This is a genomic window from Amorphus coralli DSM 19760 (assembly GCF_000374525.1).
Classification (GTDB): Bacteria; Pseudomonadota; Alphaproteobacteria; order Rhizobiales; family Amorphaceae; genus Amorphus; species Amorphus coralli.
The window spans coordinates 57,672-112,386 of record NZ_KB894577.1; the positions used below are offsets into that span (position 1 = coordinate 57,672).

A 54,715-nucleotide genomic window follows, 5' to 3' on the forward strand; every position below is an offset into this window, starting at 1 on the left:
GCCGAAGTCCGCAAGTCGGGCAAGCTGCCGTGGCTGCGCCCGGACGTGAAGAGCCAGGTGTCCGTCGCCTACGACGACAACAAGCCGACCCACGTCGACACCATCGTGCTCTCCACTCAGCACGATGAGGACGTGTCCTACGAGGACCTCAAGGCTGCGGTCATCGAGGAAGTCGTGATGCCCGAGGTGAAGGCCTTCGGCGTCAACAAGGACATCAAGTTCCACATCAACCCGACCGGGCGTTTCGTCATCGGCGGTCCTGTCGGCGACTGCGGCCTGACCGGCCGCAAGATCATCGTGGACACCTACGGCGGCATGGGCCGTCACGGCGGCGGTGCCTTCTCCGGCAAGGATCCGACGAAGGTCGATCGCTCCGCCGCCTACGCCGCCCGCTATGTCGCCAAGAACATCGTGGCGGCCGGCCTCGCCGACACCTGCGAGGTCCAGATCGCCTACGCCATCGGCGTGGCGCGTCCGGTGTCGATCAACATCAACACCTTCGGCACCGGCAAGATCGGCGAGGACCGCATCGCCAATCTCGTGCGCGAGCATTTCGACCTGCGCCCGAAGGGCATCGTCCAGATGCTCGATCTTCTGCGCCCGATCTACCGTCCGACCGCGGCCAACGGCCACTTCGGCCGGACCGAGGACAGCTTCTCCTGGGAGAAGACCGACAAGGCCGAGGCGCTCGCCGCCGACGCCGGCGTGAAGATCGCCTCCTGACACCACTGAGGCCGGGCGCGCACGCATGCCCGGCGCTCGTCATCGGCTGCGGCAACGGCTTTGCCGCAGTCGCGTGCGGGATCACCTCCTTGGTCCCGCAACGCGTATGACCGCGACTGCCGGTGTGCCGGCCTCTCCGGAGGCGGCCGCCGGTCAGCACAAGTAGGTCGCCGGCCGTCGTTCGGGAGGTGGGGATCCGCGTTGGCCCCTGGATGCGACAAGCGAGGTCGGCAAACCGAAGGATCACCGATATGCAGCAGAAAGCCGAAATCAACCGCGAACTCGTCCTCCAGGAACAGGAATACGAGGGCGATCCGACCGAGGTGCGCGAGACCGACCAGTACCGCGCCGAGTACGTCCAGTCCTTCGTGGAGAAGTGGGACGAGCTGATCGACTGGGACGCGCGCGCGGATAGCGAGGGGCGCTTCTTCGTGGACGTGCTGCGCTCGCGCGGCGCCCACAGCGTGCTCGACGTCGCCGCCGGCACCGGCTTCCATTCCGTCCGCCTGATCGAGGCGGGCTTCGACGTGACCACCAGTGACGGCAGCGCGGCGATGCTCGCCCGCGCCTTCGAGAATGGCAAGGACCGCAAGCTCATCCTCAAGACGGTCCAGTCCGACTGGCGCTGGCTGTCCAAGGACATCAACGGCAAGTTCGACGCCATCATCTGCCTCGGCAACTCGTTCAACCACCTGTTCGACGAGAACGACCGTCGCCGCGCGCTGGCCGAGTTTTACGCCTGCCTGAAGCATGACGGCGTGCTGATCATCGATCAGCGCAACTACGACGCCATCCTCGACAAGGGCTTCAGCACCAAGCACAAATACTACTATTGCGGCGAGAAGGTCGTTGCCGAGCCGGAATATCTGGACGACGGTCTCGCCCGTTTCCGCTACTCGTTCCCGGACGGGTCGGAATACAATCTGAACATGTTCCCGCTGCGCAAGAACTACATGCGCAAGCTGCTCCAGGAAGCCGGATTCCAGACGATCCGGACCTATGGCGACTTCCAGGAGACCTACCAGGAATACGATCCCGACTTCTTCGTCCACGTCTGCGAGAAGAGCTTCGTGGAGGACGAAAGCCTCGAGGATCCGACCCTCGCCGACGCCGCGAAGGCCGCCGCCACCACCGCCGAGGCCTACTATGACGACAAGGCCGCGGACGAGTTCTACTTCAACATCTGGGGCGGCGAGGACATCCACGTCGGACTCTACGAGACGACGAAGGACATCAAGGAAGCCAGCCACCTGACGGTCAAGCAGATGTGCGAGACCGCCGGCCGGATTGATGCCGACACCCGCGTTCTCGACATCGGCGCCGGCTACGGCGGTTCGGCCCGGGTGCTCGCCCGCACCTATGGCTGCCCGGTCGTGGCGTTGAACATCTCGGAGATCCAGAACGCGCGGAACCGCCAGATGAACCGCGAGCAGAAGCTCGATCATCTGGTCAGCGTTCATCACGGCTCGTTCGAGGACATCCAGGAGCCGGCGGAGAGCTTCGACCTTGTCTGGGCTCAGGACGCCATCCTGCACTCCGGCAACAAGGCGAAGGTGTTCGAGGAGGTCTTCCGCGTCCTGAAGCCGGGTGGCCGCTTCATCTTCACCGACCCGATGCAGGCCGATGTCGTCGAGAACCCCGAGCTTCTCAAGCCGGTGCTCGACCGCATTCACCTCGACAACATGGGCTCCTTCGCTCTCTACCGCCGTCTGGCGCGCGAGGCGGGCTTCACCGAGGGCCAGCATCTCGACCTCACCGGCAACCTGCGCACCCATTACGCGCGCGTCGCCGAGGAGGTGAAGGCCGACTACGACAGCCTCGTGGGGCTTTCTTCCGAGGCCTACCTCCAGCGCATGCTGACCGGCCTGGACAACTGGGTGACGGCGGCCGACGCCGGTAACCTGGCCTGGGGGATCCTCCTGTTCCAGAAGCCGGAAAGCATCTGAGCTCCGGCCTCCGGCGGACACCCCGCCCCTGCGAACCCGAGAAGGCGCGCGCCGAGCGCGCCTTTTCTTTTGTCCGACGCCCGGACACAATCGCTTGAGCGATACGCCCCGCACTCCCGCTCAAGGGCCCGCTGGGGCATGATTGCAACCAGACGCGGCGTCGCGTGCGCCGACCAAACCGGGAGAAGCCGCATGCGGCGCACCGTTCGAACCGCCCTTGCCGTCGGGATCCTGGCCACGAGCGCCCTTCCCGTCCGCGCGGCAGACGTTGTCATCGGGGTTGGCGACTGGCCGTCCGCCCAGGCAACCGCCCACCTGATCAAGGCCATCGTGGAAACCCGGCTCGGCGGAACCGCCGAACTGCGCTCCGGCGCCACGGGCGAGCTCTGGGAGGCGGCCGGTGCCGGCGAGATCGACATCCTGCCGGAGGTCTGGCTGCCCAACGACCGCACCCAGGTCGCCACCCATGTCGACGGCTCCCACGCAGTCACGCTCTTGTCGCGCGGCGTGCCGGCCCGCCAGGGCCTGTGCACCACGAAGCAGGCGGCCGAGGCCTTCGACATCCGCTCCGTCGACGACCTCCGCGCGAAGCAGACCGCCGACCTGCTCGACACCGATTCCGACGGGACCGGCGAGATCTGGATCGGCGCGGAGGGATGGAACTCCACCCGCATCGAGAAGATCCGGGCGAAGAGCTACGGCTACGACAAAACCATGACCCTGATCGAGGCGGACGAGCCGGTGGCGATGGCCGGCATCGACGTGGCCGCCTCGCTGGGCGAGCCCATCGTCTTCTACTGCTACGAGCCGCACCACATGTTCGCCCTCCACGACCTCGTCATGCTGGAGGAGCCGGCCCACGATCCGACCACTTGGACGATCCGCTCGCCGGACGAGGACCCGGACTGGCTGGAAGCCTCCACCGCGTCCACCGCCTGGGCGATCTCCTTCATCCACATGGCGCACCGCACCGGGCTGGAAAAGGATGCGCCGAAGATCGCCGCGCTGCTCGCCAACATGGACTTGCAGCCCGATGCGATCGAGGACATGACCTATGCCCTCATCGTCGAGCGGACGCCGCCGGAAGACTTTGCCCGCGCCTGGATTTCGGCCAATGCCGACCGGGTCGACGGCTGGATTGAGGACTAGGTGCCACTCGAAAGCGTCCGGTCGACACGGCGAGCCTTCCGGAACCGGGCACGGCCCACGCGCATTGACCTGACAGGCCGGCCGATCATCTTGCCGTGCCGGAGATGAAGTGAGGAACTGGGATCATGATGACCCGCTTGATAGCCGCTCTGGGAATTCTGGCGCTGGCCCTCGGCCTCGCCGGCACCGCCAGCGCCCAGTCGTCGTCGCGGATCTATGACCCGTCGAGCAAGACGTGGATCAGCTTCGATCCGGAAAAGGTGGAACGCGACGCCACCGCGCGCGGCCGGGTCACGCCAGAGCGCTTCCGCCGCACCCTGGTTCCCTTCCGCACCTCCGAGCCGCCCGGCACCATCATCATCGACACCGACCGCAAGTATCTCTTCTACGTCCTGCCCGACTTCCAGGCGATCCGTTACGGCGTCGGCGTCGGCCGCGAGGGCTTCGGCTGGTCGGGCGAGGTGGAAGTCGGCCGCAAGGCGGAATGGCCCACCTGGACGCCGCCTGCCGAGATGATCGAACGCGATCCGGACTCCGCCAAATATGCCGGCGGCATGCCCGGCGGACCGGACAACCCGCTCGGCGCGCGCGCGCTCTATCTCTACAAGGACGGTCGCGATTCCCTCTACCGGGTCCACGGCACCAACGAGCCCTGGTCCATCGGTCACAGCGTCTCCTCCGGCTGCATCCGCATGAACAACGAGGACGTCATCGACCTCTATTCCCGGACCGAGCCCGGTACCAAGGTGATCGTGCTCAAGCAGGGTGCCGCCCTCTACGATCCGACGAGCTGATCGCCGCGAACGGCCAGCGCGGCCGTCCTCACCGGAATGTGTATACAATTGTAGGCCTGCGGGGGCGGAAAGACGGTTTGCGTCACCTGTACGCTTCAGCGACGTGCTAGTTTTCGGTCAGCGAAACACACTGGCTGAGGACATTTGCAACCGATGACGGCTTTCGGCATCAGGCGACTTCTCACGGGCGCGATTCTCGGGCTCGGCGTCGCCCTCGTCGCCGCGGCTCCCACGCATGCGGAGGAGCGAATCTACGATCCCTCGAGCGGCAGCTGGATCACCTATGATCCCGCCCGCCTCGGTCAGGGAACCACCTCCCGCAATACGGTGCCCAAGAAGTTCCGGAAGACCATCGTCGACTACCCCACCGACGAGGCACCCGGCACCATCATCGTCGATACGCAGGAAAAGTTCCTGTTCCTGGTCGAACCGGGCGGCAAGGCGATTCGCTACGGCGTTGGCGTGGGCAAGGAAGGGTTTGCCTGGGCCGGCCAGACCAAGATCGGCCGCAAGGCCGAGTGGCCGTCCTGGACGCCGACGAAGAACATGATCAAGCGCGACCCGGAGCTGAAGAAGTACGCCGGCGGCATGCCCGGCGGCATCAACAATCCGCTCGGCGCCCGCGCCCTCTACCTCTACACCGGCGGCCGGGATTCGCTCTATCGCATCCACGGCACCAACGCGCCCTGGTCCATCGGCCAGAACGTCTCCTCCGGCTGCATCCGGATGAACAACGCCGATGTCGAGGACCTCTACACCCGCGCCAAGGTCGGCGCGAAGGTGGTGGTCCGCCACAATCCGGGTCAGGTCTCCAGCCTCTGAGCCGTCTCGGCTTCGCGGTGACTGGAAAGGTCAAGCGGCCGGTGCCATGCGCGCCGGCCGTTTTGCGTGATGGGGCCGTCCCCGAAATCCGGAATGTCGTGACAGCGTCGCGCCGGGAGCGCCTTATTGCGGCACCGGGCATCGGGCCCGGCCAGAACAGGAAGACCGCTGTCCATGCGTGCCCCCCTCCTCGCCGTGCTTGCTTCCGCCGCCCTGCTGTCCGCCCCGCTGCCGAGCCTCGCGCTCGACCCCGGACCGGGCGTGGGTCGCCCCGGTCCGGGCGTGCGGCCGGGGCTTGGCGCCCCCGGCGTCGGTGCTCCGGGCACCCCGGTCACGCGCTCCATCGCCCGGCTTCCCGGCGGCTGCGTGAACGTTCGCTACCGCGGTGGGCCGGCCTATCGCTGCGGCGGCGTCTACTACCGGCCCGTCGTTCAGAACAACACCACCGTTTACGTCGTCGTGGACTGACCAGCCTCCGGCACGCACATCCGGCCGGAGCACCTATTCCGGCCGGATGCCGCGCTGCCAGACGACCACCCTCGAGGTCATCACCTGAACCACCTCGCCGCGCTGGTTCAGCGTTTCGGTGCGCAGGGTCACCAGCCCGCGCTCGGGCCGCGAGCGGGAGGGTTTGATCTCCACGATCTCGGTGACCGCGGTCAGGACGTCGCCAGGACGCGTCGCACGCGGCCACGTCACCTCGCTGCCCGCCCCGATGATGCCGTTCGCCAGCGGCGCCCCGCCCTCCACCAGAAGCCGCATGGTGACGGCCGCCGTGTGCCAGCCGCTCGCCGCCAGCCCCCGGAAGAAGCTCGCGTCCGCCGCCGTCTCGTCGAGATGGAAGGGCTGTGGATCGTAAGCGGCCGCAAACGCCTTGATCTCCTCCGCCTCCATGGTGTGGCTCGGGCTGGTGAAGCGCTGCCCGACGGCAAGGTCCTCGAGATGAAGCGGGGCGGCAGTCTCGGTCATGATCGCGTCCGGGTTCGGTGAGACCGGGGATTCGGCTTCCCGATCATGAGCCCTCCTGGCCGCCGACGCGACCCGCGTCCTTGGCGCGTTCCCCCGCCATGCGCTATTGGGGGCGAAACGGCAAAGGACCACTCCGGCATGGCGGACGGGCGCGTCTACGACTTCCTGGTGATCGGCGGCGGCATCGTCGGCCTCTCCTGCGCCATGCAGCTCGCCGAGCGCCATCCCGGCGCCGCCATCGCGGTGGTGGAGAAGGAAGCCGCCCTCGCCAGCCACCAGACGGGCCACAACAGCGGCGTCATCCACGCCGGCGTCTACTACGAGCCGGGCAGCCTCAAGGCCCGCTTCTGCGCGGCGGGTGTCGACGCCACCATCGCCTTCTGCCGGCGCCACAAGCTCCCCTTCGAACAATGCGGCAAGCTGCTGGTCGCCACCAACGCGCTGGAACTCGAGCGCATGGACGGCCTGGAGGCCCGCTGCCGCCAGAACGGCCTGTCGCCGATCCGGCTGTCCGCCGGCGAACTCACTGACCGCGAGCCGGCCATCACCGGCCTCGGCGCCCTGCTGGTGGAGCGCACCGGCATCGCCGACTACCGCGCCATCGCGCTCGCCATGGCCGACGAGATCCGCGCGCGTGGCGGCGAGATCCACCTGGAGACCGGCGTTCTGGCCATTCACGAGGCCGACGACGCCGTCACCGTCGAGACGTCCCAGGGACCCTTGCGGACCCGGATGCTCGTCGTCTGCGCCGGGCTGCAGGCCGACCGGCTGGCGCGCATGGCCGGCATCAAGACCGACTTCCGGATCGTCCCCTTCCGCGGCGAGTTCTACAAGCTCGCGCCGGCGCGCGGCCGCATCATCGATCACCTGATCTACCCGATCCCGGATCCGGCCCTGCCCTTCGTCGGCGTCCACCTCACCCGGATGATCGACGGCTCCATCAAGATCGGCCCTAACGCCGTTCTTGCCCGCGCCCGCGAGGGCTACGGCAAGGCCGATATCAGCCTGCGCGATCTCGGCGACACGCTGCGCTATCCCGGCTTCTGGAAGCTCGCCGGCCGCCACTGGAAGAGCGGCATCACGGAGATGCGCAATTCGCTTTCAAGGGCCGCCTACCTGGAGCTCGCCCGCAAGTACTGTCCGTCGCTCACCCTGGACGACCTCCTGCCCTACGAGGCCGGCATCCGTGCCCAGGTGGTGATGGAGGATGGCAGCATGCAGAACGACTTCATGCTGCGCGAGACGAAGCGGATGCTGCACGTGTGCTGCGCCCCCTCGCCGGCCGCCACATCCGCGATCCCGATCGGCGCCCACGTCGCCGACCGCGTCGGTGCCCGCGACCTGAACCCGGCCTGAGACCACCCCGGCCCGGAACCGCCAGGCCTCGGATCGCGCAGCCCCGGGTCGCGTCGCCATGCATCGCACCGCCCTGTGATCCCCTCACCGTCGACGGTTTCCGGCCGGGTTCAGTCGCTCCCCGGGTCGCGCCTCTCCCTCGCACGCCTCTCTTGAAGCGCCGCTTTAAGAGCCGAACCCAATCCTGATTTTCTTGGTTAACAAATTGCTTCAAACATTTATGTAAGTTGATGAATTTTCGAAATTCTCAGATTGTCTGCGAAGCTGATTTTCGGCGTCATAAGCAGATCTTATGAGCGAGAAGTGGCGAATGGTGCCCAGCGTCGCCATCCCGACCCAGGGGCTCGACCGGCCCCGGTGGTTAACGCTTCGCCGCCATGTGCGCTGTCCATCTGCCGCGGAAATGCTTTAGATCGCCATAACGGCCGGACGTCCCGGAACCGTCCCCGTGGGGGCACCGACCGACGGCCTGCCAGATGAGAGAGGACCACCCCATGACCCCGTTTCCGCCCGCCGCCTGCCTGCTCGCCGTTGGCCTGGGCCTCGCCGCCTGCACCCCCAACGATGGCGGCCCGGCGCAGCCGGCCGTCGGCCTGGCCAACCCCGCCTCGGTCTACTGCATCGAACAGGGCGGCACGCTGGAGGCCTACACCACCGCCGCCGGCACCTCGAACGAGTGCGCCCTGCCCGGCGGCATCCGCATCGACGAGTGGGAGCTTTACCGCCGCGACCATCCGCAGTGAGCGACGGCCATCCCTTCAACACGGCACGGCAGACGCGCGTCGCGTGGCGCCACCTGAAGCGGCGTCGCGTTAGGCTTCGACATCAAGGGCTTGAGCCCCGGACCTGTGGTCCGCTCTCATGCTGTGGCGGCGCGGTCCCGGCCCCGCCCGGACCGTGCTCGCCGAAACCGGCCTCTGCATGAACTGGCAGGTCCGGCGGTCAGACCTGGTCGGGCACGCCGCGCGGCACCCGTCCCGCCGGCCGGCCGGCGGTGAGCCCCTCGACGGTCTCCACGATCGCCTTCGCGTCGATGCCATAGTGGGCGTAGAGGTCGCCGATCGTTCCGGTCTGGCCGAAGTGCTCCACGCCGAGCGGGATCGTCCGGTGCCCGGCCACGCCGCCGAGCCAGGAGAGCGTCGCCGGGTGGCCGTCGATCACCGTGACGATCCGGCAGTGGGCGGGCAGTCCGCCCATCAGCCGTTCCACGTGCGCCTCGGCCCCCGACAACTCCCGCGCCCGCGCCCGTTGCGCCGCCGTCCAGCCGGCATTCAGCCGATCGGCCGAGGTCACCGCCAGCACGCCGATGTCGCGCCGGCTGTCGGCGAGATGGCCGGCCGCGCGGATCGCCTCCGGCGCCACCGCGCCCTGGTAGGCGATGACCACCTCGGCATTCGGCCCCGGTTTGCGCAGCCAGTAGGCGCCGTCGATGGCCCCCTGGCGGAAGGCATCGTCGGCGCGCTTGCCGGGCTGTTCGATCGGGTTGGTCGTCAGCCGCAGATAGACCGAGCCGCCCGTCTCGTCGCGCAGCCAGGTGCGCTCGTCAGGGTCGCCCTCTCCGTCGCGCTGCAGATAGTCGAAGGCCCATTCCAGGATCACCGCCAGCTCGTCGGCGAAGGCCGGCTCGAAGGCCGCCAGCCCGTCCTGGGACATGCCCACCAGCGGCGTGCCGATGGACTGGTGCGCGCCCCCCTCCGGCGCCAGCGTCACCCCCGAAGGCGTGCCGACGATCAGGAAGCGGGCGTCCTGATAGCAGGCGTAGGTCAGGGCATCGAGGCCGCGGTTCACGAACGGGTCGTAGACGGTGCCCACCGGGATCAGCCGCTTGCCGAACAGGCTGTGCGACAGCCCCGCCGCGCCCAGAAGCAGGAACAGATTCATCTCCGCGATGCCGAGCTCGATGTGCTGGCCCTCCGGCGCGAACTCCCACTTCGCCGTCGACGGGATGCGGTGACTGATGAAGGCGTCGGACTGTTCCGCCCGGGCAAACAGCTTGCGCCGGTTCACCCAGGGGCCGAGGCTCGTGGTGCCGGTCACGTCCGGCGACGTGGTGACGATGCGCGCGGCGAGGTCGCTGTCGCCCTTGGCGAGCGCATCGAGGATCTTGCCGAACGCCGCCTGGGTGGAGATCTCGCGATCGTCCGGTGCTGGCACCGCGGGCACCGGAATATGCGCGTCGGAATAGCGCCGCGGCCCGCTTTGGAAGAACGGCACGTCGGCCAGAAACGCCTTCAGCGCGTCGACGTCCTTTACCGCGGCGAACGGTTCCCATTCCTGGCCTTCCGGCACCCCCATGTGCTTCTGCCACTCGGCCATCTGGGCCTTGGTCATCAGGCCGCCGTGGTTGTCCTTGTGGCCGGCAATCGGCGTGCCCCAGCCCTTGATGGTGTAGGCGAGGAAGCAGGTCGGCCGGTCGTGGTCAATGGATGCGAAGGTCTCCGCCATGGTCGCCACGCAGTTGCCGCCGAGATTTTCCATCAGCGCGGCGAGCTCCGCGTCGCTGCGCCGGTCGATCAGCGCCGAGACGTCCCCCTGGTCGCCGAGATCATCCATCAGCCGCTTGCGCCAGACCGCGCCGCCCATGTAGGTCAGCGCCGCGTATTCCTGGTTGGAGCAACCGTCGATCCAGGCACGCAGGTGCTCGCCGCCGGGCTCCTCGAAGGCGGCCCGCTGCAAGGCCCCGTACTTCACCCGCACCACGTCCCAGCCGAAGGCGTCGAAGATCTTCTCGACCCGGCCGAACAGGCCCTCGCGGACGATCCCGTCGAGGGACTGGCGATTGTAGTCGATGATCCACCAGGTGTTGCGCAGGTCGTTCTTCCAGCCCTCCTGCAGGCACTCGTAGACATTGCCCTCGTCGAGCTCGGCATCGCCCACCAGCGCCACCATCCGGCCCATCGGCGCGTCGCTGCCCCAGGCCTTGGCGTGGACGTAGTCCTGAATGAGCGAGGCGAACGAGGTGATGGCGACGCCCAGCCCGACCGAGCCGGTGGAGAAGTCCACGTCGTCGACGTCCTTGGTGCGGCTCGGGTAGCTCTGCACGCCGCCGAAGCCGCGGAAGGCCTCCATCTTCTCCCGGCTCTGCCGGCCCATCAGATACTGGATGGCGTGGAACACCGGCGAGGCGTGCGGTTTCACCGCCACCCGGTCCTCCGGCTTCAGCGCCTGGAAGTAGAGCGCCGTCAGGATCGACACCATCGAGGCCGAACTTGCCTGGTGCCCGCCCACCTTGATGCCGTCCGCCTTGGGGCGGATGTGGTTGGCGTTGTGGATCATCCAGTGCGAGAGCCACAGGAGCCGCTGCTCGATGGTCTTCAGATGGGCGTTGGACAACTGCATCGCTCCCGCGTGCTTCTGGAGAAGGCGGGGCCGCGCGGCCCCCTCGTGTCGGACGATCCGTCAGCCGTCCTTGTAGTAGTAGCTGTAGCCGTTCAGCGCCGGCGCGCCACCCAGATGCGCGTAGAGCACCCGCGAGCCTTCGGGGAAGAAGCCCTTCCTCGTGAGGTCGATCATGCCCTGCATCGATTTCCCCTCATAGACCGGGTCGGTCATCATCGCCTCGGTGCGGGCGGCGAGCCGGATCGCGTCGTTGGTCTCCTCGGAGGGAACGCCGTAGGCCGGATAGGCGTAATCCGGGTTGATGACGATCTCGTCCTCGCGCACCGCCCGCCCGAGGCCGACCAGCTCCGCGGTGTTGTCGACGATGGAGCGGACCTGGGCACGGGTCTGGTCGAGGGTGCCGGAGGCATCGATGCCGATGACCCGGTCGGCCCGGTCCTGCGCCGCGAAGCCGACGATCATGCCGCCCTGGGTCGAGCCCGTGACCACGCACACGACGATGTAATCGAAGCGGAAGCCCAGCTCGGCCTCCTGCTCCGCCACCTCCTCGGCGAAGCCGATATAGCCGAGCGCCCCGTACTTGTGCACCGAGGCGCCCGCCGGGATCGGATAGGGGTTGCCGCCGGCGGCCCGCACCGACTCGATGGCGTCCTCCCAGCTCTTGCGGATGCCGATGTCGAAGCCGTCGTCGACGAGGCGCGAATCGGCGCCCATCAGCCGGGTCATCAGGATGTTGCCCACCCGGTCGTAGACCGCGTCGTAATGGGGCACCCACTTCTCCTGGATCACCACGCACTTCATGCCGATCTTGGCCGCCGTCGCCGCCACCATGCGCGTGTGGTTGGACTGCACCCCACCGATGGAGACCAGCGTGTCTGCCCCCGAGGCGATGGCATCCGGCACGATGTACTCCAGCTTGCGCAGCTTGTTGCCGCCCATGGCGAGGCCGGAATTGCAGTCGTCGCGCTTGGCGTAGATCTCCACCTTGCCGCCCAGCGCCGCGCTCAGCCGCGGCAGAGGTTCGATAGGGGTGGGTCCGAAGGTGAGCGGGTAGCGGTCGAATTTCTCAAGCAGCGACATGGGGCACCTCTCCTGGTTGGGTCGACCACCAGACTAGCGCCGACGGCCCGGAAGGTGCTTTCATATTCCGCCGAGCATTTCTCCAAACTTTTACATGCAATTCGTCCATAGCCATGATTACTTGCGATGAAGTCGCCTGAAACGAAAGAATCGTTCATGACCGATCTCGACCGCATCGACCGCGCCATCCTGCGCCATCTTCAGGCCGACGGTCGCCTCACCAATGCCGAGATCGCCAAGGCGGTGAATGTCAGCGCCGCCACCTGCCACCGCCGCACCCAGCGCCTCTTCGACGAGGGCCACGTCGTCGGGGTTCATGCGCGCGTCAATCCGGCCTCCGTCGGGCTGGGCACGCTGGTCATGGTCGGCGTCGTGCTCGATCGCTCCACCCCGGAGAGCTTCGCCGAGCTGGAGGCCGCCGTCTCCGGCATGACGGAGCTTCTGGAATGCCAGCTTGTCGCCGGCGAGTTCGATTATCTGCTGAAGATCCGGGTACGCGACATAGGCGACTTCAACGCTCTGCACGGCCGCATGCTGATCGCGCTGCCCGGCGTGCGCCAGATCCGCACCTTCTTCGTCCTGAAGGAGGTCAAGGAGAACGCGCCGCTTCCCTTCTGAGGCGACAGGGGTGGCCAGGCGGGGGCCGGGTTTGATAGGGCTCGGCGCGCGCCAAGCCCGCCGGCCGATCAGGCCCCGTGGCCGACGCGCCGCTCGATCGCGCCGTTGCGCGGCGAGGCGCGCCCACGGGGTCCGGCCCGACCCGCAAGACAACCGGAACCCGCACGCCATGACCGACCTCAGCGTCCGGCCCAACGCGCCGTTCGATCTCGCCCCCCTCGCCCGCCTGCTGGCAACCGAGGAGGATGTCGCCCTGGTCAATCCCAACGCCAAGTTCCCCTTCGATCCGGCCGAGTGGCAGGAGAAGTGGCTGAACGAGCCCGACGACGCGTCCTTCTACGTGCTCGACGCAAGCGGCCGCGAGATCGGCTTCTTCGCGCTGCGCGTCGGCATCGGGCCGGAGGTTCGCCACCTCGTCTATGTCTTCATCGAGGAGGAGGCGCGCGGCGGGGCGGGCAAGCAGCTGGCCGAGATGGCCGAGGACGCCGCACGCGATCTCGGCGCGATGTCCGTCACGCTCAAGGCGGAAACCGACAACGAGGCCGCCATGCGGCTTTACGAGGGCGCCGGCTACGAAGAGCTCGGCCGCCGCCGCGGCATGGCCACCATGCGGAAGGATGTCGCCTGAGCATTTCCAGGCGAAGTGGGCACCGGTTCGCCGTCCGGAAATGCGACTGAGAAACCCGCATTTCCAGCAAAAGTGGATACCGGTTTTGCGTCCGGAAGCGCGGCCGTGAACCCGCATTTCCAGGCGAAGTGGGCACCGGTTCGCCGTCGGGCCCATGCCGCCTGTAGGCGCGCCTGCCTACCGTCCGCCGTCCGGGGCCGGATCGGCGGTGAGGATCGTCCGGTCGCGCGGCACGGCGGGATCCCCGGCGGTGCCGTGGTGGATCCGGTTGCGCCCGCCGCGCTTTGCCGCGTAGAGCGCCTCGTCCGCCCGCGACAGGAGCCCCACGTCATCGAGGCCGGGGTGGTCCGACAGCCGGATCAGCCCGGCGGAGAAGGTGTGGGCGATGAAGGCCTCGCGGAAGACCGTCGGCACGTCGGCGAAGCGCTGGCGCGCCGCCTCGATGGTCGTGTGCGCCGCCGGGCGGGTGTCGGCCGAAAACAGCACCAGGAACTCCTCGCCGCCGAAGCGCGCCGCCAGGTCGTTCGGGCCGCAGACCCGGTCCAGCTCCTCCGACAGGCGCACCAGCACCGCGTCGCCGGCGGCATGGGTGTAGGTGTCGTTGACCGCCTTGAAGCTGTCGATGTCCACCGCCGCCAGCCACAGCCGGCCGGGCCAGCCACCGCTTTCCTTCAGCTCGTCCACCCGCCGCCCGAAGCCGCGCCGGTTGAGGAGCCCGGTCAGCGCGTCGCGGGTGGCATCGCGTTCCGCCTCTTCCCGCAGCGCCTCCTGGCCGCGCAGCCACTGGGCCAGAGACAGGCTCAGGAGCAGGCTTTCCGCCACCGTCATCACGAAGGTCAGGCGGATGAAGTCCATCTGCGTCCAGCTGATCTGAGGCTCGTTCAGGCCGCTGCCGAGGATGCCGAGCACCGTCGACGCGGAGATGCTGAGCCATCCGAGGAACATCCACATGGCGTAGCCGATGCCGTCGCGCCGCCAGGCGCGCCAGCTCAGCCAGCAGATGTAGACCGGCACCGCGCACAGGAGCACGAAGGTTGCCGGCGCCTCGATCGCCGGCATCCGCACGAACACCGCGAAGGCGAGCCACGCCGCCGAGACCCCGCTGATGACGCGCAGGATGGTGCCGTCCACCGAGTGCCGGTCGACCAGTTGCAGGTGCCGGCGCGCGAACTCCGCCGCCGCGCCGATGAGCAGGAACATCGCCCAGTGAAAGCCGAGCACCTGCAGCCACGGCACACCGGGATAGAGAAGCTGATAGGCGATGCCGAAGAAGTTCGCGCAGAGATAGGCGAGCCCGACCATGTAGACGGCGTAGGCGATCATCCGCCCCTGCCGCATGATGACGCCGTAGAGCAGCCAGAACAGCGCCGTCATCAGCAGGCAGGCCGCCAGGAAGGTGAACAGCGCCACGTAGGCCACCCGCTGGTGCTCGAAGCCCGGCATCGTCCACAGCTTCAGCCCGACATGCATCGGGATCGGAAAGGCGTTGCGAAAGCGCACCAGCACGTCGCGCGTCTCGCCCGGCGGCACGCTGATTTCCACCGCCGGCGCGGCATAGGCCAGCGGCCGCTCGGCGAACGGCACTGCGCCGTCGAAGCGGGTGACGACCGGGCCGCCGGCGCGGCCGTAGACCATCACGTCGAACGCGGACAGAAAGGCGATGTCGTGCGTCACCACCACCGAGCGGGTCGCGTCGGTGTCGTTGGCGAGCCGGAACGCCATCCAGATCGCGGCGCCGGTGATGCCCTGGTTGCGGCTCGCCCGGTTGGCCGCGGACCAGTCCCCGGCGGCAAGCGCCTCGGCGGCGGTGAGCCGGCCGTCAGGATCGCGCAGATAGAGGGCGTGGCCGAGGATCTGTTCGCCGTCGACCAGCGAGCCGATGGCGATCGGCGCCGGGGCCTCGGGTCCGGCGAACACCCCGCGATCGGCGGCATCGGCCGCCCCGACCGCGCCGCTTGCCGCGGTCGCGAAGGCGAGCATCGCGGCACCCGCCAGCGCCCGGACTGCAGCTCCTGGCCGCACCAGCCACCGCAGCGCACCAACCATCCCCCCCATGCGCAAGGCTCCCCGCATGCGCATGCCTATCGCTCGTGCATCGTTCGCCATCCCCTCGCCGCCCCCATAGCACGCACAGCGCGCAGCGCCCATCCGCAACACGCGGGCAATGGCACAATGCAGGAGGAGAAGGAGCTGGCGACCCCGGTAGGATTCGAACCTACGACCATCGGCTTAGAAGGCCGGTGCTCTATCCACTGAGCTACGGGGCCGTCGCCTTCGCCGGCTCGGGCGACCGCGCCGCCCCGCCGGCCCGGACCGTCGGCCGGGCGGTTCCTAGTACCCGATTGTCGCGGCGAAGGGTAGCGCGCGGTTGGTCCGGATCCCCGGCTTGCTTCTCCGACCCGACACGGGTTTTCCCACCGCGCGCCCGGCACCGGACCTTGCTTCGGCCCCCGGCCGTGCCGGGTGTGACGCCCGGCCGTTTTGGTTTGCTCTCGAGCAGTGGCCAAGCCTGGTCCGCGCCGGGGCACTCGTCCTCAGAGGCGCCTTGATCGCCGTGCCGACCGAGGCGTCGAGCCCTTGAGTCCGGACTTCAGGTACTGTCCATAAAGGCCTGACAAAGATCGATTTTCATCGACCCTCTTAAGCAACGGTTAACCATGATTTCGCCGCCCGGCCCGCCCGCTTCGCGGCGCGCGCGCTGCAGCGTCGGTCCTGGCGCCTTGGCGCCTGGCCGCGGTTCCGCGGCCCCTCAGTGGCTCCAGGGGAAGCGCCGGTCGGACTTGAAATTGTCGGCGTAGGCGATGCGGCGCGGGGTGCGCTCGTGCGGCTCATCCACGTGGAAGGGGATGCCGTGCTTCTCGCAATAGGCGATCGCCTCGTCCTTGGTCTCGAAGCGCAGCCGGATCTGGCTCTTCATGTCGCGCGACGAGGTCCATCCCATCAGCGGATCGATGGTGCGCGGCATCTCCGGATCGAACTCGAGGAGCCAGCGGTGGGTCTTGGCCCGGCCGGACTGCATGGCGGTCTTCGAGGGTTTGTAGATCCGTGCGCTCATTCGGTCCTCGTGCACCGGGCTCACAAGGCCCGGATTGGAACGGTTCGACGAACCTTGTTTTGGCGCGCCGCGCCCGTTCCGTAAAGCCCTTTCCGGTCTTGAACGCTCACCAGCGGCGGCGTGATCGATGCCGGAAGAAGCCGGACGTGGGCGAGTTGGTCGGGGCAGCAAGATTCGAACTTGCGACCCCCGGCTCCCAAAGCCGGTGCTCTACCAGGCTGAGCTATACCCCGACGGCCCCATTCCGATACACGGCCCGCCCCCGCTGGGCAACCGAAGACAGGCCGCCGTGCCGCTTTGCGGACCGGTGCTATTCGGCCGGCGTGACCCGCGCGTGCTCGATGCGGTCTCCGGGCGCAATGCCGAGCCGGTCGGAGGTGCCCGCCACCACCTCCAACACGAAGCGCACCGGCGCGCCGGACGGCACGGCATCGGTGGAGTGCGGCGTGGTGTTCTCGGCGATCCGGACGATGGTGCCGTCGGCCTTCGCAAAGATCATGTCCAGCGACAGCGGCGTGTTCTTCATCCAGAAGGACACCGGCTGCTCGCGGGCGAAATCGAAGAGCATGCCGTGATCGGGCGCCATCTCCTCGCGGAACATCAGCCCCCGGGCCCGCTCCATCGGATCGTCGGCGATCTCGACGGTGAAGGCATGGCTCTCCCCATCCTTCGTGACGACGGTGAGCGGCGTGTCGGCCAGCGCCGGTACGGCGAGACCGATGAGCAGGAGAAAGGCGCTGACAAGGCGCGACATGGGAACTCCGGGGATGCGATCGGGCGCCGGCAGCGTGTTCGGCGGATGCCGCGACTGTGCCGGAGCCGGCCGCGCACTTCAATGGCCCGCGCCCTATCCCATTTGCCGCTCCTCCCGACTGAAGCCGGCATCGGGGGCTGCAGGCCGCGGCCTGTCGCTTTACCCCTCACGCGGAGCGGGTTCTTGCCCCTCACGCCGCGTGCGCTCACGCGCACCGGCTCCGGGTGGGCGGCCTGACATCATTGAGCCGCGAGCGCGAACGGAAAACCGCAAGAGCACTTTTCCTGCACTCGCTTGGCGGCACGCGGTCGCGTGCCGGTTGGTGCGGTCCGGAGGGGACTTGAGTTGTGTCACCCCGAAAGGGCCACAGGCGCAGCCTGTCGCTTTGATTGCTCAGTGCGAATGCGGGATGTTGCCGCCGGTCTCGGGGCGGATCTCCGCGGCCATCAGCCCCTTGGGGCCGTTGCCGAAGCGCACCAGCACCGCCTGGCCCGGCCTGAGCTCGGTGATGCCGAAGCGGCGCAGCGTTTCCATGTGCACGAAGATGTCCTCGGTCCCCTCGCCCCGGGTGAGGAAGCCGTAGCCCTTGGTCCGGTTGAACCACTTCACCCAGGCCTTCTCCGGCCCTTCGGTGGGCGTCACCTGCACATGGGTGCGCGAGGGCGGCAGCTGGGAGGGATGGACGGCGGTGGATTCGTCCATGGAGAGGATGCGGAAAGCCTGCAGCCCCTTCGGCCGGTCGAGCACCTCGCAGACGATGCGGGCACCTTCATAGGCCGTCTGGAAGCCGTCGCGCCTCAGGCAGGTGACGTGCAGGAGCACGTCTTCCGTTCCGTTGTCGGGAACGATGAAGCCATAGCCCTTCGAGACGTCGAACCACTTGATCTGGCCCGCCACCTCGACGAGGTCGAAAGCCGTTTCTTCCCCTGCGTCGGAGCCAACCAGGTCCAGATCGGACGACGCTGTCAGTTTCCCACTCATGCGGCAGAGCCCCCGTGTCCGCTTACCGCCACCCTGCGAACCGCCGGAAACGAATCGTTAAGAACGATACCATTCCCGGTTGTCCGGCGCGATATGGCGCGGCGAAACCGGCTCCAACTGTGTTGAAAATGTGACAGCCTGCGGCCGATCCGCCTTCATCCCCAACCGAGTGTCTTTTGCAAACCCATGGTCGGAAATCGTTTTTCAGCCCGGCGGCCTGCCACCACACTCAGGGGGCCGAGACCGCCAGCGGCTCGAAAATCGCGCCGATGGTCCCCCGCAGCACATAATCGGCTGCCTGGTCCTGCTCCGTCGCGTCGCGATTCACGATGACGAGCGTCGCGCCGTTCATCCTGGCGGCCAGGGGAAATCCGGCGGCCGGATAGACCACCAGCGACGAGCCGGCCGCGATGAACAGGTCGCAGTCGCGCGCCGCCGCTTCGGCCCGGCCCATCTCGTGAACCGGCATCGGCTGCCCGAAGCTCACGACCCGCGCCTTCACCAGCCCACCACAGGTGAAGCAGCGCGGCGCGTGGCCACTGGCTTCCAGCTCGGCGAAGGCGTCGTCCAGGCTCATGCCGGCGCCGCAATCCAGGCAGCCGGCCGACGTGGCGTTGCCGTGCAGCTCGATCAGCTTGTCCTCCGGCACGCCGGAGCGCTGGTGCAGCCCGTCGATGTTCTGGGTGATGACCGCGCCGACGATGCCGCTCTGCACCAGGCCGGCGATGGCCCGGTGAGCGGTGTTCGGCGTTGCCGCGTCGAACAGCTTGCGCATCTCGAAGCGGCGGTGCCAGTCCTCCAGCCGCGCGTCCTCGTCGGCCAGGAAGTCGTCGAAATAGATCGGTTGGCGCTGCGACCAGATCCCGCCGGGGCTGCGGAAATCCGGGATGCCGGACTCGGTGGAAACGCCCGCCCCGGTGAAGACCACCGCGCGCCCCGCCCCGGCAACGAGATCGCCCAGGAGCGCACGCGCTTCAGCGAGATCGTCGACGGTGGTCATGGCGTACTCCGACAGTGAAAGGCGAACCGCTCGCCCCTTTGCGTCTCACAGCGTTCCCCGTCCGGCAAGCGCAGGGACGGAGGCTTTTCGGCTTTGCAAACAGGCTTATTCGCCCGCCACCAGTCGCGGATCCCGCGCCGCAGACGCGCGGTCGCCGGCTGCCGCTGTCCGCTCTGCGGCCGTCGCGCCGTGCCCCGCGGCCGGCTTGCGCCACGGCTGCGACTTGAACCAGGCGGTGGTGTAGGCGGTGATGATGAGGATCCCGAAGCCGGCCAGGTTCACCAGCGCGGTGGTGGCGACGGTGCGGCCGGTGAGGTCGAGCACCATGCCGGCCACCTGCGCCAGCACCATCCCGGCGAGGAAGATTGCCAGCGACTGCTGGCCCACCTTGCGGGTGATGGAAACGAACCGGCCCCAGGCGCCCGCCCCGGCCAGCCGCCGGCCGCCCTCGCCCGCCGCCACCCAGGCCAGGTAGGCGAGCGCCAGGAAGTGGACATAGCGCAGGAAGCCGAAGTCGGTCTTGTCCAGCATCGGCCAGACGGCGTCGCGCGCATCGTAGATCCACTGGAAGGTCTGCCAGCCCTTGTAGTGGGCAAAGGGCACGATCAGCACCACGATCGCCGCGGCCAGGATCACCAGCCGCCGGTCGATCGGGGGCGGCTTCAGCCAGCCGGCCATGAAAGCGAAGCCGGTGAAGAAGACCAGTTGCCAGGCGAACGGATTGAAGAACCAGGCGCGGTCGGTGCGCGGGTCCGCCGGCAGGTCGAGATGGCCGGTGGTGGCCACCAGCCAGAGGGCGCCGATGGCGGCCAAAGCCAGGTAGGGCGAGACCCGCGCCAGCGCCACCACCAGCGGCATCAGGGCGAGGATCACCAGGTACATGGGCAGGATGTCGAAATAGTTCGGGACGTAGGTGAGCGTCATCAGTCCGAATAGCGAGCGGGCGGTGTCCTCGAAGAAGGGCAGGACGTAAAGCCGCTCGGTGTAGTCGACGCCGGTATCCAGCCGATTGAAGACGATCAGCAGCGAGACGGTGATGGCGAACAGGCCGATATGCGCCCAGTAGACCTGCCAGACCCGGAAGGCCGTGCGGGCCGTGCCCATCCACCATCCGTGCCGCAGGAAGGTGCCGCCGAAGGCGATCGCCGAAGCCATGCCGGAGCAGAAGACGAAGATCTCGGTGGCATCGGAAAAGCCGAAACGGGCCGGGATCCAGAGCGTCCAGGTGTTGCCCGGCACGTGAGCGACGAAAATGATGAACATGCCGAGGCCACGAAAGAAATCGAGCCTCAGGTCACGCGGGCGAGGGGAAACGGGCGGGGTCAACGGCCTCTCCGGGGGATGAGGTCCGCGATACGGGGCCGCGTTGGGAAGGCGGCTACGGCGCGACGGACATCCTTGCTTGTGTCGTGTTGCTTCTGCCGGAAGCCGGGGCCGGCTTCAACGGCGATGTGCGTCGGTCCGCGTTTAAAGAACCGCCTGCATCAGGGGCGACTCCCGACCGCTCGCGACGGCCGCCTCGATGCGCTTGAGGCGCGCTGCCGCGAAGGCGTCGGTGGCGCCGCGGAACGCGATGCGATCCCTCACCAGGGCGCGCGCCTCGCAGAACAGACCCGCCCGAATCGCCGCCTCGATGGCGAGCCGGTCGAAGACGTCGCGCTGGGCGTGGCTGCCGCCGATGGTCTGCATGCGCGGACGCGCCGACTGGAAGGCGCGGTGGGCGGCTCGGTAGTCACCGGCGCGGAAGGCCGCCAGCGCCGTGGCCGCGGCCACGCCCGGATTCGCCGTGATCCGACCCATGTCGCCGCGTGGCGTCTCGGCATCGCTGCGCATGCGTGCGACCAGCCGGGCGGCGCTCTCGTCGCGGTTGCCGCCGCACAGCGCCAGCAGATAGTGCAGGTCCGCGAAGACAAGGCAGCCGTCGTCGATCCTGCCCTCGCAGAGCGCCGCCAGTTCCTCCCATCGGCTGCCCACATCGACGCCTTCGAGCTCCAGCCGCGACAGCAGCGAGGCGCCGTTGGCGATGTCGCGAAAATCGTCGGTCTTCTCCGCCCGGATTGCCTGGTCGTAGAGCGCCAGCACGGCATCGATCTCGCCGAGATCGAGGTGAAAGAGCGCCTTGTGCCACCACACGTGGTAGCGAAAATTATTGCAGTGGCCGAAGGCGTCGTCACGCCCGTCGAGCCAGGCGACGCCGGCCCGCGAGCGGCCGGTCATGTCGTGGACGTGGGCCACGGCGTGCAGGCCCCAGGCGTCGTCCGGCGCCAGATCCAACGCGCGCCGACCAGCGAACTCGGCTGCCGCGAAGCAGCCGGTCTCCTCCAGCGCGAAGGACTGGCAACCGTGAACGTAGCCGGCCGCCGGATGATCGTTGCCGTAGGCGTCCAGTGCGCCCTCGACCGAGCGCCGCATGCCGGTGGCATCACCCAGCATGAAGCGGATCTGGTGAACGAGCTTCAGGGTCAGCGCATCCTCGAGATGGCGGGCGAGCACTGCGTCCAGCCGGTCCGCGGCGGCGGCGGGGTGGCCGTCGAGCCAGTCCGCCAGCGCGTCGGCATAGGCCACCTCGCGCGGGGTCGCGCCGGTCTCGGCGATGGCGGCGCGGGCCTTGCCCAGGGCCTCGCGGGCGGGCCCGGTCATCTCGCGCTTGGCCAGGAGCAGGCAGAACAGCCCCCGCGCAGCGTGGCCCATGGCAAAGCCGGGGCTGGCCTCCAGCGTACGGGCAAGATGCTCGGGCGCCTCCGCCCCGTGCGCGAGAAAGGCGCGGGTCGTGGCTGCCCAGGCGGACGCGGCCTCCTCGGCTTCCACGGTGATCGGCAGTGCGAACATGTCCGTCGCGCGCATCGACACTCCTGGCAAGCGGCGCCCCCGCCCCACTTCGTCTGCAAGTTACGATCCGGATCGCGGACCGGATAACCATCCGGCGCAGCCGGGACGCGAACCTGCCGGGCGGACCCGGCACATCCTGCTCGCTCTACCCTAGAAAGACGTCGGTGATGCGTCGCGTCACGACGGCTCAAACATCGGTGACGGGGAGCATCAAGCCGCCCCCTCGCCTGCCGGCTCGCCTATCCGACCCGACGCCGGGGCTCGCCCCGGTTCAGCCGCCAGATCGAGACGGTGAGTGCTGCCGCGAACGTCACCCATAGGAGGTAAGGGACCAGCAAGAAGGCGGCGGTGAGGCTGAACTGCGAAAAGGCGATGATGGTCGCCACGATGGCCAGCCACAACGCCGCGATGTCGAGCATGGCGAGGTCCGGGCGCTTCGCCCCGAAGAACAGCGGCGACCAGGCGGCGTTCAGGCCGATCTGCAGGAAATAGAACGCGAAGGCCCAGGGCGCGGCGGCAAAGCCCACCTTGTACCAGAGCACGAAGCCGGCGATGGCGATCATCGCGTAGAGCACCGTCCAGGCCGGCGGAAACACCCAGTCGGGGGGCGTGAACGACGGCTTGTCGATCTCGCGATACCACGCGTCGGGCCGGAAGAAGACGCCGGTGAGCGCGGCACAGGCGACGGCCGCGAAAAACAGAAACAGGACGAGAAGCGAGACGAGCATGGGTCGGGCGTTCCAAGACGTGAGGGCAGCCGGCGGACCCCAGCCTTGTCCGGTCAACGCACGAACTCGGCTTCCGGATCAGGGAGCGACGGGAAAATTTCCGCGCACCGCCGCGTCCCTCATGCCTGGAGCGAATACCACGACCGCGCATTGACGCCGCGCAAGGCGCCCGCGCAGATCTGCGCACGTCTGCGCACGATTGCGCAGGCGCTGCGCAGTGCCTGCGCAGGCCCCGTCCGCCCCCTCGCGGTCAGCCCTGCTTGGCCAGCGCGCCGGCCCGGATTGCCGACAGCGTCGTGGCAGGGGTAATGGCGTCGGGATCGGTCTTTAGGTGCAGAAGCGACAGCCGGCCGGAGGCCAACGCCGCCTCGAGCGCCGGCTCGAAGTCGGCCGTCGACCGCACCCGCGCGGCGAACGCGCCATAGGCCTCGCCGAGCATCGCGAAGTCCGGGTTGAAGAGGTCGGTCGCCGAAACCCGTCCCGGATATTCGCGCTCCTGGTGCATGCGGATGGTGCCGTAGATGCCGTTGTCGACGACGATGAGCACCAAGGCCGCGCCAGCCTCCGCCGCAGTGCCGAGCTCCTGCATGGTCATCTGCAGATCGCCGTCGCCGGCGACGCAGACGACGGTGCGCTCCGGCTCGCGGATCTTTGCCGCGATCGCCGCCGGAAGGCCGTAGCCCATGGTACCGGAGGTGGGCGCGAGAATGGTTCCGGGCCCGCGATAGCGGTGGAAGCGGTGCACCCAGGCGGCGAAGTTGCCGGCCCCGTTGGCCATCACCGCTTCCTCCGGCAGCCGGCGTTCCAGCACCGCCATGACCACGCCCATGTCGACGAGGCCATCGCCGCCCTGCCCGGCAGCCCCATCCGCCACCGGCGCGGGCGGCGTCGACCAGGCCAGGTAGTCGGTGTGGGCGACCTCGGCCTGCCCGGCCCAGGCCGGCGCATTGGGCGGCCGGAGGCCCCGCCAGGCGTCCAGGAAAGCCCCCGGGACAGCGTTCACGCCCAGTGTCGGCTGGTAGACCCGGCCGATTTCCTCCGCCCCGGGATGGACGTGCACCAGCTTTTGGCGCGGCACCGGGATGTCGAACAGCGTGTAGCCCTGCGAGGCCATCTCCGACATCCGATCGCCGAGAAGCACCACCAGGTCCGACTCGGCGACCCGCGCCTTCAGCGCCGGGTTGATGCCGATGCCCACGTCGCCGGCATAGTGGCCATGCGTGTTGTCGAAGAGTTCCTGACGGCGGAAGGCGGTGGCGACCGGCAGATCCCACGCTTCGGCGATGTCCGCCAGGGTTTCCACCGCAGCCGGCGACCAGCGCGAGCCGCCGGCAATGACGACGGGGCGCTCGGCGCCCTCCAGCAGCTGCGCGAAGCGCGCCACCTCGATCGCCGACGGACCCGGTTCGGGCGCGGCAGCCGCCGCGACGGGCACCGTTGCGACCCGGTCGCGCAGCATGTCCTCCGGCAGCGCCAGTACCACCGGGCCGGGCCGCCCGGCCGTCGCCGTGACGAAGGCCCGCGCCACCATCTCCGGGATGCGCTCGGCCGTGTCGATCTCCGCCACCCACTTGGCGATGCCGGAAAACATCTGCACGAAGTCGACTTCCTGGAAGGCGTCTCGGCCGCGCATGTCCCGGCCGATCTGGCCGACGAACAGGATCATCGGGGTGGAGTCCTGCTGGGCGACGTGCACGCCGGCGGCCGCATTGGCGGCACCCGGCCCGCGCGTCACGAAGCAGATGCCGGGCCGACCGGTCATCTTGCCCCAGGCCTCGGCCATGAACGCCACCCCGCCCTCCTGGCGCCCGACCGTAAGCGGAATGTCCGCGTCCACGAAGGCATCCAGCGCCGCCAGATAGCTCTCTCCGGGGATGCAGAAAACCCGGTCGACCCTGTTGGCGGACAGGCAGTCGACGAGGATCTCGCCGCCGGTGCGCGGCGTGGGATGGCGAGAGGCGATCTCAGGCACGGGAAAGATGGCAGGCGGGGTCGGATCGGACGACATCGGGCACTCACGGGCGAAAATTCGGACGCTTGATGTCAGGCGGCGGGCGGGATGAAGTCAATGGAGGGAAGACAGGTTTCTGCCATTCTCAGACGGCGCCGTTCGGGTCTTTCCGCAGCTGCCGGCTGCTGTCTTCTCCAGCCGCACCGTCTTTCGATGGCAGCATTGGCATCACAAGCAAGGCGATGCCAATTCCCGCGATGGTCAGAAGAACCCGGTTGGATGCCAGGTCGAGCGATCCCGCTTCGGCCGAGAAGTCGAAGGCCAGCGCAATGGCCGTCAGGCAGAACGTCCAGATGCCGTATCGCTTCGCCCCGATCAAAAGCATGCAGAAGACGAGAAATCCCACCAGAAGGACGTGGATCGAGGGCATCGGCGCGAGGCCGAGAAGCACTCCTCCGGCAGCAGCGCCGAGCACCGTTCCCCACCCGCGCGTCTTGATTCGATAGAGCGTCTCCCCGCGTGTCGGCTTTATCACCCGGAGGCCGGCCGCCGGCAGCCAGCACGGATGCGATCCGGGAGCAAAGCCCGCGGCGGTTCCTCCGAGCAACGAAACCACCGTCATGCCAGTCAGGAAACGGCGACCCGCAACACCCAAGAAACCGGCCTGCGATGGTGCGGCTGTCGCCTCGGTCTTCACCTTCGCGACGCAGAACGCGACAAAGCCGGCTCCCCACAGCGTCCCAAAAAGAAAGCTGAGACCGTAGTCCGTCTCGCCTCCGGGAGGCACCTGGCCGACGGAGAGAAAGAACGCCAGAGCCGCGAGCGCCACCGGCAGTCGGAGATAGCCGCCGCGCAGCTCCCCAATTCCCTGAGCCATTGCAGCCGAAAGCGCGACGACGAAAAAGGCCGTGGAGGCGCCGCGACACTGGCCCCGACCGTGGCAAACGCAGCGAGGATGAAACACGCCGCAACGAGGACTTTCCAGCGCCCCGCTGCCGGCAGGCGCGGAAAGGAGACGATCAGCAAATATGCTCCGAACGAGGCCACACCGCCCGGAAAGGGATGCCCGGCCGCTATGCCTGCAAGCCATGGTGAAACGACGCCCAGGGACAACAGAAGCGCCTTGAACGTCTTCTTCCGTGTCAGGTGAAGTGTTGAAACGCCGAAGATTGCGACCTCCGCAACAGCGGACCGGAGTGACAGGGGGTGGGCAGATCAAACTGGCCGACGGCAGATCAGGGGATTCTGCACTTTCGCGCAAACTATTCCGCAACGACGCATTGATGTTGCCGCCGGGAATGACCATCTAAACGAGGTAGGCCCAAAGATGGGCTCTGCATTGGAGCTTGATTGAGCTCGATATTTGGCCGGATCGCTTGGCCGTTGCGCCCGTTTCGACGGGCTTTCGTTCAGACCCTCCACCCAATTTCGACCCAATTGGCGAGCCGCTAAGACGCGTGCTCGTGGCTGAACACGCGCGACCACAAGGAACTGGCATGACGACAGGCAGCGTTAAATTCTACAATTCCCAGAAGGGCTTCGGCTTCATCCAGCCCGACGACGGCGGCAAGGACGTGTTCGTCCACGCCACCGCGCTCGAGGCGGCTGGCATGCACGGTCTCGATGAAGGCCAGAAGGTTTCCTTCGAGGTCCGCGACGACGCGCGGTCCGGCAAGAAGGAAGCCACGAACATTCGCGCCGCCTGAGCGGTGCATTAGGGGCGCGGGAAACCGCGCCCCTTTTTCTTACTCACCGGACAGCGACGAGGACCAGGTCATGAGCGAACACACCTACAAGGTCGGTCAGACCGTAACCATCGTTGCCCGGCACCAGATGCCCGGCGCGGCCGGTACCTACACGATCCTGGCGCTGATGCCGGAAGAACGCGGCGACCATCAGTACCGCGTCCGCAGCACCACAAGTCCGCAGCTGCGTGTTGTCCCCGAAAGCGAGATCTCGCGCGCGACGACGCCCGAGCCCGACATCTTTCGCGCTTCAGAGCACTGATCTGAACGCCTGAATGCCTGTGCACTGTCCGTTCACGGACGGATCAATCCTACAATCCTGAAGGAGTCGGGCATGGGCACGGAAAAGAAGCGCGGAAACAAAGAAGCCAAAAAGGCGAAGTCGACGACCAAGGGCGCCAAGGGCGTTCCGAAATACATGGCCGAAAGCGACCTTGCCGCCCCGAACGCCTTTTTGCCGAAAACAGGCAAGGCCAAATAGGCCTCATCCCTGACCGGCGCCTGTCGCCGGTCGCCCTGCCTGTCTCTTTCTCCGTTTCCCCCTCTTCTCTCTCCCCTTCCAGAGCCCGCAACGATCATTCAACCGATCGGTTGACAGTCGCGTCTTGCGCGCTTATGTTCAACCTCATGGTTGAATTTCAGACATCCCAGCTCGACACCGTCTTTCACGCCCTCGGGGACGCCACGCGCAGGCAGATGCTGCACGCGCTGGCCGACGGTGAGCGCACCGTCAGCGAACTGGCGGATCCGTTCTCCATGTCGCTGGCTGCCGCCTCCAAGCACATCAAGGTGCTGGAGCGGGCCGGGCTCATCCGCCGCGAGGTTCGCGGCCGGACGCATCACTGTCGGCTGGTGCCGGGGCCGCTGGCCTCGGCCAACCGGTGGCTTGCCTACTACGAACGCTTCTGGACCGAGCGCCTCGACACCCTCGACCGTCTGTTGCGGGAAGAGGACGCGGGGCGGCTCACTTCTGAAAGGGAGAAGACCGATGACTCAGACACAGATGCAGAGCAACCAAGCAGGCGCCGTGGTGACGCCTAACGCCTACGGCCAGCTGATTGAGCCGGCAACGCTGGAAATCCAGCGCATTCTGCCGGGCCCCATCGAGCGGGTGTGGACCTACCTCACCGACGCCGACAAGCGCAGCGAGTGGCTCGCCGGGGGCGTTATGGGTGACGCGGCAGGCACGCAGGTCGAGTTCGTCTGGCGCAACAGCGAACTCACCGACCCGCCGGGCGACAAGCCCGACGGCTTTGGCGAGGAGCACCGAATGACGGCAACCGTCACCGAGTACGACCCGCCGCGCCGTCTGGCCTTCACCTGGGACGAGAGCGGCGATGTTTCCATCGACCTGGAGCCACGCGGCGACAGGGTGCTGTTGACCCTGGTGCACCGGCGGTTGCCGCGACGCTCCATGCTGGTTGGCGTCTCCTCGGGCTGGCACGCCCATCTCGACGTGCTCGTCGCCCGCCTGGAGGAGCGTGCACCGGCGCCCTTCTGGAACGCCTGGGCCGGCCTCAAGGCGGAGTACGAGCGCCGCATCCCGGAGTGAGGCGACCCAGCAGGGGCGCTCACCAACCCGATCGCTTGTGGTTGGCGGACGCCCCGGCGTCCGCCACCGAAACCACCGGCCACACGCATCGGGCACGGCAGCACCGATCAGATCCAGAAAGAGCCATCATGTCGATGACCTATAGCGGCGGATGCGCGTGCGGTGCGGTCCGCTACGAGACTGCCAGCGCGCCGATTTTCCAGAACCATTGCCAGTGCCGAGACTGCCAACACGCCAGCGGGACGGGCCACGCGTCCTACCTGACCTTTCCGGACCGTTCCTTTGTGACGATCTCGGGAAAGGTGATCACCTGGACGACCATCGCCGACAGCGGCCACGAGAAGACCCACGCCTTCTGCCCCGTCTGCGGAAGCCCGGTCTACCTCACACTCGCGGTGATGCCCGATGTCCTGGCGGTCCATGCTGCCAGCCTGGACGATCCGGGGCGCTTTCAGCCGGAGGCCGTGACCTATGCCGGCCGCGGCCTGCCCTGGGACACGCTCGATCCGTCCCTGCAGACATTCGAAACGGTCCCGCCACGGTAGGCCTGACGCGGACATAGCCCCTCCGTCGCACGCTTTCTCACAGTCAGTGTTTCGTCCCTCGCGGTGCAGGCGTGCGCCGCGAAACAAGGAGAGAGTCCCAAATGGACAAGATCCCCCACTTCACGACCAGCTTCATTGTCGACCAGAGCCCGGAAGCCGCGGTCTCCGCCATCTGCTCTCCCAAGGACTGGTGGAGCGGCGAGCACGAGGGCGAGCCCAAGGCGGTCGGAGATATCTTCGTCTATCGCTACCAGGATCTGCATCACTCGACGCAGAAGGTGAGCGAGCTCGTTCCCGGTGAGCGCGTCGTTTGGACAGTTCTCGACTGTCAGCTCAACTATCTCGATGACGTCAAGGAATGGGCGGGCACGTCGATTGCCTTTGACGTCCGGCGCAAGGGTTCCAAGACCGAAGTCACCTTCACCCACGTGGGGTTGGCGCCGGAAGTGGAGTGCTACGACACTTGCTCGACGTCCTGGACCCGGCTGATCCGGGGCAGCCTGAAAGAATTCATCGCGACGGGCAGGACGGAGTTGATCACCCTGACCGCTTCTGCCGGGTAGTCCGGGCGGGGCTGTGGAGATCACGGCCCCGCTCACCCCGGGACGGGCGTTCGGAGTTCACCTCAAATCCACGAACCGGGCCGCCTTGACCGAGCTTTCGAAGGCTCTGGCGATCGAGCCCGGTTCGCACCAGACCAGGTCCGGCGTCACCTCGAACGTGTGGCGTACGCGGTCCGTCAGAGCCGGCGTCAGGGCGGCCGGGTCGGTACCGGAGCCGGGCTCGAGATGGACGCGCAGGACGTCGGTGCCGTCGGTCGCCAGCACCTCGACGCGGAAGTCGGCGATGGCGGCGTCGGCGAACATCATGTCCTCGAAGTCGGCGTGGCCGATGTTCACGCCGCGCACCTTGAAGAAGCCGGCGGTGCGGTGGGCGTGGCGCATGATCGGGAACAGGCCGAAGCGCGGGTCGACAGCCCCCCGGCCGGGGTCGGACCCGACCGAGGCCTCGGCAGCGTCAGCCACACGCACCACATCGCCGGTGTTCCAGCGCAAGAAGGGCGTCGCTTCGTTGGTGGCGAGGGCGGTGACCACCAGCAGCCCCTCGCCGCCCGGCGAGACCGGCTCGAAGGTGTCCGGGTCGACCACCTCCGGATAGACGAAGTCGGACCAGATGCGGAAGCCGGTGTCCGGCGCGGTTTCCGCCCCCATCATCATCATTTCCGTCATGCCGATGGAATCGAGCACCCGCGCGCCCCAGAGCGCCGAGAGCTTGGCCCGCTTGATGGCCGACAACGGCTCGGCCGTGCAGATCACCGTGTGGATGCCGTAGTCCGACAGGCGCTCGCCGTCGGCAGCGGCAAGGTTGGCGAGATGGATGGCGTAGCTCGACATGCCGACCCACACGGAGGGCCGGAAGGTGCGGATCAGGTCGAGCTGCATGACGGAGGGAACGGCATTGCCGGCGCCGACCCACATGACGGCGGCGCCTTCGGCCTCCGCCGCGCGGGCGCACATGTGGCCCGCCGGATGGATGCCGAGCGGCAGCGAAATGTGGACGAGATCGTCGGACGTCACGCCGGCGCAGGCATAGACCCGGCGGAAGCCTGCCATGGCATGCGCGAGGTCGGCATGGGTGCGGGGATAGAAGAGGGGCCGGCCAGTGGAGCCGCCGGAGCGCCAGAATTCGCTCGTCTCGCTGCGCCCGGCGGTGCAGAACGCGGCATAAAATGCGTCGGTGGAGAGCGCCCGCAGCTCGTCCTTGGTGAGGATCGGGATCTTTGCCCATTCCTCCGGCTCGGTGATGCGGTCGAGGTCGAGGCCGGCGAGCCGCGGCTGCCAGAAGGCCGAGGCCTGCGCCCGCTCTACCGCGCGGATGCGCCCGGCGCGCTGGGCCTCCGCCAGCGCCTCGGCGGTCTCCGGCAGCATCAGGTCTGTCGTCATCCCCTCACCCCTCCATTCAGCCGGCAGACGGCGACCTGGCCGTGTCCCGGGAAGGTGGCGGACAGGCGCCTCCCAACGCCCGTCCGCCTGCTCCCCACCCCAACCCGGCCGCCCCGGGCGGCAGACCCGCTCAGAGGGCGGCGTTCGCCTGCTTCACCAGGTCGCCGATCCAGCGTTCGGCGAGCCGGTAGCTCTCCGGCATGTCGCCGGCCGCCTCGGCGGCGCGCATTTCCGCCAGCCGAGCCCGCTTCTCCGGCGTGTCCTCCGCGATTTCGGCAAGCGCATCGGCCAGTCGCGCATAGTCGGCGCCGACCGGGCAGACGTCCTGACAGCGGCGGCAACCGGTGACGACGCCTGCCCCGCGCAGGATCGACTGCCAGAGATAGAACTGGTCCTTGGAGCGCAGCATCGCCTTCTTCTTGGCCGGGTCCGGCTCGTCGATGATGCGGCCGATGTGATCGGCAAGCGCGTGAAAACCGTGCGGCGAGCGGTAGTCCTGGCAGGCCTGCCAGTCGCGATCGAAGTGGCGGATGACATCGCCCGGGCAGGCCGACAGGCAGCGCCCGCACTCCGCCCCGTGGCACAGCGCCTCCTCCATCCGGCTGTCGCACTCAACCGGCGCAGAGGTCAGCACCGCCGTGACCACGACGCGCGGCCCATATTCGGGCGTGAGCAGCATCTGGTTGAGACCGAGAGTGCCGAGACCGGCCTCCACCGCCGCGTGCGGCATGGAGAGGATCGGACCGAGCGAGGCCCGCGCGTCGCCGCGATAGTCGAGCGGATCGACATGGGTCGGCGGCACGATGAGGGCCGGGTAGCCGCGGTCTTCCAGCCACAGCACCAGTTCCAGCGAAGTCGCCTCGATGGCGGTGAGCGCCAGTTCGTCGTTGTAGAATTTGTGGCGCTCGTCCCATGCCGGCAGCCGCGTGGTGCCGGCAGACAGCCGCTTGGCGATGACGATGACGCGATCGGCGTCGTGGTCGGAAATGTCCATCGGCCGCTTCGGATGGGCGGGGTCCGGCGGGTTGGCGTTGAGGGCGGCCGCATCGGCGATGCCGACGAGGTCTGCGCCGAGCGCGCGGGCCTTCTCCTTGACCGTTTCCGCAGTGAGGGGTTCCTGGAAGATCGCGACCATCTCGGTTCTCCTCAGCGCTCGTCGGCGGCCGGTGCATCGGCACCCGCGGGTTCGGCGTCGCGGCTTTCGGCGTGGGCGGCGGCGCGGGCCTTTTGCTCGGCCTTAAAGGCCTGGAGCTGGCGCGCAACCAGGCCCTGATAGCCCTCTTCCCCGACCCAGCGCTTGTTCCAATCATCGAGGCCCGGAATCGGCTCGCCGGCCTTGCGCGCCTCCTTGAAGCGCTTCGCCTTCTCCACCTTTTCCGGCGTCTTTTCCGGGATGACCTTCTGCGGCGCGGTCAGGTGGGCGTGGTAGTCGTTGCCGACCGGGCAGACGGCGAGGCAGCGCGGACAGTCGCCGAACGAGCCGACGACGCGCAACAGCCCCTGCCAGAAGCCGTAAATGTCGCGGCTTTCGACGATCTCCTTGCGCCGTTCGTCGTCGTCGCAATCGATCATTTCCTCGAAGACCCCCAGCGACGTCATGAAGCCGAACTCCTGGGCAGCCGTAGCGCAGGCACGCTTGTCGATGCCGAAATGCTTCACCGCGTCGGTCGGGCAGGAATAGAGGCAGCGGGAGCAAGATTCGCCGATGCAGACCTGCTCGGTGATGCGCTCGTCCGGCTCCAGCTCCAGCTCGGTGAGGATGCCGGTGAGGTAGATGCGCGGGCCGAATTCCGGCGTCAGGATGTTGACCTCCAGTCCGAACGTGCCGAGCCCCGCCTCGATGCCGAGATGGCGGGTGGAAAGGCGGCCGTAGGAGGCGTTCTTCAGGTCCCAGTCGGTCTCCTGGGCGGCCGTGACGAAGGACGGATGCCCCTCGCGCTCCAGCGCCTCGGCGAGCTTGTGGGCGATCACGTCCATCCGCCGCAGCACCATCATATCCATGTACTGGACGGCCACCGGCGCCTTGGCCCGGAAGACGGCGACCGGGATACGCGAGACGATGACGATGACGCTCTTGCAGTGGGGCGAGATGCGGTCCGGCGTCTGCGGCCAGCGCGGATCCGGCGGAAAGGCGTTGAGCGTCTTGGCGCTCGCGATGCCGACGAGATCGGCCCCGAGGTCCTTGGCGAGCGCTTTGACGGCGGCGGAATCCATGAACGGTCCTTCGCAGGGCCCGGGCCAGCGGCCAGGCACAGACTGGAACCGTTATGATGTCCTTCGTTCGGCCGATCGACTAGCCCGATTGCGCCCTACTAGCCCGATTCGGCATACTGCCTGAAATTGCTCCAGACTGCCGATCCGCGCGGCGCATAGCGGCGGAAACCGCGGCATTTGACGCGCATTCTGCAAGCAGTACCGCAGACACAGACCAGTGCTTACCGGAGACCAGACGATGAAGCCCCCGACGCCGGTCCCGAATCCGCCCCTCCCCTTCGAGGCGCCGGAGACCACGGAAGGCGCCTCCGCCGGCCTCGCCAAGCGGCACGTTGCGCGCTTCTTCCGCACGCACGAGATCGCCACCGCCCAGGAGCTTCCGGGCTTTCGCCACAGCCACGCAAGCGTCGGCTCCCTGTCGCTCAACCATCTGACCTACGGTGCCGAGACGCTCATCGGCATGCCACCGCTGCGCGACTTCTACCTGCTGCAGTGGACGCTGGCGGGAACGGCGACCTACCGCCACGCCGAAGGGCAGGACCGCGCCGGACCGGGCGACCTGTTCGTCGTCAATCCGGACCGGCGTCATGAGAAGACCTGGGATGCCGAGTGCGTCCAGCTCATCGTGCGCATAGACCGTGCGCTTCTCGATGCAGCGCTCGGCGACTGGGGCGCGGACGGGAACCATCCCATCGAAGCGGTTCTCTTCACCGGCGGACCAGCAAACGAAACGACGCGGACGGCGAGCCTGTTTTCCTTCCTGCGGGCGCTGGCCTCCGACGCCCGCGAAGGCGCCGGCTGGGCGCACCCGCGGCTTGCCGAGCGCGCCGGGTCGGTGCTGGCGGAACTGATGCTGACGGCGCTGGAACACACGGCCGGCGAACGGATCGAGCGGGACGATGCCGCGCGCCCGGCGGCGCTTGCCCGGGCGGAAGACTACATCAAGGTCCATGCGCGCGAAGCGTTGCGCCTCGACGACATCGCCGAAGCCGCTGGCGTCCGGCCGCGCACGCTGCACAAGGCGTTTCGTCATCACTTGGGACTGACCCCGATCGCCTATGTGCGACACGTGCGGCTGGAGCTCGCCCGCCGCGACCTGATGGAAGCGGCACAGACGGGACGCACCGTTACCGAGGTCGCGACGGCCTGCGGCTTCGATCATCTCAGCAAGTTCGCGGGGAGCTACAGGCAGCGCTATGGCGAAAGCCCGTCACAGACCCTGCGGCGCTATCGGCCGGAGTGAAGCGCGCCGGCCGGCCGTGGATTCTCCGGGCCCTCTCATCTGCCGCCACCGACACCACCCCAACGGAACGACGCCGCTTCCGGTTGACGAGCATCAGTGCACAACTCATGATAGCATACAGCTCGAAGATGCACTTATGGGGAGAAGGGCCATGTTCACGATCCGCACGCTGTCGGACGGTGATTTTCTGTATGCGAGCGGGCGGCGCGTCGACTATCGGCCCTCGCCGCACAAATATGCCGGCTTCCCCGCCCAGGCGCGGCGCCTGCTGGTCATCCATTATACGGCCGGGCGAGAAGCATCAGGCGCCGCGAACTGGTTCGCGAACCCGTCGTCCGGGGTTTCCGCTCACGTCACGATCGGGAGAAGCGGCGAAGTCATCCAGAGTGTGCCGTTCTCCGATCGCGCCTGGCACGCCGGCAAGAGCCGATGGCGGGTCCGGAATGACAGGCTGACGTCGCTGAACCGCCACGCGATCGGAATCGAGATCGCCAATGCGGGCGCGTGCCGAAAGACGGAGGCGGGCCATTGGAAGAACGGGCTTGGTGTCCTCGTGCCTTCGGACGAGATCGTGGTCGCCCCGCATAAGAACGGCAGCATCTACTTCAACGCGAATCCCGCACACGGCGTCACTGCCGGCTCAGTCGCAACACCGGGATGGGCCACCTATACCGAGCAGCAGATGCAGGTTGCGGAAAAGCTGGCGACCTTCCTGGTCGGCCACTACGGGCTCGAGGACGTAGTGGGACATGACGACATCAGCCCCGGACGCAAGTCCGACCCAGGGCCCCTGTTCCAGACCGAGAGTTTCCGAGATCGGGTGTTCGGCGAGGGGGATGAAGGAGACGACACGTGGAAAGTACGTGACGGCACGCCCGGCGGCCTGGCCATCCGTGTCGGTCCCGGCAAGGACCACGAAAAGGTTCAGGACGACAATCTCGCACCCGGGACTGTGGTCGAGGTCAATCAGACCGAGGGCCGCTGGTGGTACGTAACCGTACTCGACGCGAACGGGGATGACGAAGCCGATGGCTGGGTCTACAGCCGCTATCTCGAGCGGGCTTGAGGCAGTCTCAGAGGCCCGCGCTTAGCCTGAAGCGTGAACCGGTTCCCACATTTCGGGCCTGTGGGTCTCTGCCGGGCATAGGCTGGGTCCGAAAACCGGTTCCCACTTTTCGGGCCTATCGGCATTTGCCGGGCATAGGCTTGTCCGAAAACCGGTTCCCACTTTTCGGGCCTATCGGCATTTGCCGGGCATAGGTTGAGTCCGAAAGCCGGTTCCCACTTTTCGGGCCTATTGGTCTCTGCCGGGCATAGGCTGGGTCCGAAAACCGGTTCCCACTTTTCGGGCCTATGCCTACTTCTCCACGAACGCCTTCTCGATGACGAACTGGCCGGGATTGGCGTTGGAGCCTTCCTCGAAGCCGCGCGTCTCCAGAAGCGTGCTGCAGTCGGCCAGCATGCCGGGGCTGCCGCAGAGCATGACCCGGTCGGTTTCCGGCGAGATGGCCGGGAGGCCGAGGTCATCCGCCAGCTTGCCGGTTTCCACCAGCTCGGTGATGCGGCCGCGGTGCTTGAAGGGCTCGCGGGTCACGGTCGGATAGTAGAGGAGCTTCTCGCGGGCATATTCGCCCATCAGCTCGTTCTGCATCAGCTCGGCCACGATCTTCTCGCCGTAGCCGAGTTCCCGAACCTGGCGACAGCCGTGGACCAGAACGACCTTCTCGAAGCGCTCGTAAGCTTCCGGATCCTTGATGACCGAAAGGAACGGCGCCAGGCCGGTACCCGTGCCGAAGAGGTAAAGCGTCTTGCCCGGCAGGAGCGCGTGCTGGACGAGCGTGCCCGTCGCCTTCTCGCCGACGAGGATGGTGTCGCCCTGGTTGATGTGCTGCAGGCGCGAAGTCAGCGGCCCGTTCGGCACCTTGATGGAGAAGAAGGACAGCTCCTCCTCGTAGTTGGCGCTGGCCATCGAATAGGCCCGCAGGAGCGGTTTGCCGTCGACCCGCATGCCGATCATCGTGAACTGGCCGTTGTCGAAGCGGAACGTCGGGCTGCGAGTCGTCGTGAAGGAGAACAGCGAATCCGTCCAATGGGTGACGGAGAGGACGCGTTCCTCGTTGATGGCCGCCATTCTCGTCTCTCCTCGGTCGTCGACGCGCCGGGGCCGCGCCGCCGGGCTCAGTCCATGTGGTCAGATCGATCGCGGGTTTTGCACGGCGCGTTCGCCGTCCGCGTGCCCGTGAAAAGGCAGGTGCAAGCCAGCACCGTGGCGACGTTGTAGTCGCTCAATGCCGCCCGTGAAAGACAAGTCTTGCTCGCGGACACCTGTCAGGAAGGTAAGATCTTTCCCTCGACGCGCAAACCCTGGCGCCGAATTGGCGCGTTCGCCATGACACACATCAAGCACTGTTTGAGCGGCCAAGGAAGCTCAGCGCCGTGCGGCCAGTCCGCAGCGACCGGGCGATATCGGGAGCCGAAGCCTCGGACGACGCAAGGCGAAGACCCGGCCTTACGCCCTCTCAGCCGAAGCTGGCAGGTCCAGTGCGCGTCAGGGAACGGTTGGTGGAGCCGAGGGGAATCGAACCCCTGACCTCTGCAGTGCGATTGCAGCGCTCTCCCATCTGAGCTACGGCCCCGGGGCTTGCCGCGGCGGCAGGCGCCTGCGGAAAGCTCGCCGGATGTAGGGTGCGCCGGCACCGGCTGTCAAGGCACTTCGCGGCGCCATCCCCCGACGACCGCCGGAACCCGCGTCACCAGCCGGCCGCATGAGCGCACGGCGCCACCGCCAGCCTGCCGGTTCACTTGGCGGACGCAGCGTCCGGCGCGGCAATCGTCCCGCGAGTCAGTAGACGCGATGGCGGATTTCTCCGCCAGCCACTGCGGCCGACGCGTTCTCCCAGGCCGTCCGGAACAAGGTTGCCCAGGCCTGGCGGGTCACGCCGGCGATATGAGGCGTGAGCAGCAAGCGCTGCGCGGCCTCTTCGCCCAGCGCGATCAACGGGTTGGTCGCTGCCGGCGGCTCCTCGGAATACACGTCCACCGCAGCCCCCGCCAGCCGGCCGGCGGTGAGCGTCTCCGCCAGGGCGTCCTCGTCGACGATGCCGCCGCGCGAGGCGTGGATCAGCACGGCTTCCGGCTTCATCAGCGCCAGCTCGGCCGCGCCGATCAGCCCCTTCGTGGCCGGAATGAGTGGCACGTGCAGGGTCACGATGTCGGCGGTCGACAAGAGCGTCTGCAGGTCGACGCCCTCCGCCCCCAGCTCGGTGGCGGCCTGCGGATCGCGAGGCGCGGGATCAAAATAGACGATGCGCGAGCCCATCCGCCGGAAGCCCCGGGCAACATCGAGCCCGATGGTGCCGAGCCCGACGACGCCGACGGTCATGTCCTCCAGTCCCGGCGGCAACGCCTTCACCAGCGCACCCCGATGGGCGGCGTAGTCGCCGGCGCGGATGGCGGCATTCGATTCGCCGAAGCGACGCAGCAGGACCAGCGCGGTCGAGATGGCGTACTCGGCGATCGCGGCGTTGCTGCCGCCGGGCACATTGGCAACCGCGATGCCCAGTGCCTCCATGGCCGGCCGATCGAGCCGGTCGACGCCGGCACCGGTGACCTGGACGAGGCGCACCGCGCTGCCCTCAAACAGGGAGGCCGGCAGCGCAGGGCCGACGGCCGGGATCACCACGGCCCTCGCCGTGCGCAAGAGGAGCGGCAGGTCGTCCGCGTCGGGTGCGCGGTAGGCGACCGCGAGATCGCCAGGCGCCGCCACGCCCACCTTCTGAAAGTCGGCTTCCGGTCTCAGGCAGATGACGTCGCAGCTCATGATACAGCCCCTCGGTTTCCGGGCGCCGCTCTCCGGCGGCGGACCGGCACGCGTTCCTCCGTCGCCGGCGGTTCCCGGCCGGGACCCGCAGACGATGCTCGTATGACCGTATTATGATCATTGACGCGCAACCGCAACGGGGACGCGCGGACTCCGAAGATATGCGGGCCATGTCGCCCCTTCCGGCCCGTCCCGGACGCTGGCTGCCTCAGCCCAACAGTCGCCGGACCTCGTCCGCCGCCTGCTGGGTCTCCACCCGCATTCGGGTTTCGGCAGCGTCGGCGTCGCGCTCGCGGATGGCGGCGAGAACGGCGTGCAGATTGTGGATCGTCTCTTCCGAGCGCCCTTCCCGGCGATCGGCGTGGCTAAGGCCGAGGGCGCGCCAGCGCCAGATGCGGGCATGCAGCGTTCCGAGCATCTGGGCCAGGGTCTCCGACCCCGCCCCGTCGGTCATGATCTGGTAGAACGCGTTCTTCGACTGGAGGATCTCCTCCGCGTCGCCCCGTGCATAGGCCTTTTCCACCGCTTCGAGTTCTGCGGCGAGCTTCGCCACGTCGGCATCGGCGGCGTTCTCGGCGAACAGCCGGGCGGCGAAGCCTTCCAGTACCGAGCGCATTCTGTAGAGGTCGTTGGCCTCCTCCTTGGTCAGTTCACGTACGATGGGGCCGCGATTGGCCACCAGCGCGACCAGCCCTTCGGTTTCCAGCTGCCTGAGCGCCTCACGGATCACCGTCCGTGAAACGTTCATCATCGCCATGAGCTCGCGCTCGGTAAGCCGCTGACCGGGCTTCAGACGCCCGGAAATGATGGCCTGTCGAAGCCCGTCGAACACCTGGCGCCTGAGCGGGGCCACGGTCTTCACGATCTCGAACGAGTCCTCAACCGCCACAACGCACCTCCATCGGCTGGTTGACAATCCATAATACCGTAATACTATATGTCGCGATTACGGAATGAAGCTGACTGCATCCTGTAGCCCGGACCAACCGCAGGCTCCAGAAAATGATGCCGGCTTTGAAGAAGGCCGCGACAACGGCCACCGCGGGCGACCGGCGCAGACCGGTGTTCGCCACTGCAAACGGGGAGCAGGAAATGACGTCCAAGCCGGTAAAAATCGGAATCATCGGGCTCGGCCGCTGGGCCAAGGTGCTCACGCGCGCCGCGCAGACAAGCGACAAGTTCGAGATCGTCGCAGGCCACAGCCGATCGGAGGAAAAGCGCGCCGCCTACGAGGCCGATTTCGGCATCGCCACGGTCGCCACGCTGGAGGAGCTGCTCGCCAACCCCGAGATCAAGGGCTGCATCCTGACGGTCCCGAACGAGCAGCATCTGCCGGTGGCGGAGCAGGTCGCGGCGGCCGGCAAGCACGTCTACACCGAGAAGCCGATCGCCAACACGCTCACCAACGGGCTCAAGATGCATGAGCTTCAGGAGCGCCACGGCGTCTGCCTGATGGTCGGCCACAGCGCCCGGCTGCTGAAGGGCACGCGCCTGATCAAGGCCGCCATCGACGCCGGCGAACTCGGCCGCGTCGCCTTCATGGAGGCCAACTTCTCCAACGAGCGCGCGCTGGAGCTGACGCCCTCGACCTGGCGCTGGTACCGCGACAAAGCTCCCGGCGGCCCGCTCTCGCAGCTCGGCATCCACCAGTTCGACGCCCTGCACTATCTCGGCGGCGACATCTCCGAGGTCTCGTCCATCGCCTCCAAGCTGTCGCCGGTGGGCGCCGAGGTGGACGACCAGTCGATGACGCTGATGAAGTTCGCCGACGGCAAGGTTGCCTATGTCGGCTGCTGCTGGACCTCGCCGGGCATCTACTCGATCCGGGTGTTCGGTTCGAAGGGGCTGATGCACTACGAGCTCGACTTCGGCCACTGGGACGACCCGTCGAACCTGCACCTGACCTCGACGCTCTACATCCAGCGCGGCAAGGACGGGTACGGCAAGCGCGAGGAGATCAAGCTGCCGCAGGCCAACATGTTCGTCGACGAGCTGGAGATGTTCGCCGAGGTCTGCAGCACCGGGCAGATCAAGGAGCTGTCCGCCTCCGACGGCAACGTGGCGCTGGCCGTGGTCTATGCCGCGCTGCGCTCCGTCGATCGCAACGGCGCCCTGGTGCCGCTGTCGGAGGTGATCGACGAAGCCCGGGCCGATGTCGCCGCCGAGCGCAACGCCGCCTGACCAACCGTCACCCGAGGCCGGTGGACGGCGGAGTACTCCGTCCCGTCCACCGGCTCCGGCTCTCCGGGAGCTAAAGATCATCATGACGGCGTCAGCGACTTCCGCCCTGCCGACGCGCTATTTCATCGAGCTGACCCAGCCCGAGATTGCGGCGCAACTGAAAAAGAACCCGCTCGTCATCCTGCCGGCCGGCAGCGTCGAGCAGCACTCCGCTCACCTGCCGACCGGCACCGACATCTATGCCGCCAACGAGGTCTCGCACGGCGTGGCGGAGCGCATGGACGGGCTGGTGCTGCCCGGCGGCCCGCTCGGCGTAACGCCGATGCACATGCCGTTCGAGGGCACCATCTCGCTGTCGCCGGAGACCTACATGCAGGTGGTCAAGGACACCTGCATCTCCACCGCCCAGCACGGCGCCAAGCAGCTGCTCATCGTCAACTGGCACGAGGGCAACAGCGCGCCTCTGGCGATCGCGGCCGAGCAGCTGCACCGCGACCACGGCCTGTCGGTGGTCACCGTGCAGGCCTGCTACGTGGCCGCCGACCTTTACGGCCCGACCTGCGGCGGCCTCACCCATGGCGGTGAGATCGAGGCCCTGGCGGTGCTCGCCAACCGGCCCGACCTCGTCCACCTGGACCGCGCGGAATCGGGAACCGATCACTCGCTCGGCTCCAAGATGGACAAGCTGCGCCGCAGCCGGAATTATCAGCCGGTGCTGACCGACGTGCGCTCCATTGAGCCGAGCGGCTGGTACGGCCATCCGCAACCGGCCACCGTGGAGAAAGGCCGAAAGATGATGGACGACATCTGTGACGCGATCGCCGCGGAGGCGACCGAGATCTTCCGCCAGCTCGACGTCGTTCAGGGAGGCGTGCGCCAGGCGGATCTGCGCAGGACGGCCTGAGCTGCGCGCAGGCATGAGGAGCAAGCAGGACCGGTTCCCTCGGGGGCCGGTCCGTCTGCGTTCAGAGACCGGCGACCGGCCGGCAAAGGGGTGGAGCACGATGGCCAGGGTCATCCAGCTGAAGGACGCCACGTCGATGGGCCTGCCGGGACGGCAAGCGCACGAAATCGTCTCGGCCCACGCAGGCTCGGCCCAGATGACCTTCCGGCGGGTCGAGATCCCAGTACCGGAACCCGGCGCGGCGCCGCGCGCGCAGCACGTGCACGACGGCTTCGAGGAGTGCATCCACATCGTCTCCGGCCGCGGCGAGATGCAGGCCGGCAGCGACAGTTTCCTTGCCGTCGGCCCCGGCGACACGATCCTGGTGCCGGCGAACGAGCCGCACGCGACCCGCAACACCGGAGCCGAACCGCTGGTGATGCTGTGCTTCTTCCCGGTACCGGACATCCGGCCCGGGACGCGGGAACTCGGGTAGCGCCGGCGTGGGGGAGATGCTTGATCCGATGCCCATTCCCGTCACGCTGCTGACCGGTTTCCTGGGTTCCGGCAAGACTTCCCTTCTCAATGCGCTGCTCAGCGGTCCCGACCAGGACGGTATCTTCGTCATCGTCAACGAGGTCGGCGCCGTCGGGCTCGATCATCTGCTCGTCGACAAGGCCCTCGATGGAGCGGTGGTCCTCGATAACGGCTGCGCCTGCTGCGCGGTGCGCGGCGACCTGCGATCCACCCTCATGAGCCTGGCCGAGCGCGTGGCGGCTGGCGACCTGCCGCCGCTCGCCCACGTGGTGGTGGAAACCAGCGGTTTCGTTGATCCCGGCCCCCTCGCGGCCCTCTTTGCGGGAGACGATGGCGTGCGCCGCCGGTTCGCGCTCGCCGCCGTGGTCACGACAGCCGACGCCCTTCATGGCGATGGCGACCTCGCCCACCACGAGGAAGCCCGCCGGCAGGTGCTCTTCGCCGACCGGGTGATCATCACCAAGGCGGATCTTGCCACCAGCGACCGGATGCAGCAGCTCCACGCCCGTATCGGCGCGCTGAACCCGACCGCGGAGATCGTGGTGCGGGAGGCGGAGAGCGACCTCGCCGCGCTGCTGCTCGACCCGGTCCAGCGCCAGGCGAAATCGGGCACCGCCCCCGATCCAGGCCACCATCACCATCATTCGGTCCAGACCGTGGTGGTGGAACGCACCGACCCGCTCGACTGGCCCTCGCTGGCGCGCTGGCTGACTGGCGTCCTGTCGCTGGCGGGAGACGAAATCCTGCGCGTGAAGGGCCTCGCGCATGTGCGCCAGACCGATGCACCGATCGTGGTCCAGGGGGTCCACCACCGGTTGGCACCGCCGGCCCGGCTGGCCGTCTGGCCGGAGGGCGACCGTGCCACGCGGCTGGTCTTCATTGCATCAGCGACACGACGCAATCTTGCGGACGGACTTGCGGCGAGCCTCGCCCTCGCCTGCCCGCAAACCACTGACGTTCTGAAGACTTGGCAGGCGGCAAAGACCGCTCACGGGGAGGAGACGAAGATCGATGGGATCGCTTGAAGCACGGAATATGCGACTGATCGGCCAGAACCGGCTCGGAGGCTTCGGTGGGCTCGGCGAAGGCATGTCGATCCAGATGACCAAGGATGGCCGTCGGATCATGTGGCTCGCCCACGAGGGGCCGCCGAAGAACTTCACCGGCGTGGATGTCAGCGACCCGCGCGATCCCAAGGTGGTGGTCCAGACAGACCTCGCTCACAACCGGATGCGCTCCAACTCGCTCGACGTGGTGGGCGACCTTCTGGCCGTGGCCTACCAGACGCTCGGTCCGAAAGGTCTCGGCGATCCGGGCCTCGACATGGAGCCGGCCGGCATCGAACTGTTCGACGTCTCCACGCCGGAGACGCCGAAGCGGGTCGCCTTCTTCGACTGCTCCGGTCCCCATTCGATGGGGGCGCATCAGCTCTGGTTCGTCGATGGCGAGACGATCCACTGTTCGGCCGGCGCACCGGATTTCAAGCCGCGCGACCGGCGCGACTGCCAGTTCTATCGTTCCATCGACGTGCGCAACCCGTCCAAGCCGGTGGAGATCGGCCGCTGGTGGTATCCGGGTGTGCGGGAAGGCGACAGCGCCCCGCCGCCGAAGCGGCACCCGAAGTTCGACACCGCTTTCCGGGCCCACAACACCAATGTCTATCCGGATCGGCCGGACCGCGCCTATGTCGCCTATCTCGACGGCGGCATGTTCATCCTCGACATCTCCGATCCGGCGAACCCGAAGGAGATCAGCCACTGGAATCCGCATCCGCCCTATAACGGCTTCATGCACACGGTTCTGCCGCTGCACGATCGCGGGCTGCTGATCGTCACCGACGAGTCCATCAAGAACGAGGCCGCCGATTGGCCGAAGATGACGTGGATCGTCGATGCGCGGGTAGAGGACAACCTGGTCCCGATCGCCACCATGCCGCTGCCGCCGCTGTCGGAGTTCGCGCACCGAGGCGGACGCTTCGGATCCCACAACGTGCACGAAAACCAGCCGGGGCCGTACAGCTTCCGCTCCGAGGAAATCATCTTCGCGGCGATCTTCAACGGCGGCGTGCGGGTCTACGACATCGCCGATCCGCTGCAGCCGCAGGAAATCGCCTCGTGCGTGCCGCCGACACCGGAGGGCTCGCCCGCCGGCTGCTCGCAAATCAACGACGTCTATGTCGACGAACGCCGCATCGTCTATGCCGCCGAACGCTTCACAGGCGGCCTCTACTGCATGGAAGCCGACTTCTGAGGCTGAAGGGGTTCAACCCGGACGGGGCGCAATCCGCGCCCCGTTTCGCCCGGACCATTACAGGGCCAGCTTCTCGTCCGGGGTGCGCAGGGGCGCCACTGGGGCGGCCACCCCATCCCAGAAGTGCACGGCCGCGTCCGGGAGGGCGGCGCGCAGCGTGGCGACCGGCTGACGCTGGAGGTCCGTCGCATCGACCGACATAATTCGGGCCGGAGGCAGGAGGGCTGCCGCATCGGCCGTGGCCCTTCCCTGCCCGATCTCCACGGCGACGATCTCCGCGCCCGACCAGAAGACGAACGGAAAGCGGACCGATCCGCTCATGCCCGGAACATGGGCCTGGGGCAGCGGCAACCAGGCAGAGAAGCGCAGATCGGCCGGCGTATAGAGGCCGGCATGGGCCACGAGCTGCCGGGCGATCGCGTCTTCGGACCGCGCGATTTCGTCCTCGACGAAGGCGAAGTACGCCTCAACGAAGGCCTGAGCGGACCACGACCACGGATCGGACAAGCCGACGAGCCGGTCTCTCAGCGCAGCAAACTGGTCTCCGGCAGAGGGCACCGCAGGAACACCCGGCGCAACGTCGACCGCTCCGCTCGACAGCCGCAGCGGCTCTGCGTCCTCCGCCAGGCACGCGGAGCGCACGCCGCTCGACCCGTCGCCGGTCAAGCGCGGTGCCCCGAACGGGATCCGCCAACCGTCCTGAACCCACCCCGTCATGTCGATATCCCTCTTTTCGCAGAACGGCCCAGAAGGCGCGGCGTATCGGCCATCAGGGCTTGAGATCGAACAAACCGGCATTGCGGGTGATGAAGGCCCGCTGCACGGCCGGAATCTTCAAGGCCAGGCCGAAGACCCGCGGCCCGAAGCGGCGCACCAGCGACTGGTCGGCCGTCGCGAGGTTCTGCAGCCGGTCGCTCTCCTTCAGCACCGTCTCGCCCTTGCGCAGCCGCCACTTCGCCCACTCCTCCAGCCGGTCCTTGCGCAGGAAGCGCGCGAAGGTGACGGCATCCTCGATGCCGAGATTCATGCCGCGTCCGCCGGCCGGTGAGTGGATGTGCGCGGCGTCGCCGGCAAGCCAGACGCGGCCCTTTCCCTGGGCGGTCACATGCCGGTGGCTGACGGTGAAATCGGAGCTCCAATGAAGCGTACCGATGCTCCAGCTGTCGGGCACACGGTCGAGCACGTCCGGGCCGTTGGAGATCAGCCGGTGCCGGTGCGGAGCGATCGGAAAGCGCAGCAATACGGGCCGACCCGGATCGAGATGCACCTCGCCCCATTCCATGGAGGCGCCGGCATCGATGTCCAAGTCGACCAGCGACCACTGAAACGGATAGGCGCCACCGGGAAAATCAAGATCCAGTGCCTTGCGCACGAAGGAGTGCGCCCCGTCGCAACCCAGCACCCAGTCGTAGGACGCTTCCCGCCGGTCCTGACCATGGACCGTGACGGTGTGGACGCGCGAGGCATCCTGATAGATCTCGGTCAGGGCCGTTTCGCGCTCCACCCGCATTCCTTCAAGCGCCAGATGCTCGGCAAGGATGGCCTCCGTCTCGCTCTGGGGCAGCGCGAGCAGAAAATTGAAGGCGTGCGGGAGGAAGCGCATATCGACCGTCCCGACAGTCGATCCGCCGGAAACCAGCCGGACACCGTTGAGCTTCACCCCTGTCGCGATCAGGTCGGCGGAAACGCCCAGATGGTCCAGAAGGTCGAGGCTGCGCTGGTTGACGACGACAGCGCGCGATTCCCGCGCGCCTTCCGCCGCACTGTCCACGATACGCACGAGATAGCCCGATCGCGACAAGGCGAGCGCGGCCGCCAGGCCGACAGGCCCGGCCCCGACGACAAGAACGGATTCGTGGTCCGCCAAGTGCGTCCCCCGTGTAGCGTGCCGCGCCGACGGTGGCGCGAGGGTCGAAGCGTGATCGCGAAATCGGTCGGAAACGTGGTGGGAGCCCAATGGCCCGTAGCAAACTCGGTCACTGCCCCAGAAGCAGCACCAGAAGCGGCACGAGAAGCGCCGTCAAAAAACCGTTCAGCCCCATGCCCAGCCCCGCAAAGGTGCCTGCGAGCGGCGACAGCTGGAAGGCGCGCGCGGTACCGATGCCGTGCGCGGCGACACCGGCCGAGAGCCCCTGCGCACGCTCGTCGCGCACCTTCATCAGGCCCATCAGGGGCGTCAGCACGATTGCACCGACGACGCCGGTGGAGATGACCAGCACGGCAGCAAGGCTCGGGATGCCGCCGAGCTGGCTGGCAATGCCCATGGCGATGGGCGTGGTCACCGATTTCGGTGCCAGCGTCACCAGGATGTCGCGCGGCAGACCCAACGCGTAGCCGAGCGCCAGTGCCGTGGCAACGGCCGTCACCGATCCGGCGACCAGCGCCACCAGCAGCGGCACGATGGCGCGACGAACGTGGTGGAAATTCTCCACGAACGGGACGGCCAGCGCGACCGTCGCCGGACCCAGCAGGAAATGGACGAACTGTGCGCCCTCGAAATAGGTCGCGAAGCCCGTTCCGGTGGCCTGGAGACAGAGAACGACGAGAGCCGTCGCCATGACAACGGGGTTGGCGAGCGGCGCATAGCCGAAGCGCGCGGCAATGCGGTCGGCGATCCAGTAGGCGACGAGCGTCACCGTCAGCCACAGGAGCGGCCGCTCGGCGAGATAGACCCAGAGAGTCTCCACCGGGGTCATTCGGACCTTCCAGACACACGGTTGGCGACCATCCGGAAGACCAGGGCCGTGACAGCCATGGCGACGGTGGTCGAGACCACCAGGATGATGGCCAGGGAGACACCGTGCTCGACGATCAGCGGACCGTACTGAACGACGCCGACCGCCGCCGGCACGAACAGGAGCGAGAGGTTGCGCAGGATGCCGTGCGCCACCGGCGTCAGGAAGGACGGAATACCGCGAACGGAAAGCGCCGCGGCCAGCAGCGCGGCACCGACGACCGGCCCGGGGACCGGGACATCGAGGAGGCGAACGGCGACCTCGCCGAGCAGTTGGCAGCCGAGAAGAACGACAAGCGCGTTGATCATGTCCAATCCGTTGCAGGGTCCGCGACAGGACGGGTTGCGCGTTCATCCGCGTTGTCCGCCGCCACGGGTATGGTATAGGCGAAAAACCGAAAAGCAGCGTCAGTGCAGACGATCGCGGACCGTCCGGGACACTTCCGGGCCGGACGGCATCCGACACAGGGGGACGGCCAGCCGATGTTCGACAAGATTCTCATCGCCAACCGCGGCGAAATCGCCTGTCGGATCATCCGCACGTGCCAGCGCCTCGGCGTGAAGACCGTCGCGGTCTATTCCGATGCCGATCGGGATGCGCTGCACGTGGAAATGGCCGACGAGGCGGTGGCGATCGGCCCCCCGGCGGCCTCCGAATCCTATCTCGTCATCGACAAGGTCATCGACGCCTGCCGCCAGACCGGCGCCCAGGCCGTCCATCCCGGCTACGGCTTCCTGTCCGAGCGCGCCGCATTCGCCGAAGCGCTGGATGCGGCCGGCATCGTGTTCATTGGGCCGAACACCGGCGCCATCGAAGCGATGGGCGACAAGATCACATCCAAGATCAAGGCGAGGGAGGCCGGGGTTTCCACCGTACCCGGCTCCGCCGGCATCATCGCCACGCCGGAAGAGGCGGTGGAGATCGCCAAGGAAATCGGCTTCCCGGTGATGATCAAGGCGTCGGCCGGCGGTGGCGGCAAGGGCATGCGCGTCGCCAAGACCGCCGACGAGGTGGCTGACGGCTTTGCCCGCGCCCGATCGGAGGCCGCATCGTCGTTCGGGGACGACCGCGTCTTCATCGAGAAGTTCATCGTCAATCCGCGCCACATCGAGATCCAGGTGCTGGGCGACAAGCACGGCAACGCGATCTTCCTCGGCGAACGCGAGTGCTCCATCCAGCGACGCAATCAGAAAGTCGTCGAGGAGGCCCCCTCGCCCCTCTTCGACAAGGACGATCCCGTCCGCGAGCAGATGGGCGCCCAGGCGGTCGCGCTGGCGCGAGCCGTCGGTTACGATTCCGCCGGCACCGTTGAGTTCGTGGCCGGGCAGGACAAGAGCTTCTACTTCCTGGAGATGAACACCCGGCTGCAGGTGGAACATCCGGTGACGGAGCTCGTCACCGGCATCGACCTTGTTGAGCAGATGCTGCGGGTCGCTTCGGGCGAGAAGCTGTCCGTTACCCAGGACGACGTCTCACTCAACGGTTGGGCCATCGAGACGCGGCTCTACGCGGAAGACCCATTCCGCGGCTTCCTGCCTTCCACCGGACGGCTGACGACCTACCGGACGCCGGCAGACGAAGTGCTTGGCGATTCCAAGGTGCGCGTCGACACCGGCGTGGTGGAAGGGTCGGAAATCACCCTCTTCTACGACCCGATGATCGCCAAGATGGTGACCCATGCGCCGACCCGGCTCGGCGCCATCGATGCCATGGGCGAGGCCCTCGACCGGACGCTGGTGGACGGCATCCGCCACAACATCCCGTTCCTGTCCGCCCTGATGGCCCACCCGCGCTGGCGCTCGGGCGAGCTCTCCACGAACTTCATCGAGGAAGAATTTCCGGACGGGTTCTCCGGCGGCACGCTCGACGAGGAAGCAAGGCGCATCCTGGCTGCGACAGCCGTGTCGGCCGAGCTGGCCCGCGCCGAGCGCTACCGGCGCCTTCCCGGGCAATTGCGACGCGACCCGGCGCCGCTGGCGCGGGAGTGGACGGTTGATGTCGCCGGCGAAAAGCTTCCGGTCCGCATCACCGAAGGCGAGCCGGGGCTCCCGATTGCCCTGTCGCTCGCCATCGGCGAGACGGGCGAGCCTATCGCGGTCGCCTCAGACTGGCAGCCCGGACAGGCACTGTGGACCGGAACGGTCGGCGGGCGTTCGCTTTCCGTGCAGCTTCGCACTGCCCTCAACGGCTACGAGGCGACCTGGCACGGCGTGACGGCTGAGGTGCGGGTGATGCGGCCGCGGGTGGGCGAACTCGATGCACTGATGCCGGAAAAGATCGCGGCCGACACGTCCCGGCTTCTCCTGTGCCCGATGCCAGGCCTGGTGGTCTCCATCGAGGTCGAGGAAGGCCAGGAGGTCCAGCCGGGCGAGACGCTGGCCATCGTGGAAGCGATGAAGATGGAGAACGTGCTGCGTGCCGAACGCCAGCTGACCGTCAAGGCGATCAAGGCCGCCAAGGGCGACAGCCTTGCCGTTGACGAGATCATCATGGAGTTCGAGTAGGCTCGCCCGGTCATCGTTCAACCTGAACGGCAGCCGGCCGGAACCATTGCCCCGGCTTGCGCGCTGATCAGCGGAGGTCGCGTGCAGCCGCGGCCGGACCGACGCGAAAGGAATCGCCATGAGCGACCGCAGCGTACACGTCGTCATTTCCGGTATGGTTCAGGGTGTCGGCTATCGAGCGTGGGTCGCCCAGCTCGCCGACAGCTATGAGCTCAGCGGTTGGGTCCGCAACAGACTGACTGGCGAAGTCGAGGCGGTGTTTTCCGGGCCGAGCGAAGTCGTCGCGGAGATGATCGCGGAATGCCGCAAGGGCCCGCCCGGCTCGGAGGTCACCTCCGTCAGTGTCCAGGACAACAAGCACTCCAGCGGCACCCCGTTCGAGGTTCTCGAAACCGTGTGACGCCCGCTGGCGCCACACGGCATTCAGGCCTCAGACGGCGCGGCCGGCACCCTGGTCGAGCACGTGGTGCGCCACCATGAGATCGAGATGCGCCCCGCCGCCGTTCTTGCAGACGGTGATCTCGTCGGCGCCCATCCTGCCGGCGGCCCCCTTGGCCAGGTCGAAATAGTCGGCCAACACATCTTCCTTGCCGATCACGCCGCGCTCCATCGGGTCGATCAGCTCGCCGATCTCGCCGATCGTCGTGTGGCGGCAGTCAACGAAAAGGCGGCCGCGCGTGAGCACGTCGTCGTCGGCCTCGCGCATGGTCGGCGTGAAGGCCCCCACCAGGTCGACATGGGCGCCGGGCCTCAGGCGTGCGCCTGTCAGAACCGGCGTTTCCGACATGGTCGCCGTGGTCACGAGATCGGCCTGCTCCACCGCCGCGTCGAGATCGTCAGCGATGGCGAGATCCATTTCGAGATCGCCCAGCCGGGCCGCGAGCGCATCGGCACGCGGGCGCGACCGGTTCCAGATGGTCACCGAGCGAAGCGACGGGCGCACCGCCTTATGAGCGCGAATGAGCGGTTCCGCCATGTTGCCGGCTCCGACCATCAGCATCGTCTCGATGTCCGGCCGAGCCAGAAAGTCGGCTCCGAGGGCGGAGTCGGCAGCCGTCTTCCAGGCCGTCAGCGCCTTGCCGTCAACCAGCGCCTGCGGCTCGCCGGTTTCCTCGTCGAACACCAGCATGGAGCCCTGCACCGAGGGCCGCGGCGGCTTCAGGTTGGGATTGTCCGGATAGACCGACACGGCCTTCACGCCGGCACCGAGGCCACCGATCCATGCGGATCGGACCAGAAGCTTGCGTCCTTTGGAAGTGAGCAGGGTGTCCCCGAGGTCGACGTCTTCGGCCTTGTGAGCCGCCTTGAGGGCATCGACCAGAGGCCGCCAGCCGAGAGCCTCGTTGATGTCGTCGGCAGAAACGATGCGCATACTGCATTCCCTGTTCGGTTCGGCGCGGCGAGCAGAACGCCCTTCGCGAGAGTGCGAGGTTGACACGGCCCGCCCCAGCGGCGTCAAAGGCTGCGGGCCGCCCGATCGGGCACCGGTACTCCTCCCCGCATGAGGCGAATGATGTCCCTACCACCGCTCGGCATCCCTCACGATGACGCCGCGATTTTCACGGACCTCTATCAGCTCTCGATGCTGCAGTCGTACCATCGCCAGCGCATGCAGGGCACGGCGGTCTTCACGCTCTTCTTCCGCAAGCTGCCGGAGACGCGCAACTTCATGCTCGCGGCGGGACTCGATCCGGTCCTGGAATACCTGGAAACGCTGCACTTTTCGGCGGAAAGCCTCGACTATCTCGCCTCCACGGACCGGTTCTCCAAAGGCTTTCTGAGCTGGCTGAAAGACTTCCACTTCACCGGGACGGTGCGGGCGATCCCGGAGGGCACACCGGTGTTTCCGCACACTCCCATCCTCGAGATCGAGGCACCGGTTGCCGAAGGCCAGCTGATCGAGACGCTGCTCATCAACCAGATAACCGTGTCGACCATCCTCGCCTCCAAGGCGATGCGCATCGTCGAAGCGGCCCAGGGCACGCCGGTTATCGATTTCGGGACGCGGCGCGCGCACGGCTTCGACGCCGGGAACAAGGCGTCGCGCTCGGCCTACATTGCCGGCTGCGCCTCCACCGCGAACGTTCTCGCCGGCAAGCTCTACGGCATCCCCATCGCCGGCACGATGGCGCATTCCTATGTCGAGGCCTGGAAGAACGAGCTCGACGCCTTTCGCGCCTTCACCGAGCTCTACCCCGACACGGTGCTCCTCATCGACACCTACGACGCCCTCCAGGGGGCGGAACACGTGATCCAGCTGGCGCGCGAGCGCGGCGACGCCTTTCAGGTCCGCGCGGTGCGGCTCGATTCCGGCGATCTCGCGGAGCTGTCGAAGGAAGTCCGGCGTCGCTTCGACGCGGCGGGCCTGGATCAGGTGGGCATCTTTGTGTCCGGCGGGCTGGACGAGTACAGGGTCGCCGACCTGCAGGCGGCAGGCGCTCCGATCAGCGGATATGGCGTCGGCACGCGGCTGACGACATCGTCCGACGCGGCCGAGCTCGACATGGCGTACAAGCTCGCCGCCTATGACGGCGAAGGCCGCATGAAGCTGTCGCCGCTGCGCAAGAACCTGCCCGGCGCCAAGCAGGTCTGCCGGATCGAGGTCGATGGCACCGCGGAGAAGGACGTGGTGCGCCGGCTCGAGGAGACCGGCACCGGCCGCCTTCTCATGAAGACGGTGATGCGTGACGGAATGCGCACCGAAGATGGCCGCAGGAGCCTGGACGAGATCCGGGCCACCACCGTGCAGGAAGTCGGTCGCCTGCCGGCGCGACTGCGCGCGATCACACCGGCCGAGCCGGCCTATCCGGTCGATGTCAGCGACGAGCTCACCGCTTATGCCGACGCCATCGAGGCAGAGCTGCGCGCCCAGACGAACAACTAGTCCGCGGCCGGAAGGCACAGGCGGAGGGGACCGGGGAGGACGAGAATGACGATTGCGGCCGAAGAGCTGGCGCCACTGCTTGCCGAAATCGCCGCCGAGGCTTCCGGCCGGTTCGGCGAGGGGCGGTTGCACGCGACGATCCCGCGGCTCGCCCAGGTGGATCCGAACCAGTTCGGGATCGCTGTGGCCACACTCGATGGCGGCATCGCCAAGGCGGGGGCTGCCGACGTCCCCTTCTCCATCCAGTCGATCTCGAAGGTGTTCAGCCTCTGCCTCGCGCTCGATTATCTCGGCGAGGATTTGTGGGAGCGCGTCGGCCGCAATCCATCGGGGCTGCGTTTCAACTCGCTGACCCGCATCGAGCAGGAACAGGGTCGGCCGATGAACCCGTTCGTCAATCCCGGCGCGCTGGTAGTGGCCGACTGTCTCGTCGATCGTGCAGCAACGCCCATCCACACCATGATCGGGCTTCTCCGCCGCCTCGCCCATTCCAATCGCGTGTCCTGCGACTACGAGGTGGCCAAGAGCGAACTGTCGATGGCCTTCCGCAACTACGCGGCGGCAGCACTGCTGAAAGAGTACGGCAACCTGCGCGGCGAGCCGCGCGCGGTCGTTCATGCCTACACGCATTTCTGCGCGGCGCGGATGAGCTGCGTGGAACTTGCGCGCGCGGCCTTGCCGCTGGCCAACGAAGGCCGAGATCCGGTGACGGGCGCTCAAATTCTGCCGCCTGGCCGCTCACGCCGGGTCAATTCCCTCATGCTGACGTGCGGCCTGTACGATGCCGCGGGAGACTTCGCCTACCGGGTCGGACTGCCGGCGAAGAGCGGCGTTGGAGGCGGAATCATGGCCATCGTTCCGAACCGGATGGCCATCGCCGTCTGGTCGCCGGAACTTGATCCGCTCGGCAACTCCGTCGCCGGCTTCGCCGCCCTGGAGCGTCTTGCCAGGGATGCCGACCTGTCTGTCTTCTAGTCCGCACGAAAAAGCGCCGCCGGCCTTGGCCGACGGCGCTTTTTCAAATGCAGGCCGTTGAAACGATCGGTGCTCAGTCGCGGCCGGTGATGGAAGGCTGCACCGGCGGATCGCTGGCCGGGAAGGTGTCGTCGAGCGCCTCGTCGAGGTCCTCCGACTTCTCCTTTTTGGTCCGCTCGTCCCGCTTCAGGCGCGCAGCCTCGTCGGCGCGCTGCTTGTCATCGTCCTTGTGTGAATCGCTCATCGTCATCCCCAGATGCAAAGCGCCGGCAGGATGCCGGCTGCCGCACACCAACTGCGATGTACGACGGCGAAGAAACGCGGGCGGCCTCCGCCCGGTTCCCGCGCATCGGTCGACCACGTCCCATGTGGCCGGGGAGCGAGGCGAAATGACGCGACCGTGATCGGAACCCGGGAAATCACGTCAGCGTTTATTGGACTGATTCGACGTTGTGGAAGAGGAACGCGCCCAGCGCGGGCGTGCCGCGCGACGCGACCGAAAAGGACTACCGGAATGCTGAAAGAGACCGACAACGATGCCGTCCAGATCAACCGGCAGCGCGCTCGGCAGGGCGAATATGGCTGGTCGATGAAATGGGTACTGGGCGCAGGAACCGCGGCGTTCGCCGTCTTCGGTCTCCTGATCTGGTTCTTCTATCTCGGCCAGTCGGACTACGAGAGTTCTCCCGCAACCGATGGCGAGCCGCCTGCCCTGTCCGAGCCCGCTTCGGTCGAATAGCGCTGCAGCCGAGATCAGGCGACGGGGCCCCGGCCCCGCCGCCCAATCGAGGTCAGTCCTGCTGCCGGATCTGGCCGACGGCAACGGCCATCAGCTCTTCCATGGTGCGGCGGATCTGGTGATCGGTCTGCTCGACGCCGTTGGCGTCGAAGTCGCTCCGAACCTTGCGGAAGACGTCTTCCTCGCCCGGCTCGTCGAAATCGGCCCGCACCACTTCCTTGGCATAGTCTTCGGCCTTGGCATCGGCATAGCCGAGCTTTTCCGCCGCCCAGAGGCCGAGCAGCTTGTTGCGCCGCGCCGTCGCCTTGAAGCGAAGCTCCTCATCGTGGGCGAACTTGCCCTCGTGTGCGTCCTTGCGGCTTTCGAACGTCGTCATCAGAGCCTCCCGAAAAAGGGGTCCACCGCCGGCCGCATCCCATGCGGCCTCGTGGTCCGTCGCTGCCTCAATAGCGGCGCTCAAACGTGGAATCAACGCAGGCGCTTGCGCCCGACGTCATCAATCGCCGCCCATACAGGACAGGTGGGGTCCGCTGCGACCGTCGCCAAGCGCTCAAATCGCCATCATTTGCCGCCACAGGGTGTGGATTGTAGACGCAACCGCGATCGATTAGGGTGCGGCCGCGGTGGCCGCGCAGCGACTCGTGATAGTTTCAGGCCGCGAAACGACTGTGGCCGGTCCGCGCCCCCGCAATCTCGGAGAGCCCCCGGCCTCATGGATTTCCTCAATCACACACGGTATGTGCCGATGAACCGTCGTCGCCGAATTTACGAAGGCAAGGCCAAGATCCTTTACGAGGGACCGGAGCCGGGAACGCTGATCCAGCACTTCAAGGACGACGCCACGGCGTTCAACGCGAAGAAGCACGAGATCGTCGACGGCAAGGGCGTGCTCAACAACCGGATCTCGGAGTATATCTTCGGGAATCTCAACGACATGGGCATCCCGACCCACTTCATCCGACGGCTGAACATGCGCGAGCAGCTCATCCGCGAGGTCGAGATCATCCCCCTCGAGGTTGTGGTGCGCAACGTGGCCGCGGGCTCGCTCGCCAAGCGCCTCGGCCTGGAGGAAGGCACGCAGCTGCCGCGCTCCATCATCGAGTTCTATTACAAGAACGACGAACTCAACGACCCGATGGTGACCGAAGAGCACATCACCGCGTTCGGCTGGGCGACCCCCCAGGAGATCGACGACATGATGGCGCTGGCCGTGCGGGTGAACGACTTCCTCTCCGGCCTGTTC

General features: G+C 67.4%; 56 protein-coding genes and 3 tRNA genes (2 of these 59 only partly in view). 30 read left to right on the top strand and 29 right to left on the bottom strand.

From position 1 onward, the window contains the following. From metK to C507_RS21960, 6 genes are all read left to right on the top strand, one after another. On the top strand, positions 1-723 hold the 3' portion of the coding sequence (gene metK, locus C507_RS0118160) for a methionine adenosyltransferase (protein ID WP_018701149.1). The gene continues 456 nt to the left of window position 1, outside the view; only the last 723 of its 1,179 coding nucleotides appear in the window; its start codon lies off the left edge, out of view; it ends in the stop codon at positions 721-723. 251 nt (positions 724-974) lie between these two features. Continuing rightward, positions 975-2,669 carry a glycine/sarcosine N-methyltransferase gene (locus tag C507_RS0118165; protein WP_018701150.1) on the top strand — a complete coding sequence of 565 codons (1,695 nt, stop codon included), beginning with the start codon at positions 975-977 and terminating at the stop codon, positions 2,667-2,669. A 192-nt stretch (positions 2,670-2,861) separates the two neighbouring features. Beyond that, positions 2,862-3,818, top strand: a complete 957-nt coding sequence (locus C507_RS0118170) for an ABC transporter substrate-binding protein (protein ID WP_018701151.1) — start codon at positions 2,862-2,864, stop codon at positions 3,816-3,818. A gap of 125 nt (positions 3,819-3,943) precedes the next feature. Next, positions 3,944-4,612, top strand: coding sequence for a L,D-transpeptidase (locus C507_RS0118175; protein ID WP_018701152.1), 669 nt, complete (start codon positions 3,944-3,946; stop codon positions 4,610-4,612). A gap of 153 nt (positions 4,613-4,765) precedes the next feature. Next, complete coding sequence (locus tag C507_RS0118180; protein WP_018701153.1) at positions 4,766-5,434, top strand: L,D-transpeptidase; 669 nt, start codon at positions 4,766-4,768, stop codon at positions 5,432-5,434. Between the two features lie 174 nt (positions 5,435-5,608). Next, entirely contained in the window at positions 5,609-5,902 is a 294-nt protein-coding gene (locus C507_RS21960; protein ID WP_018701154.1) for a hypothetical protein, read from the top strand. A gap of 33 nt (positions 5,903-5,935) precedes the next feature. Here the strand turns inward: C507_RS21960 and C507_RS0118190 are convergent, their stop codons facing one another. Beyond that, positions 5,936-6,403, bottom strand: a complete 468-nt coding sequence (locus C507_RS0118190) for a MaoC family dehydratase (RefSeq protein WP_018701155.1) — start codon at positions 6,401-6,403, stop codon at positions 5,936-5,938. A 138-nt stretch (positions 6,404-6,541) separates the two neighbouring features. Here C507_RS0118190 and lhgO point away from each other — a divergent pair, with 138 nt between their 5' ends. Then, the gene (gene lhgO, locus C507_RS0118195; protein WP_018701156.1) at positions 6,542-7,759 is read left to right on the top strand and encodes an L-2-hydroxyglutarate oxidase; all 1,218 of its coding nucleotides are present in this window, start codon (positions 6,542-6,544) and stop codon (positions 7,757-7,759) included. Between the two features lie 494 nt (positions 7,760-8,253). Further along, positions 8,254-8,502 (top strand): putative hemolysin, encoded by a 249-nt coding sequence (locus C507_RS0118200; RefSeq protein WP_018701157.1) that lies wholly within the window; start codon positions 8,254-8,256, stop codon positions 8,500-8,502. A gap of 199 nt (positions 8,503-8,701) precedes the next feature. Here the strand turns inward: C507_RS0118200 and C507_RS0118205 are convergent, their stop codons facing one another. Further along, complete coding sequence (locus C507_RS0118205; RefSeq protein WP_018701158.1) at positions 8,702-11,098, bottom strand: 1-deoxy-D-xylulose-5-phosphate synthase N-terminal domain-containing protein; 2,397 nt, start codon at positions 11,096-11,098, stop codon at positions 8,702-8,704. Positions 11,099-11,158: 60 nt separating this feature from the next. Next, positions 11,159-12,178, bottom strand: coding sequence for a 1-aminocyclopropane-1-carboxylate deaminase (locus C507_RS0118210; protein ID WP_018701159.1), 1,020 nt, complete (start codon positions 12,176-12,178; stop codon positions 11,159-11,161). Positions 12,179-12,334: 156 nt separating this feature from the next. Here C507_RS0118210 and C507_RS0118215 point away from each other — a divergent pair, with 156 nt between their 5' ends. Together C507_RS0118215 and C507_RS0118220 are read left to right on the top strand one after the other, a co-directional pair. Further along, entirely contained in the window at positions 12,335-12,796 is a 462-nt protein-coding gene (locus C507_RS0118215; protein WP_026319230.1) for an Lrp/AsnC family transcriptional regulator, read from the top strand. 169 nt (positions 12,797-12,965) lie between these two features. Continuing rightward, positions 12,966-13,424, top strand: coding sequence for a GNAT family N-acetyltransferase (locus C507_RS0118220; protein WP_018701161.1), 459 nt, complete (start codon positions 12,966-12,968; stop codon positions 13,422-13,424). 177 nt (positions 13,425-13,601) lie between these two features. Here the strand turns inward: C507_RS0118220 and C507_RS0118225 are convergent, their stop codons facing one another. The 12 genes from C507_RS0118225 to C507_RS22585 all read right to left on the bottom strand — a co-directional run bounded on the left by C507_RS0118225 (position 13,602) and on the right by C507_RS22585 (position 25,599). Beyond that, positions 13,602-15,479, bottom strand: a complete 1,878-nt coding sequence (locus C507_RS0118225; RefSeq protein ID WP_169508988.1) for a sensor domain-containing diguanylate cyclase — start codon at positions 15,477-15,479, stop codon at positions 13,602-13,604. A 136-nt stretch (positions 15,480-15,615) separates the two neighbouring features. Continuing rightward, positions 15,616-15,691 (bottom strand) — tRNA-Arg (locus tag C507_RS0118230). A 482-nt stretch (positions 15,692-16,173) separates the two neighbouring features. Continuing rightward, positions 16,174-16,479 carry an ETC complex I subunit gene (locus C507_RS0118235; RefSeq protein ID WP_018701163.1) on the bottom strand — a complete coding sequence of 102 codons (306 nt, stop codon included), beginning with the start codon at positions 16,477-16,479 and terminating at the stop codon, positions 16,174-16,176. 156 nt (positions 16,480-16,635) lie between these two features. Then, positions 16,636-16,712, bottom strand: a tRNA-Pro gene (locus C507_RS0118240). Positions 16,713-16,789: 77 nt separating this feature from the next. Further along, on the bottom strand, positions 16,790-17,233 hold the full coding sequence (locus C507_RS0118245) for a DUF192 domain-containing protein (RefSeq protein WP_018701164.1): 444 nt from the start codon (positions 17,231-17,233) through the stop codon (positions 16,790-16,792). Positions 17,234-17,626: 393 nt separating this feature from the next. Then, entirely contained in the window at positions 17,627-18,214 is a 588-nt protein-coding gene (locus C507_RS0118250) for a cold-shock protein (protein ID WP_018701165.1), read from the bottom strand. 229 nt (positions 18,215-18,443) lie between these two features. Beyond that, positions 18,444-19,214, bottom strand: a complete 771-nt coding sequence (locus C507_RS0118255; RefSeq protein ID WP_018701166.1) for an SIR2 family NAD-dependent protein deacylase — start codon at positions 19,212-19,214, stop codon at positions 18,444-18,446. Positions 19,215-19,319: 105 nt separating this feature from the next. Then, positions 19,320-20,540, bottom strand: a complete 1,221-nt coding sequence (locus C507_RS0118260; RefSeq protein ID WP_083923665.1) for an OpgC family protein — start codon at positions 20,538-20,540, stop codon at positions 19,320-19,322. Positions 20,541-20,681: 141 nt separating this feature from the next. Further along, entirely contained in the window at positions 20,682-22,058 is a 1,377-nt protein-coding gene (locus C507_RS0118265) for a tetratricopeptide repeat protein (RefSeq protein WP_018701168.1), read from the bottom strand. Positions 22,059-22,282: 224 nt separating this feature from the next. After that, a complete protein-coding gene (locus C507_RS0118270) occupies positions 22,283-22,771 on the bottom strand; it encodes a TspO/MBR family protein (RefSeq protein WP_018701169.1) in 489 nt (162 codons plus the stop codon). Between the two features lie 250 nt (positions 22,772-23,021). Continuing rightward, a complete protein-coding gene (locus C507_RS0118275) occupies positions 23,022-24,779 on the bottom strand; it encodes a thiamine pyrophosphate-binding protein (protein WP_018701170.1) in 1,758 nt (585 codons plus the stop codon). An 88-nt stretch (positions 24,780-24,867) separates the two neighbouring features. Beyond that, on the bottom strand, positions 24,868-25,599 hold the full coding sequence (locus C507_RS22585; protein WP_210162151.1) for an FUSC family protein: 732 nt from the start codon (positions 25,597-25,599) through the stop codon (positions 24,868-24,870). Between the two features lie 619 nt (positions 25,600-26,218). On the opposite strand from C507_RS22585, the gene C507_RS0118285 reads away from it, so the two are divergent. The 7 genes from C507_RS0118285 (at position 26,219) to C507_RS0118315 (ending at position 29,127) form a co-directional block, all read left to right on the top strand. Further along, a complete protein-coding gene (locus tag C507_RS0118285; protein WP_018701172.1) occupies positions 26,219-26,428 on the top strand; it encodes a cold-shock protein in 210 nt (69 codons plus the stop codon). Between the two features lie 70 nt (positions 26,429-26,498). Beyond that, positions 26,499-26,729: a hypothetical protein gene (locus C507_RS21970; RefSeq protein WP_018701173.1), complete on the top strand. Its 231-nt coding sequence runs from the start codon at positions 26,499-26,501 to the stop codon at positions 26,727-26,729. 72 nt (positions 26,730-26,801) lie between these two features. After that, a complete protein-coding gene (locus tag C507_RS23170) occupies positions 26,802-26,948 on the top strand; it encodes a hypothetical protein (RefSeq protein ID WP_018701174.1) in 147 nt (48 codons plus the stop codon). A 146-nt stretch (positions 26,949-27,094) separates the two neighbouring features. Beyond that, positions 27,095-27,508, top strand: a complete 414-nt coding sequence (locus C507_RS0118300; protein WP_051089815.1) for an ArsR/SmtB family transcription factor — start codon at positions 27,095-27,097, stop codon at positions 27,506-27,508. After that, a complete protein-coding gene (locus C507_RS0118305; RefSeq protein WP_018701176.1) occupies positions 27,471-28,019 on the top strand; it encodes an SRPBCC family protein in 549 nt (182 codons plus the stop codon). The genes C507_RS0118300 and C507_RS0118305 overlap by 38 nt, the downstream gene beginning before the upstream one ends. 128 nt (positions 28,020-28,147) lie before the next feature. Continuing rightward, positions 28,148-28,564 (top strand): GFA family protein, encoded by a 417-nt coding sequence (locus C507_RS0118310; RefSeq protein ID WP_018701177.1) that lies wholly within the window; start codon positions 28,148-28,150, stop codon positions 28,562-28,564. Positions 28,565-28,665: 101 nt separating this feature from the next. After that, the gene (locus C507_RS0118315) at positions 28,666-29,127 is read left to right on the top strand and encodes an SRPBCC family protein (protein WP_018701178.1); all 462 of its coding nucleotides are present in this window, start codon (positions 28,666-28,668) and stop codon (positions 29,125-29,127) included. Positions 29,128-29,184: 57 nt separating this feature from the next. Here the strand turns inward: C507_RS0118315 and C507_RS0118320 are convergent, their stop codons facing one another. The 3 genes from C507_RS0118320 to C507_RS0118330 all read right to left on the bottom strand — a co-directional run bounded on the left by C507_RS0118320 (position 29,185) and on the right by C507_RS0118330 (position 32,721). Continuing rightward, on the bottom strand, positions 29,185-30,507 hold the full coding sequence (locus C507_RS0118320; protein WP_018701179.1) for a phenylacetate--CoA ligase family protein: 1,323 nt from the start codon (positions 30,505-30,507) through the stop codon (positions 29,185-29,187). A gap of 130 nt (positions 30,508-30,637) precedes the next feature. Further along, the gene (locus tag C507_RS22590) at positions 30,638-31,642 is read right to left on the bottom strand and encodes a 4Fe-4S double cluster binding domain-containing protein (protein ID WP_018701180.1); all 1,005 of its coding nucleotides are present in this window, start codon (positions 31,640-31,642) and stop codon (positions 30,638-30,640) included. An 11-nt stretch (positions 31,643-31,653) separates the two neighbouring features. Beyond that, entirely contained in the window at positions 31,654-32,721 is a 1,068-nt protein-coding gene (locus tag C507_RS0118330) for an epoxyqueuosine reductase (RefSeq protein ID WP_018701181.1), read from the bottom strand. A 238-nt stretch (positions 32,722-32,959) separates the two neighbouring features. Here C507_RS0118330 and C507_RS0118335 point away from each other — a divergent pair, with 238 nt between their 5' ends. Further along, on the top strand, positions 32,960-33,964 hold the full coding sequence (locus C507_RS0118335) for a helix-turn-helix transcriptional regulator (protein WP_018701182.1): 1,005 nt from the start codon (positions 32,960-32,962) through the stop codon (positions 33,962-33,964). Between the two features lie 151 nt (positions 33,965-34,115). Then, positions 34,116-35,030 (top strand): N-acetylmuramoyl-L-alanine amidase, encoded by a 915-nt coding sequence (locus C507_RS0118340; protein ID WP_018701183.1) that lies wholly within the window; start codon positions 34,116-34,118, stop codon positions 35,028-35,030. A gap of 291 nt (positions 35,031-35,321) precedes the next feature. Here C507_RS0118340 and C507_RS0118345 read toward each other — a convergent pair whose 3' ends face one another. The 4 genes from C507_RS0118345 to C507_RS0118360 all read right to left on the bottom strand — a co-directional run bounded on the left by C507_RS0118345 (position 35,322) and on the right by C507_RS0118360 (position 38,673). Further along, positions 35,322-36,095 (bottom strand): ferredoxin--NADP reductase, encoded by a 774-nt coding sequence (locus tag C507_RS0118345; RefSeq protein ID WP_018701184.1) that lies wholly within the window; start codon positions 36,093-36,095, stop codon positions 35,322-35,324. A gap of 429 nt (positions 36,096-36,524) precedes the next feature. Beyond that, positions 36,525-36,600, bottom strand: a tRNA-Ala gene (locus C507_RS0118350). A gap of 206 nt (positions 36,601-36,806) precedes the next feature. Further along, positions 36,807-37,784 carry a 2-hydroxyacid dehydrogenase gene (locus C507_RS21980; RefSeq protein WP_018701185.1) on the bottom strand — a complete coding sequence of 326 codons (978 nt, stop codon included), beginning with the start codon at positions 37,782-37,784 and terminating at the stop codon, positions 36,807-36,809. A gap of 208 nt (positions 37,785-37,992) precedes the next feature. After that, positions 37,993-38,673 (bottom strand): GntR family transcriptional regulator, encoded by a 681-nt coding sequence (locus C507_RS0118360; RefSeq protein WP_018701186.1) that lies wholly within the window; start codon positions 38,671-38,673, stop codon positions 37,993-37,995. Between the two features lie 203 nt (positions 38,674-38,876). Between C507_RS0118360 and C507_RS0118365 the strand changes: the two genes are divergently transcribed. The 5 genes from C507_RS0118365 to C507_RS0118385 all read left to right on the top strand — a co-directional run bounded on the left by C507_RS0118365 (position 38,877) and on the right by C507_RS0118385 (position 43,635). Then, a complete protein-coding gene (locus C507_RS0118365) occupies positions 38,877-39,965 on the top strand; it encodes a Gfo/Idh/MocA family protein (protein ID WP_169508989.1) in 1,089 nt (362 codons plus the stop codon). 82 nt (positions 39,966-40,047) lie between these two features. Continuing rightward, on the top strand, positions 40,048-40,869 hold the full coding sequence (locus C507_RS21985; protein WP_018701188.1) for a creatininase family protein: 822 nt from the start codon (positions 40,048-40,050) through the stop codon (positions 40,867-40,869). Positions 40,870-40,969: 100 nt separating this feature from the next. Beyond that, positions 40,970-41,344, top strand: a complete 375-nt coding sequence (locus C507_RS22595; RefSeq protein ID WP_018701189.1) for a cupin domain-containing protein — start codon at positions 40,970-40,972, stop codon at positions 41,342-41,344. A 28-nt stretch (positions 41,345-41,372) separates the two neighbouring features. Beyond that, entirely contained in the window at positions 41,373-42,410 is a 1,038-nt protein-coding gene (locus C507_RS21995; protein ID WP_169508990.1) for a CobW family GTP-binding protein, read from the top strand. 10 nt (positions 42,411-42,420) lie between these two features. Then, a complete protein-coding gene (locus C507_RS0118385; RefSeq protein ID WP_018701191.1) occupies positions 42,421-43,635 on the top strand; it encodes an LVIVD repeat-containing protein in 1,215 nt (404 codons plus the stop codon). 57 nt (positions 43,636-43,692) lie between these two features. On the opposite strand, the gene C507_RS0118390 is transcribed toward C507_RS0118385, so the two are convergent. From C507_RS0118390 to C507_RS0118405, 4 genes are all read right to left on the bottom strand, one after another. Continuing rightward, complete coding sequence (locus C507_RS0118390) at positions 43,693-44,352, bottom strand: hypothetical protein (RefSeq protein ID WP_018701192.1); 660 nt, start codon at positions 44,350-44,352, stop codon at positions 43,693-43,695. Between the two features lie 52 nt (positions 44,353-44,404). Next, positions 44,405-45,502 (bottom strand): FAD-dependent oxidoreductase, encoded by a 1,098-nt coding sequence (locus C507_RS22000; RefSeq protein WP_018701193.1) that lies wholly within the window; start codon positions 45,500-45,502, stop codon positions 44,405-44,407. Positions 45,503-45,611: 109 nt separating this feature from the next. Then, the gene (locus C507_RS0118400; RefSeq protein ID WP_018701194.1) at positions 45,612-46,331 is read right to left on the bottom strand and encodes an LrgB family protein; all 720 of its coding nucleotides are present in this window, start codon (positions 46,329-46,331) and stop codon (positions 45,612-45,614) included. Continuing rightward, positions 46,328-46,678, bottom strand: a complete 351-nt coding sequence (locus tag C507_RS0118405) for a CidA/LrgA family protein (RefSeq protein WP_018701195.1) — start codon at positions 46,676-46,678, stop codon at positions 46,328-46,330. The genes C507_RS0118400 and C507_RS0118405 overlap by 4 nt, the downstream gene beginning before the upstream one ends. A gap of 174 nt (positions 46,679-46,852) precedes the next feature. On the opposite strand from C507_RS0118405, the gene C507_RS0118410 reads away from it, so the two are divergent. Together C507_RS0118410 and C507_RS0118415 are read left to right on the top strand one after the other, a co-directional pair. Next, positions 46,853-48,874: an acetyl-CoA carboxylase biotin carboxylase subunit gene (locus tag C507_RS0118410; RefSeq protein WP_018701196.1), complete on the top strand. Its 2,022-nt coding sequence runs from the start codon at positions 46,853-46,855 to the stop codon at positions 48,872-48,874. A 118-nt stretch (positions 48,875-48,992) separates the two neighbouring features. Further along, positions 48,993-49,274 carry an acylphosphatase gene (locus C507_RS0118415; RefSeq protein WP_018701197.1) on the top strand — a complete coding sequence of 94 codons (282 nt, stop codon included), beginning with the start codon at positions 48,993-48,995 and terminating at the stop codon, positions 49,272-49,274. 30 nt (positions 49,275-49,304) lie between these two features. On the opposite strand, the gene C507_RS0118420 is transcribed toward C507_RS0118415, so the two are convergent. Then, positions 49,305-50,246 carry an ornithine cyclodeaminase family protein gene (locus C507_RS0118420; RefSeq protein WP_018701198.1) on the bottom strand — a complete coding sequence of 314 codons (942 nt, stop codon included), beginning with the start codon at positions 50,244-50,246 and terminating at the stop codon, positions 49,305-49,307. 141 nt (positions 50,247-50,387) lie between these two features. Here C507_RS0118420 and C507_RS0118425 point away from each other — a divergent pair, with 141 nt between their 5' ends. Both C507_RS0118425 and C507_RS0118430 read left to right on the top strand, forming a co-directional pair. Continuing rightward, positions 50,388-51,758, top strand: coding sequence for a nicotinate phosphoribosyltransferase (locus C507_RS0118425; RefSeq protein ID WP_210162152.1), 1,371 nt, complete (start codon positions 50,388-50,390; stop codon positions 51,756-51,758). Positions 51,759-51,803: 45 nt separating this feature from the next. Beyond that, positions 51,804-52,733 (top strand): glutaminase, encoded by a 930-nt coding sequence (locus C507_RS0118430; protein WP_018701200.1) that lies wholly within the window; start codon positions 51,804-51,806, stop codon positions 52,731-52,733. 73 nt (positions 52,734-52,806) lie between these two features. Here C507_RS0118430 and C507_RS23315 read toward each other — a convergent pair whose 3' ends face one another. Next, the gene (locus C507_RS23315; protein ID WP_018701201.1) at positions 52,807-52,977 is read right to left on the bottom strand and encodes a hypothetical protein; all 171 of its coding nucleotides are present in this window, start codon (positions 52,975-52,977) and stop codon (positions 52,807-52,809) included. A 270-nt stretch (positions 52,978-53,247) separates the two neighbouring features. On the opposite strand from C507_RS23315, the gene C507_RS0118440 reads away from it, so the two are divergent. Continuing rightward, positions 53,248-53,472: a hypothetical protein gene (locus tag C507_RS0118440; RefSeq protein WP_018701202.1), complete on the top strand. Its 225-nt coding sequence runs from the start codon at positions 53,248-53,250 to the stop codon at positions 53,470-53,472. Between the two features lie 52 nt (positions 53,473-53,524). Here C507_RS0118440 and C507_RS0118445 read toward each other — a convergent pair whose 3' ends face one another. Next, entirely contained in the window at positions 53,525-53,848 is a 324-nt protein-coding gene (locus C507_RS0118445; protein WP_018701203.1) for a DUF1476 domain-containing protein, read from the bottom strand. Positions 53,849-54,184: 336 nt separating this feature from the next. Here C507_RS0118445 and purC point away from each other — a divergent pair, with 336 nt between their 5' ends. Continuing rightward, on the top strand, positions 54,185-54,715 hold the 5' portion of the coding sequence (gene purC, locus C507_RS0118450; protein WP_018701204.1) for a phosphoribosylaminoimidazolesuccinocarboxamide synthase. Its footprint extends 267 nt past the window's final position; only the first 531 of its 798 coding nucleotides appear in the window; the start codon lies at positions 54,185-54,187; its stop codon lies off the right edge, out of view.

Excerpts from the sequence above, each read along its gene's own strand:
- C507_RS0118165 (WP_018701150.1), top strand. The coding sequence starts at position 975 with ATGCAGCAGAAAGCCGAAATCAACCGCGAACTCGTCCTCCAGGAACAG.
- C507_RS0118170 (WP_018701151.1), top strand. The coding sequence starts at position 2,862 with ATGCGGCGCACCGTTCGAACCGCCCTTGCCGTCGGGATCCTGGCCACG.
- C507_RS0118175 (WP_018701152.1), top strand. The coding sequence starts at position 3,944 with ATGATGACCCGCTTGATAGCCGCTCTGGGAATTCTGGCGCTGGCCCTC.
- C507_RS0118180 (WP_018701153.1), top strand. The coding sequence starts at position 4,766 with ATGACGGCTTTCGGCATCAGGCGACTTCTCACGGGCGCGATTCTCGGG.
- C507_RS21960 (WP_018701154.1), top strand. The coding sequence starts at position 5,609 with ATGCGTGCCCCCCTCCTCGCCGTGCTTGCTTCCGCCGCCCTGCTGTCC.
- C507_RS0118190 (WP_018701155.1), bottom strand. The coding sequence starts at position 6,403 with ATGACCGAGACTGCCGCCCCGCTTCATCTCGAGGACCTTGCCGTCGGG.
- lhgO (WP_018701156.1), top strand. The coding sequence starts at position 6,542 with ATGGCGGACGGGCGCGTCTACGACTTCCTGGTGATCGGCGGCGGCATC.
- C507_RS0118200 (WP_018701157.1), top strand. The coding sequence starts at position 8,254 with ATGACCCCGTTTCCGCCCGCCGCCTGCCTGCTCGCCGTTGGCCTGGGC.
- C507_RS0118205 (WP_018701158.1), bottom strand. The coding sequence starts at position 11,098 with ATGCAGTTGTCCAACGCCCATCTGAAGACCATCGAGCAGCGGCTCCTG.
- C507_RS0118210 (WP_018701159.1), bottom strand. The coding sequence starts at position 12,178 with ATGTCGCTGCTTGAGAAATTCGACCGCTACCCGCTCACCTTCGGACCC.
- C507_RS0118215 (WP_026319230.1), top strand. The coding sequence starts at position 12,335 with ATGACCGATCTCGACCGCATCGACCGCGCCATCCTGCGCCATCTTCAG.
- C507_RS0118220 (WP_018701161.1), top strand. The coding sequence starts at position 12,966 with ATGACCGACCTCAGCGTCCGGCCCAACGCGCCGTTCGATCTCGCCCCC.
- C507_RS0118225 (WP_169508988.1), bottom strand. The coding sequence starts at position 15,479 with ATGGGGGGGATGGTTGGTGCGCTGCGGTGGCTGGTGCGGCCAGGAGCT.
- C507_RS0118235 (WP_018701163.1), bottom strand. The coding sequence starts at position 16,479 with ATGAGCGCACGGATCTACAAACCCTCGAAGACCGCCATGCAGTCCGGC.
- C507_RS0118245 (WP_018701164.1), bottom strand. The coding sequence starts at position 17,233 with ATGTCGCGCCTTGTCAGCGCCTTTCTCCTGCTCATCGGTCTCGCCGTA.
- C507_RS0118250 (WP_018701165.1), bottom strand. The coding sequence starts at position 18,214 with ATGAGTGGGAAACTGACAGCGTCGTCCGATCTGGACCTGGTTGGCTCC.
- C507_RS0118255 (WP_018701166.1), bottom strand. The coding sequence starts at position 19,214 with ATGACCACCGTCGACGATCTCGCTGAAGCGCGTGCGCTCCTGGGCGAT.
- C507_RS0118265 (WP_018701168.1), bottom strand. The coding sequence starts at position 22,058 with ATGCGCGCGACGGACATGTTCGCACTGCCGATCACCGTGGAAGCCGAG.
- C507_RS0118270 (WP_018701169.1), bottom strand. The coding sequence starts at position 22,771 with ATGCTCGTCTCGCTTCTCGTCCTGTTTCTGTTTTTCGCGGCCGTCGCC.
- C507_RS0118275 (WP_018701170.1), bottom strand. The coding sequence starts at position 24,779 with ATGTCGTCCGATCCGACCCCGCCTGCCATCTTTCCCGTGCCTGAGATC.
- C507_RS22585 (WP_210162151.1), bottom strand. The coding sequence starts at position 25,599 with ATGGCTCAGGGAATTGGGGAGCTGCGCGGCGGCTATCTCCGACTGCCG.
- C507_RS0118285 (WP_018701172.1), top strand. The coding sequence starts at position 26,219 with ATGACGACAGGCAGCGTTAAATTCTACAATTCCCAGAAGGGCTTCGGC.
- C507_RS21970 (WP_018701173.1), top strand. The coding sequence starts at position 26,499 with ATGAGCGAACACACCTACAAGGTCGGTCAGACCGTAACCATCGTTGCC.
- C507_RS23170 (WP_018701174.1), top strand. The coding sequence starts at position 26,802 with ATGGGCACGGAAAAGAAGCGCGGAAACAAAGAAGCCAAAAAGGCGAAG.
- C507_RS0118300 (WP_051089815.1), top strand. The coding sequence starts at position 27,095 with ATGGTTGAATTTCAGACATCCCAGCTCGACACCGTCTTTCACGCCCTC.
- C507_RS0118305 (WP_018701176.1), top strand. The coding sequence starts at position 27,471 with ATGCAGAGCAACCAAGCAGGCGCCGTGGTGACGCCTAACGCCTACGGC.
- C507_RS0118310 (WP_018701177.1), top strand. The coding sequence starts at position 28,148 with ATGTCGATGACCTATAGCGGCGGATGCGCGTGCGGTGCGGTCCGCTAC.
- C507_RS0118315 (WP_018701178.1), top strand. The coding sequence starts at position 28,666 with ATGGACAAGATCCCCCACTTCACGACCAGCTTCATTGTCGACCAGAGC.
- C507_RS0118320 (WP_018701179.1), bottom strand. The coding sequence starts at position 30,507 with ATGACGACAGACCTGATGCTGCCGGAGACCGCCGAGGCGCTGGCGGAG.
- C507_RS22590 (WP_018701180.1), bottom strand. The coding sequence starts at position 31,642 with ATGGTCGCGATCTTCCAGGAACCCCTCACTGCGGAAACGGTCAAGGAG.
- C507_RS0118330 (WP_018701181.1), bottom strand. The coding sequence starts at position 32,721 with ATGGATTCCGCCGCCGTCAAAGCGCTCGCCAAGGACCTCGGGGCCGAT.
- C507_RS0118335 (WP_018701182.1), top strand. The coding sequence starts at position 32,960 with ATGAAGCCCCCGACGCCGGTCCCGAATCCGCCCCTCCCCTTCGAGGCG.
- C507_RS0118340 (WP_018701183.1), top strand. The coding sequence starts at position 34,116 with ATGTTCACGATCCGCACGCTGTCGGACGGTGATTTTCTGTATGCGAGC.
- C507_RS0118345 (WP_018701184.1), bottom strand. The coding sequence starts at position 36,095 with ATGGCGGCCATCAACGAGGAACGCGTCCTCTCCGTCACCCATTGGACG.
- C507_RS21980 (WP_018701185.1), bottom strand. The coding sequence starts at position 37,784 with ATGAGCTGCGACGTCATCTGCCTGAGACCGGAAGCCGACTTTCAGAAG.
- C507_RS0118365 (WP_169508989.1), top strand. The coding sequence starts at position 38,877 with ATGACGTCCAAGCCGGTAAAAATCGGAATCATCGGGCTCGGCCGCTGG.
- C507_RS21985 (WP_018701188.1), top strand. The coding sequence starts at position 40,048 with ATGACGGCGTCAGCGACTTCCGCCCTGCCGACGCGCTATTTCATCGAG.
- C507_RS22595 (WP_018701189.1), top strand. The coding sequence starts at position 40,970 with ATGGCCAGGGTCATCCAGCTGAAGGACGCCACGTCGATGGGCCTGCCG.
- C507_RS21995 (WP_169508990.1), top strand. The coding sequence starts at position 41,373 with ATGCCCATTCCCGTCACGCTGCTGACCGGTTTCCTGGGTTCCGGCAAG.
- C507_RS0118385 (WP_018701191.1), top strand. The coding sequence starts at position 42,421 with ATGCGACTGATCGGCCAGAACCGGCTCGGAGGCTTCGGTGGGCTCGGC.
- C507_RS0118390 (WP_018701192.1), bottom strand. The coding sequence starts at position 44,352 with ATGACGGGGTGGGTTCAGGACGGTTGGCGGATCCCGTTCGGGGCACCG.
- C507_RS0118400 (WP_018701194.1), bottom strand. The coding sequence starts at position 46,331 with ATGACCCCGGTGGAGACTCTCTGGGTCTATCTCGCCGAGCGGCCGCTC.
- C507_RS0118405 (WP_018701195.1), bottom strand. The coding sequence starts at position 46,678 with ATGATCAACGCGCTTGTCGTTCTTCTCGGCTGCCAACTGCTCGGCGAG.
- C507_RS0118410 (WP_018701196.1), top strand. The coding sequence starts at position 46,853 with ATGTTCGACAAGATTCTCATCGCCAACCGCGGCGAAATCGCCTGTCGG.
- C507_RS0118415 (WP_018701197.1), top strand. The coding sequence starts at position 48,993 with ATGAGCGACCGCAGCGTACACGTCGTCATTTCCGGTATGGTTCAGGGT.
- C507_RS0118420 (WP_018701198.1), bottom strand. The coding sequence starts at position 50,246 with ATGCGCATCGTTTCTGCCGACGACATCAACGAGGCTCTCGGCTGGCGG.
- C507_RS0118425 (WP_210162152.1), top strand. The coding sequence starts at position 50,388 with ATGTCCCTACCACCGCTCGGCATCCCTCACGATGACGCCGCGATTTTC.
- C507_RS0118430 (WP_018701200.1), top strand. The coding sequence starts at position 51,804 with ATGACGATTGCGGCCGAAGAGCTGGCGCCACTGCTTGCCGAAATCGCC.
- C507_RS23315 (WP_018701201.1), bottom strand. The coding sequence starts at position 52,977 with ATGAGCGATTCACACAAGGACGATGACAAGCAGCGCGCCGACGAGGCT.
- C507_RS0118440 (WP_018701202.1), top strand. The coding sequence starts at position 53,248 with ATGCTGAAAGAGACCGACAACGATGCCGTCCAGATCAACCGGCAGCGC.
- C507_RS0118445 (WP_018701203.1), bottom strand. The coding sequence starts at position 53,848 with ATGACGACGTTCGAAAGCCGCAAGGACGCACACGAGGGCAAGTTCGCC.